The 55508-nt window shown below is 60.2% G+C and carries 56 protein-coding genes (2 of these 56 running past the window's edge); 27 read left to right on the top strand and 29 right to left on the bottom strand.

Annotated elements, in window-relative coordinates; genetic code table 11:
* From SOP97_RS18535 to leuS, 5 genes are all read right to left on the bottom strand, one after another.
* On the bottom strand, window positions 1-427 hold the start of the coding sequence (locus SOP97_RS18535; RefSeq protein ID WP_274086415.1) for a lytic murein transglycosylase. The gene continues 839 nt to the left of window position 1, outside the view; the window shows 427 of its 1266 coding nt (coding positions 1-427); the start codon lies at window positions 425-427; the stop codon falls past the left edge of the window.
* Window positions 428-499: 72 nt separating this feature from the next.
* Complete coding sequence (arfA, locus tag SOP97_RS18540) at window positions 500-658, bottom strand: alternative ribosome rescue factor ArfA (RefSeq protein WP_274086414.1); 159 nt, start codon at window positions 656-658, stop codon at window positions 500-502.
* Window positions 659-740: 82 nt separating this feature from the next.
* Entirely contained in the window at window positions 741-1772 is a 1032-nt protein-coding gene (gene holA, locus SOP97_RS18545) for a DNA polymerase III subunit delta (RefSeq protein WP_274086413.1), read from the bottom strand.
* 39 nt (window positions 1773-1811) lie between these two features.
* A complete protein-coding gene (locus tag SOP97_RS18550) occupies window positions 1812-2423 on the bottom strand; it encodes an LPS-assembly lipoprotein LptE (RefSeq protein ID WP_274086412.1) in 612 nt (203 codons plus the stop codon).
* Window positions 2424-2480: 57 nt separating this feature from the next.
* Window positions 2481-5093 (bottom strand): leucine--tRNA ligase, encoded by a 2613-nt coding sequence (gene leuS / locus SOP97_RS18555; protein ID WP_274086411.1) that lies wholly within the window; start codon window positions 5091-5093, stop codon window positions 2481-2483.
* A 198-nt stretch (window positions 5094-5291) separates the two neighbouring features.
* On the opposite strand from leuS, the gene SOP97_RS18560 reads away from it, so the two are divergent.
* Together SOP97_RS18560 and SOP97_RS18565 are read left to right on the top strand one after the other, a co-directional pair.
* The gene (locus tag SOP97_RS18560) at window positions 5292-5735 is read left to right on the top strand and encodes a hypothetical protein (protein ID WP_274086410.1); all 444 of its coding nucleotides are present in this window, start codon (window positions 5292-5294) and stop codon (window positions 5733-5735) included.
* 26 nt (window positions 5736-5761) lie between these two features.
* The gene (locus tag SOP97_RS18565) at window positions 5762-6541 is read left to right on the top strand and encodes a YdcF family protein (protein WP_274086409.1); all 780 of its coding nucleotides are present in this window, start codon (window positions 5762-5764) and stop codon (window positions 6539-6541) included.
* A gap of 15 nt (window positions 6542-6556) precedes the next feature.
* Here SOP97_RS18565 and SOP97_RS18570 read toward each other — a convergent pair whose 3' ends face one another.
* The 6 genes from SOP97_RS18570 to SOP97_RS18595 all read right to left on the bottom strand — a co-directional run bounded on the left by SOP97_RS18570 (window position 6557) and on the right by SOP97_RS18595 (window position 13395).
* Window positions 6557-7528 carry a peptide ABC transporter ATP-binding protein gene (locus SOP97_RS18570; RefSeq protein ID WP_274086408.1) on the bottom strand — a complete coding sequence of 324 codons (972 nt, stop codon included), beginning with the start codon at window positions 7526-7528 and terminating at the stop codon, window positions 6557-6559.
* Complete coding sequence (locus tag SOP97_RS18575; protein ID WP_274086407.1) at window positions 7528-8502, bottom strand: ABC transporter ATP-binding protein; 975 nt, start codon at window positions 8500-8502, stop codon at window positions 7528-7530. The genes SOP97_RS18570 and SOP97_RS18575 overlap by 1 nt, the downstream gene beginning before the upstream one ends.
* Before the next feature lie 147 nt (window positions 8503-8649).
* Window positions 8650-9561 (bottom strand): ABC transporter permease subunit, encoded by a 912-nt coding sequence (locus SOP97_RS18580; RefSeq protein WP_274086405.1) that lies wholly within the window; start codon window positions 9559-9561, stop codon window positions 8650-8652.
* Window positions 9562-9713: 152 nt separating this feature from the next.
* Entirely contained in the window at window positions 9714-10724 is a 1011-nt protein-coding gene (locus tag SOP97_RS18585) for an ABC transporter permease subunit (protein ID WP_274086404.1), read from the bottom strand.
* Window positions 10725-10844: 120 nt separating this feature from the next.
* Window positions 10845-12443 carry an ABC transporter substrate-binding protein gene (locus SOP97_RS18590; RefSeq protein WP_274086403.1) on the bottom strand — a complete coding sequence of 533 codons (1599 nt, stop codon included), beginning with the start codon at window positions 12441-12443 and terminating at the stop codon, window positions 10845-10847.
* A 223-nt stretch (window positions 12444-12666) separates the two neighbouring features.
* The gene (locus SOP97_RS18595) at window positions 12667-13395 is read right to left on the bottom strand and encodes an SIMPL domain-containing protein (protein ID WP_274086402.1); all 729 of its coding nucleotides are present in this window, start codon (window positions 13393-13395) and stop codon (window positions 12667-12669) included.
* 274 nt (window positions 13396-13669) lie between these two features.
* Here SOP97_RS18595 and SOP97_RS18600 point away from each other — a divergent pair, with 274 nt between their 5' ends.
* The 3 genes from SOP97_RS18600 to SOP97_RS18610 all read left to right on the top strand — a co-directional run bounded on the left by SOP97_RS18600 (window position 13670) and on the right by SOP97_RS18610 (window position 16542).
* Window positions 13670-14923, top strand: a complete 1254-nt coding sequence (locus tag SOP97_RS18600; protein WP_322950425.1) for an ATP-binding protein — start codon at window positions 13670-13672, stop codon at window positions 14921-14923.
* Window positions 14924-14935: 12 nt separating this feature from the next.
* Window positions 14936-15496, top strand: coding sequence for a response regulator transcription factor (locus tag SOP97_RS18605; protein WP_322950426.1), 561 nt, complete (start codon window positions 14936-14938; stop codon window positions 15494-15496).
* Window positions 15497-15600: 104 nt separating this feature from the next.
* Window positions 15601-16542: an AEC family transporter gene (locus SOP97_RS18610; protein WP_322950427.1), complete on the top strand. Its 942-nt coding sequence runs from the start codon at window positions 15601-15603 to the stop codon at window positions 16540-16542.
* A 70-nt stretch (window positions 16543-16612) separates the two neighbouring features.
* Here SOP97_RS18610 and pcaC read toward each other — a convergent pair whose 3' ends face one another.
* From pcaC to gatC, 6 genes are all read right to left on the bottom strand, one after another.
* A complete protein-coding gene (gene pcaC / locus SOP97_RS18615; protein WP_322950428.1) occupies window positions 16613-16990 on the bottom strand; it encodes a 4-carboxymuconolactone decarboxylase in 378 nt (125 codons plus the stop codon).
* A 23-nt stretch (window positions 16991-17013) separates the two neighbouring features.
* Window positions 17014-18105, bottom strand: coding sequence for a calcium/sodium antiporter (locus SOP97_RS18620; protein WP_274086398.1), 1092 nt, complete (start codon window positions 18103-18105; stop codon window positions 17014-17016).
* Window positions 18106-18205: 100 nt separating this feature from the next.
* Window positions 18206-18577 (bottom strand): septal ring lytic transglycosylase RlpA family protein, encoded by a 372-nt coding sequence (locus SOP97_RS18625; RefSeq protein WP_322950429.1) that lies wholly within the window; start codon window positions 18575-18577, stop codon window positions 18206-18208.
* 127 nt (window positions 18578-18704) lie between these two features.
* Window positions 18705-20150 carry an Asp-tRNA(Asn)/Glu-tRNA(Gln) amidotransferase subunit GatB gene (gene gatB, locus SOP97_RS18630; protein ID WP_322950430.1) on the bottom strand — a complete coding sequence of 482 codons (1446 nt, stop codon included), beginning with the start codon at window positions 20148-20150 and terminating at the stop codon, window positions 18705-18707.
* An 11-nt stretch (window positions 20151-20161) separates the two neighbouring features.
* On the bottom strand, window positions 20162-21613 hold the full coding sequence (gene gatA, locus SOP97_RS18635; protein ID WP_322950431.1) for an Asp-tRNA(Asn)/Glu-tRNA(Gln) amidotransferase subunit GatA: 1452 nt from the start codon (window positions 21611-21613) through the stop codon (window positions 20162-20164).
* 15 nt (window positions 21614-21628) lie between these two features.
* The gene (gene gatC, locus SOP97_RS18640) at window positions 21629-21916 is read right to left on the bottom strand and encodes an Asp-tRNA(Asn)/Glu-tRNA(Gln) amidotransferase subunit GatC (RefSeq protein ID WP_322950432.1); all 288 of its coding nucleotides are present in this window, start codon (window positions 21914-21916) and stop codon (window positions 21629-21631) included.
* A gap of 238 nt (window positions 21917-22154) precedes the next feature.
* Here gatC and mreB point away from each other — a divergent pair, with 238 nt between their 5' ends.
* The 8 genes from mreB (at window position 22155) to tldD (ending at window position 33205) form a co-directional block, all read left to right on the top strand.
* On the top strand, window positions 22155-23195 hold the full coding sequence (gene mreB, locus SOP97_RS18645; protein ID WP_090243382.1) for a rod shape-determining protein MreB: 1041 nt from the start codon (window positions 22155-22157) through the stop codon (window positions 23193-23195).
* 183 nt (window positions 23196-23378) lie between these two features.
* Window positions 23379-24275, top strand: a complete 897-nt coding sequence (gene mreC, locus SOP97_RS18650; protein ID WP_411912090.1) for a rod shape-determining protein MreC — start codon at window positions 23379-23381, stop codon at window positions 24273-24275.
* On the top strand, window positions 24275-24760 hold the full coding sequence (gene mreD, locus SOP97_RS18655; RefSeq protein WP_411912088.1) for a rod shape-determining protein MreD: 486 nt from the start codon (window positions 24275-24277) through the stop codon (window positions 24758-24760). Before mreC ends, mreD begins: the two co-directional genes overlap by 1 nt.
* Window positions 24761-24804: 44 nt before the next feature.
* Window positions 24805-25407, top strand: coding sequence for a Maf family protein (locus tag SOP97_RS18660; protein ID WP_322950433.1), 603 nt, complete (start codon window positions 24805-24807; stop codon window positions 25405-25407).
* 79 nt (window positions 25408-25486) lie between these two features.
* Window positions 25487-26944 (top strand): ribonuclease G, encoded by a 1458-nt coding sequence (gene rng / locus SOP97_RS18665; RefSeq protein ID WP_274086391.1) that lies wholly within the window; start codon window positions 25487-25489, stop codon window positions 26942-26944.
* 31 nt (window positions 26945-26975) lie between these two features.
* Window positions 26976-30809, top strand: coding sequence for a YhdP family protein (locus SOP97_RS18670; protein ID WP_322950434.1), 3834 nt, complete (start codon window positions 26976-26978; stop codon window positions 30807-30809).
* 87 nt (window positions 30810-30896) lie between these two features.
* Window positions 30897-31745 (top strand): carbon-nitrogen hydrolase family protein, encoded by an 849-nt coding sequence (locus tag SOP97_RS18675; protein ID WP_322950435.1) that lies wholly within the window; start codon window positions 30897-30899, stop codon window positions 31743-31745.
* Between the two features lie 2 nt (window positions 31746-31747).
* Window positions 31748-33205 carry a metalloprotease TldD gene (gene tldD, locus SOP97_RS18680; protein WP_322950436.1) on the top strand — a complete coding sequence of 486 codons (1458 nt, stop codon included), beginning with the start codon at window positions 31748-31750 and terminating at the stop codon, window positions 33203-33205.
* Window positions 33206-33262: 57 nt separating this feature from the next.
* On the opposite strand, the gene yjgA is transcribed toward tldD, so the two are convergent.
* Window positions 33263-33781, bottom strand: coding sequence for a ribosome biogenesis factor YjgA (yjgA, locus tag SOP97_RS18685; protein ID WP_274086387.1), 519 nt, complete (start codon window positions 33779-33781; stop codon window positions 33263-33265).
* Between the two features lie 103 nt (window positions 33782-33884).
* On the opposite strand from yjgA, the gene pmbA reads away from it, so the two are divergent.
* On the top strand, window positions 33885-35231 hold the full coding sequence (gene pmbA, locus SOP97_RS18690) for a metalloprotease PmbA (RefSeq protein ID WP_322950437.1): 1347 nt from the start codon (window positions 33885-33887) through the stop codon (window positions 35229-35231).
* A 136-nt stretch (window positions 35232-35367) separates the two neighbouring features.
* Here the strand turns inward: pmbA and SOP97_RS18695 are convergent, their stop codons facing one another.
* The 10 genes from SOP97_RS18695 to SOP97_RS18740 all read right to left on the bottom strand — a co-directional run bounded on the left by SOP97_RS18695 (window position 35368) and on the right by SOP97_RS18740 (window position 42482).
* Complete coding sequence (locus SOP97_RS18695; RefSeq protein ID WP_322950438.1) at window positions 35368-35640, bottom strand: HPr family phosphocarrier protein; 273 nt, start codon at window positions 35638-35640, stop codon at window positions 35368-35370.
* A gap of 12 nt (window positions 35641-35652) precedes the next feature.
* Window positions 35653-36510: an RNase adapter RapZ gene (rapZ, locus tag SOP97_RS18700; protein ID WP_322950439.1), complete on the bottom strand. Its 858-nt coding sequence runs from the start codon at window positions 36508-36510 to the stop codon at window positions 35653-35655.
* 2 nt (window positions 36511-36512) lie between these two features.
* The gene (gene ptsN, locus SOP97_RS18705; RefSeq protein ID WP_108488228.1) at window positions 36513-36986 is read right to left on the bottom strand and encodes a PTS IIA-like nitrogen regulatory protein PtsN; all 474 of its coding nucleotides are present in this window, start codon (window positions 36984-36986) and stop codon (window positions 36513-36515) included.
* 15 nt (window positions 36987-37001) lie between these two features.
* Window positions 37002-37310 (bottom strand): ribosome hibernation-promoting factor, HPF/YfiA family, encoded by a 309-nt coding sequence (gene hpf / locus SOP97_RS18710; RefSeq protein WP_274086383.1) that lies wholly within the window; start codon window positions 37308-37310, stop codon window positions 37002-37004.
* 171 nt (window positions 37311-37481) lie between these two features.
* Window positions 37482-38996, bottom strand: a complete 1515-nt coding sequence (locus tag SOP97_RS18715; RefSeq protein WP_322950440.1) for an RNA polymerase factor sigma-54 — start codon at window positions 38994-38996, stop codon at window positions 37482-37484.
* Window positions 38997-39133: 137 nt separating this feature from the next.
* Window positions 39134-39859, bottom strand: coding sequence for an LPS export ABC transporter ATP-binding protein (lptB, locus tag SOP97_RS18720; RefSeq protein WP_090243414.1), 726 nt, complete (start codon window positions 39857-39859; stop codon window positions 39134-39136).
* 2 nt (window positions 39860-39861) lie between these two features.
* Window positions 39862-40404, bottom strand: a complete 543-nt coding sequence (gene lptA, locus SOP97_RS18725) for a lipopolysaccharide transport periplasmic protein LptA (RefSeq protein ID WP_322950441.1) — start codon at window positions 40402-40404, stop codon at window positions 39862-39864.
* Window positions 40391-40960, bottom strand: a complete 570-nt coding sequence (gene lptC, locus SOP97_RS18730) for an LPS export ABC transporter periplasmic protein LptC (RefSeq protein WP_322950442.1) — start codon at window positions 40958-40960, stop codon at window positions 40391-40393. Before lptC ends, lptA begins: the two co-directional genes overlap by 14 nt.
* Before the next feature lie 8 nt (window positions 40961-40968).
* Entirely contained in the window at window positions 40969-41508 is a 540-nt protein-coding gene (locus SOP97_RS18735; protein WP_274086379.1) for a KdsC family phosphatase, read from the bottom strand.
* Window positions 41508-42482: a KpsF/GutQ family sugar-phosphate isomerase gene (locus SOP97_RS18740; RefSeq protein ID WP_274086378.1), complete on the bottom strand. Its 975-nt coding sequence runs from the start codon at window positions 42480-42482 to the stop codon at window positions 41508-41510. The genes SOP97_RS18735 and SOP97_RS18740 overlap by 1 nt, the downstream gene beginning before the upstream one ends.
* 236 nt (window positions 42483-42718) lie before the next feature.
* Between SOP97_RS18740 and SOP97_RS18745 the strand changes: the two genes are divergently transcribed.
* The 10 genes from SOP97_RS18745 to hisC all read left to right on the top strand — a co-directional run bounded on the left by SOP97_RS18745 (window position 42719) and on the right by hisC (window position 50606).
* Complete coding sequence (locus SOP97_RS18745) at window positions 42719-43528, top strand: ATP-binding cassette domain-containing protein (RefSeq protein WP_322950443.1); 810 nt, start codon at window positions 42719-42721, stop codon at window positions 43526-43528.
* A complete protein-coding gene (gene mlaE, locus SOP97_RS18750) occupies window positions 43528-44325 on the top strand; it encodes a lipid asymmetry maintenance ABC transporter permease subunit MlaE (protein WP_274086376.1) in 798 nt (265 codons plus the stop codon). The genes SOP97_RS18745 and mlaE overlap by 1 nt, the downstream gene beginning before the upstream one ends.
* Window positions 44325-44795 carry an outer membrane lipid asymmetry maintenance protein MlaD gene (gene mlaD, locus SOP97_RS18755; protein WP_322950445.1) on the top strand — a complete coding sequence of 157 codons (471 nt, stop codon included), beginning with the start codon at window positions 44325-44327 and terminating at the stop codon, window positions 44793-44795. The genes mlaE and mlaD overlap by 1 nt, the downstream gene beginning before the upstream one ends.
* A 14-nt stretch (window positions 44796-44809) precedes the next feature.
* On the top strand, window positions 44810-45442 hold the full coding sequence (locus SOP97_RS18760) for an MlaC/ttg2D family ABC transporter substrate-binding protein (RefSeq protein WP_322950446.1): 633 nt from the start codon (window positions 44810-44812) through the stop codon (window positions 45440-45442).
* Window positions 45439-45747, top strand: a complete 309-nt coding sequence (locus SOP97_RS18765; protein WP_322950447.1) for an STAS domain-containing protein — start codon at window positions 45439-45441, stop codon at window positions 45745-45747. Before SOP97_RS18760 ends, SOP97_RS18765 begins: the two co-directional genes overlap by 4 nt.
* Before the next feature lie 131 nt (window positions 45748-45878).
* Window positions 45879-46118: a BolA family protein gene (locus SOP97_RS18770; protein WP_274086372.1), complete on the top strand. Its 240-nt coding sequence runs from the start codon at window positions 45879-45881 to the stop codon at window positions 46116-46118.
* Window positions 46119-46130: 12 nt separating this feature from the next.
* Window positions 46131-47396, top strand: coding sequence for a UDP-N-acetylglucosamine 1-carboxyvinyltransferase (gene murA / locus SOP97_RS18775; protein ID WP_274086371.1), 1266 nt, complete (start codon window positions 46131-46133; stop codon window positions 47394-47396).
* A 4-nt stretch (window positions 47397-47400) separates the two neighbouring features.
* Window positions 47401-48036 (top strand): ATP phosphoribosyltransferase, encoded by a 636-nt coding sequence (gene hisG / locus SOP97_RS18780; protein WP_274086370.1) that lies wholly within the window; start codon window positions 47401-47403, stop codon window positions 48034-48036.
* Window positions 48037-48159: 123 nt separating this feature from the next.
* Window positions 48160-49470 (top strand): histidinol dehydrogenase, encoded by a 1311-nt coding sequence (gene hisD, locus SOP97_RS18785; RefSeq protein ID WP_322950448.1) that lies wholly within the window; start codon window positions 48160-48162, stop codon window positions 49468-49470.
* A gap of 83 nt (window positions 49471-49553) precedes the next feature.
* Window positions 49554-50606 (top strand): histidinol-phosphate transaminase, encoded by a 1053-nt coding sequence (gene hisC / locus SOP97_RS18790; protein WP_322950449.1) that lies wholly within the window; start codon window positions 49554-49556, stop codon window positions 50604-50606.
* Window positions 50607-50711: 105 nt separating this feature from the next.
* On the opposite strand, the gene algW is transcribed toward hisC, so the two are convergent.
* On the bottom strand, window positions 50712-51854 hold the full coding sequence (algW, locus tag SOP97_RS18795) for a Do family serine endopeptidase AlgW (protein ID WP_322950450.1): 1143 nt from the start codon (window positions 51852-51854) through the stop codon (window positions 50712-50714).
* Window positions 51855-51966: 112 nt separating this feature from the next.
* Here algW and SOP97_RS18800 point away from each other — a divergent pair, with 112 nt between their 5' ends.
* The 3 genes from SOP97_RS18800 to cysN form a co-directional block, all read left to right on the top strand.
* A complete protein-coding gene (locus SOP97_RS18800; protein WP_322950451.1) occupies window positions 51967-52725 on the top strand; it encodes a Nif3-like dinuclear metal center hexameric protein in 759 nt (252 codons plus the stop codon).
* A 256-nt stretch (window positions 52726-52981) separates the two neighbouring features.
* Entirely contained in the window at window positions 52982-53899 is a 918-nt protein-coding gene (gene cysD / locus SOP97_RS18805; protein WP_274086365.1) for a sulfate adenylyltransferase subunit CysD, read from the top strand.
* Between the two features lies 1 nt (window position 53900).
* Window positions 53901-55508, top strand: partial view of a sulfate adenylyltransferase subunit CysN gene (gene cysN / locus SOP97_RS18810; protein ID WP_322950452.1) — the 5' portion only. 288 nt of this gene lie beyond the right edge of the window; the window shows 1608 of its 1896 coding nt (coding positions 1-1608); its start codon is at window positions 53901-53903; the stop codon falls past the right edge of the window.

Raw genomic sequence — 55508 nt, forward strand, 5'->3', positions numbered from 1 at the left:
GCACTTCATGGTCTACGGCATAGGCGCTGCGAATGGCTTTCAGCGTTGGCCGATGCTGCGCTTTGAGCAGGCGGCCTTGGGCGACGCGCGAGACGGAAACCGCGCCATCGATGTATTCCCATACCGGCCGAGTAAACTCCGGCTGGCTGCTATCAGAGGTCACCACGCGTGGATCAAGGGTGATGCCGGCAAAGGTGCGGTCGAACAGTTCAGCGTCGATGCCAGCGGCGATGGCATCGCTACGCAGGAGCATGCGCCATTCTTCGAAGCTGATGAGCGGTTTAGGAGCACTGACAGCTGGGCTGGCGGGAGCCGCGCTCTGAACGATGGCAAGCGGCTGCGCAGGCGTTTCGGCGCAGGCAGTCAGGAGCAGCAGGAGGAAGGCGCTGACGCTATGGGACAAGCCCCGAAGAAGCAGGTAAGGCATGATGGTCTCGGCACATTTTGCAGGCCGTCACCTTAGCATGATTGAGAGGGGATGCGGGCTGAGGCGGGCGTTTCAGGCGACCAGAAGGTATGAAGCCTCCCAGTTTTGCTGGGAGGCTTCGCGGCGGTAGCTACCTTTACCTTTGCTGGGCTTTTCCTGACGGCTGCGAAACAGCGGCTGGGCAATCAGGGATTTGGCCTTGTTCGGGCTGTGCTTGGTTTTCTTGCTCATGACGCGTCCTCTGGCGATGGCTTGCCGTGTGCCGGCGCGCGAAGCATGGTCCGCACGCTGCAAAAAGTCCAGCGCCTGTCTGTTAGCCGAGTAGCCGCAAGCGCTGCCCGCACAGGCTCAGGGTCAGCAGGCTGAGGCCGCTCCAAGGGTCGCCCATGGCCTGGCCTTTGATTTGCGCGTCGATCTGCTGGGCATCCTCTAATAGGGCTGCCCAGCGTGAGGCGGATAGGCGTTGCAGGGCTTTGCTGACCAGTGGCCGGCGTTTATCCCAGACCGGTGGGCGGGCTGAGCTGAACGCTTTATCCAGCGGCATGCCCTGGGCATGTTGTTGCGCGAGGGTGGCCAGTAGGCGGATTTCCCGGGCCAGCGCCCAGAGAATCACCGGTGGTTCGACGCCTTCGCCGCGCAGCCCTTCGAGCATGCGCAGAGCGTGGGCGGCTTCGCCATTGAGGGCTGCATCGATCAGGCCGAATACATCAAAGCGTGCACTGTCCGCGACCGCAGCCTGCACGGTGTCGACGTCAATCTGCGTGCCTTCGGCCAGTAGTTTGAGTTTTTCGATTTCCTGGGCGGCCGCGAGCAGGTTGCCTTCGACGCGGATGGCAATCATGTCGACCGCTTCAGCGCTGGCACTTAGGCCGGATTGCGCCAGGCGTTGGCGAATCCATTGTGGCAATTGGTGGGCATCGACCGGCCAGATCTGCATAAACTGGACGTTTTGCCCGTCGATCAGCGCCTTGCCCCATTTGCTCTTCTGCGCGTTGCCGTCGAGTTTCGGCAGGCTGATTAGCAGGACGGTGTCTTCGGCGGGGCGTGCCAGGTATTCGAGTAACGCGGTGCCCTTGTCGCTGGGCTTGCCGGTGGCAATGCGCAGCTCCAGCAGGCGTTTTTCCGCGAACAAGGACAGGCTGGCGCCGGCTTGCAGCAGGTTGCCCCAGTCAAAGTTGTTGTCGGCGTTAAACACCTGGCGCTCACTAAAGCCCTGCTGGCGAGTGGCGGCGCGAATGGCGTCGGCGGCTTCCTGGCAGAGCAATGGCTCGTCACCACTGATCACGTATACCGGGCTCAGGGTGCCCTGCAGGTGTTTGCCGAGTTGTGCGGGGTTGAGTTTCATCGCGGTGCGAAGCGGGGCCGCTTGCGCGGCCCGGCAAGCTTACTGAGCAGACATTGGCAGTTGAATCGGCGACTGCTGGGGCTGCGCCGCTTGCTGTTGGCGGGCGGCTTCCAGGGCGTCAGCTTCAGCCTTGAGCTTGGCTTCTGCGGTTTGCTGCAGTTGGTCCAGCTGTTGCGGGCTGATCTGTTGCAGGCGCAGGACCAGTAGCTGGATCAGTTCGCGGTTCATTTCCTGGCGAACTTGCGCGGCTTCCTGATCCGCGCCGATCAGGTTGTTGCTGTCCTGGGTGTAGAAGCTCTGCGCTTCCACTTTGTCGCTCAGCAGCAGCAGGTTTTTGCTGCCACGGATCTCGTATTCCAGGGTTTTGTTCAGCTCATATTCGGCCGTACGGGCAGAGCTGGTAAAGCTGGCTGCGCGGCGGTTTTCCTGTTCGTTGCTCAAGACCAGGCGGTATGGCGCGCCCGGGTAAACACGCACGTCATTGTTCTGCAGCACTTCGCGCACCTGATTGACGGTTTCGCCGTAGGCGTTGCGCGCGCTGACGTCGAGTTCCTTCAGGGCGAACTGCACGTCACCGGTGCCGCGCAGCTGAAAGCCGCAAGCGCTCAGCAGGGTAGCCAGGCCAATTACCAACAGATTCCGTTTGATCATCTTTTATCCCCTTGGCGTGTCGTGCGGCGCGCCGCTGTGCGGTCGCGCCGAGCTTAATCAGTTGGCTACGATGTTGACCAGTTTGCCCGGCACCACGATGACCTTGCGAATAGTCAGGCCTTCGGTGAAGCGCAGTACGCTCTCATTGCTGCGGGCGCTGGCCTCGACATCTTCGCGGCTGGCGCTGGCGGACACTTCGATCTGCCCGCGCAGCTTACCGTTGACCTGGATAACCAGGGTCAGGGTGTCCTGCACCAAGGCGGACTCGTCCACCTGCGGCCATGGCGTATCAATCATCACGCCATCGCGGCCCAGTTCCTGCCACAGCTGGTGGCTGATGTGCGGGGTAATGGGGGCCAGCAGTAGCGCCACAGTTTCCAGGCCTTCCTGCAGCAGGGCGCGGTCTTGGCTAGTGGCTTGCGAGGCTTTTTCCAGCACGTTCATCAGCGTCATTACCTGGGCAATGGCTGTGTTGAATTTGTGGTGCTGGCCAATGTCGATGCTCGACTGCTTGATCGCCAGGTGAATGGCGCGGCGCACGGCCTTCTGCTCGTCCGTCAGGCTGCTGAGGTCGAGTGCCTCTGCAGCGCCTTGGTTCACGTGGTTCTGCGCCAGGCGCCAGACGCGGCGCAGGAAGCGGTTAGCGCCTTCAACGCCGGCGTCAGACCATTCGCAGCTCATATCGGGCGGCGAGGCGAACATCATAAACAGGCGGCAGGTGTCGGCGCCGAACTGGTCGATCATCGACTGTGGGTCGACGCCGTTGTTCTTCGACTTGGACATCTTCTCGGTGCCACCGATTTCCACCGGCAGGCCGTCGGACTTCAATTTGGCGCTAATGACCTTGGCTTTGCTGTCACGTTCCAGCTCGACATCGGCTGGGTTGAACCAGTCTTTGCCGCCGTTATCCAGGGTGCGGTAGTAGGTGTCTGCCACCACCATGCCCTGGGTCAGCAGGTTTTTGAACGGCTCATTGGAGCTTACAAGACCTTCGTCGCGCATCAGCTTGTGGAAGAAGCGCGCATACAGCAGGTGCAAAATCGCGTGTTCGATGCCGCCGATGTACTGATCAACCGGCAGCCAATGGTTGGCTGCGGCCGGGTCGACCATACCGCCGGTGTAATGCGGCGAGGCGTAACGGGCGTAGTACCAGGACGATTCAACAAAGGTGTCCATGGTGTCGGTTTCGCGTTTGGCCGCTGCGCCGCATTTCGGGCAGCTGCATTCGTAGAACTCGGGCATGCGCGCCAGCGGGCTGCCGGCGCCATCCGGCACGACGTCTTCTGGCAGTACAACCGGCAACTGGTCTTCCGGCACCGGTACGTCACCACAGGTTTCGCAGTGGATGATCGGGATCGGGCAGCCCCAGTAACGCTGGCGGCTGATGCCCCAGTCACGCAGGCGGAACTGGGTCTTGCGCGCGCCATGCTCATTGGCTTCCAGATCCGCAACGATGGCATCAAACGCCGCGCTGAAATCGAGGTTGTCGTACTTGCCCGAGTTGATGGTGGTCAGCCCGGTTTTCTCGCCGTACCAGTCTTGCCAAAGGCTGGCGTCGTAGTCCTTGCCTTCGCCGGTATACACCTGGGTAACCGGTAGGCTGTACTTGTTGGCGAACTCGAAGTCGCGCTCATCGTGTGCCGGCACGGCCATCACTGCGCCTTCGCCGTAGCCCCACAACACGTAGTTGGCGACAAACACCGGCAGCTTGTCGCCGCTCAGCGGATGGATGACGAACTGGCCGGTGGCCACGCCCTTCTTCTCCATGGTGGCCATGTCGGCCTCGGCCACGGAGCCGCCTTTGCATTCTGCGATAAACGCGGCGATCGCCGCATTGCTCTCGGCGGCGCGCTGGGCCAGCGGATGCTCGGCTGCCACGGCGACGTAAGTCGCGCCCATCAAGGTGTCGGGGCGGGTGGTGTAGACCTTCAGCTGGCCGTCGATGCCGACGCTGGCGAGGTCGTAATCAAACACTACATCGGCGCCGAAGCTTTTGCCGATCCAGTTGCGCTGCATGGTCTTGACCTGTTCCGGCCAGCCATCCAGTTCGTCCAGACTGCTCAAGAGTTCTTCCGCGTAAGCGGTGATCTTGAAGTAGTACATGGGGATTTCGCGCTTCTCGATCAGCGCGCCGGAACGCCAGCCACGGCCGTCGATAACCTGCTCGTTGGCCAGAACGGTCTGGTCGACCGGGTCCCAGTTAACGCTGCCGTTCTTGCGGTAGATCACGCCTTTTTCGAACAGGCGCGTGAACAGCCACTGCTCCCAGCGGTAGTAATCCGGCTTGCAGGTGGTGACTTCACGGGTCCAGTCCACGGCCAGACCCAGGCTCTTGAGCTGGGTCTTCATGTACTCGATGTTTTCGTAGGTCCACTTGGCCGGGGCGACTTTGTTCTTCATCGCGGCGTTTTCCGCCGGCATACCAAAGGCGTCCCAGCCCATCGGCTGCAGCACATTCTTGCCCTGCATACGCTGATAGCGGGCGATCACGTCACCAATGGTGTAGTTGCGCACATGGCCCATGTGCAGTTTGCCGCTCGGGTAGGGGAACATCGACAGGCAATAGAAAGTCTCCTTGCCTGGTTGTTCACTCACTACAAAGGAATTCTGCGCATCCCAATGGGACTGCGCGGCGGCTTCGATTTCACGGGGCGAATACTGTTCTTGCATGGCTACCGGCGCTTGGAATGAGGGCTTGCGGGAAACGCCGTAGCATACATGAGCCCCGCTTACTCAGGGAAACCCTGATTAATCAGTGGCCTGTTGGCCTTGGTTGGGGTTTCGCCGTTTGTCGCCAGGGGCCGCTGGTTAAGGGGTGGCCGCTAAGCTTGAAGTATCGGGCGCAACGCTGCCCGCGTGAGGTGATAAATGGCAGAGTTAAGGCGCAGCGCACCGACTGGTGGGCCCTACGAGCGGCTGTTACAGCGCCTCGCTGTTGCATTGGATGAAGCCGACAATTTGAGTGCGCTGTCCACGCACCCGCTGCTTGATTTAGAACTGCGTGGTTTGACCGCTGCAGAGATGGAGCTGATTCGCGCTTACCTTGAGCGTGATCTGGACTGGCTGCGTGGCTGGCACGCCGCGGCTCAAGAAATGACCCAGATCGAGCAGTTTCAGAACACCCGCAAGTTAGCCCGAGGTGGGCATAAAACCGCAGCCGTGTTGCCCAGTCAGGTCAAGCCGCTGCGCAATCATCGTATGCAACTCTGCTGCGCCTTGTGTGGTGACGTAACGGGCTGGCAGTCAGGCCATGCGGTGCTGGCGTGCAAGACCTGCGGTTCGCAGTTGTTTCGCGTGCGTAATCCTCGCTAGGCTGCGCGCACCCTTGGAGGTGCTCGATGCCGATTCGCTACATCCTCAAACAGTTTTTTCTGCCGCCAGGCCTTTTCCTACTGTTGCTGCTGGCCGCTTGGTGGCTACGTCGCCGCTTTCCGCGCTTGGCGGCCGGCTGTTTGGTGCTCGGCTTAGGCGGCATGTGGCTGTTCAGCCTGCCGGTGGTGGTCGAGTATTCGGCGCGAATGCTGGAAACCGAGCTGGCCTTGAATGAGCCGCAATGGGCTGATTTGGCTCGGCACGCAGAGGTGGTTGTGGTGTTGGGCGGCGGGCGTGAGCTGGCTGACCCTGGCTGGGGCGCGGATCAACCCAGCCTGCTGGCGCTGGAGCGCGTGCGTTTCGCTGCGCGTCTGGCCAAGGCGTCGGGGTTGCCGCTGTTGACCACAGGCGGCCTGCACTATGGCGCGCCGCCCAGTGAGGCGGCCTTGATGGCTGAGGTGCTGGCGCGTGATTACGCGCTGCCGGTGCGTTGGCAGGAAGGCCTGAGTCGCACGACTTGGGAGAATGCGACCCACAGCGCCGAGCTACTCAAAGCCGCTGGTATTCATCGTGTGGTGCTGGTGACTCAGGCCTGGCATATGCCCAGGTCACGCTGGAGCTTCGAACAGGCTGGTTTGCAGGTGGTCAGCGCGCCCATGGGCTTTCTCGGTACGCCCAATGGACGCCCAGCCGGTGGCTGGCTGCCGGAAGGTAAGGCGGTATGGCAGAACGGCCTGCTGCTTAACGAGGCCGTTGGCGTGTTGGCTTATCGGCTGTTTTATCGGGGCCCCGCTGAGCAGAAATAAGCCCCGGTTTGCAGCCTAACTGTTGATCAACTCCGCATGGTGGCAAGCCACCTGCCGTGCATCCAGCAGGCGCAGGGCGGGCTGTTCAACCTGGCAGCGCTCATTGGCGTGCGGGCAGCGCTGATGAAAAGCGCAACCGCTGGGCGGTGACAGCGGGTTGGGCAGCTCGCCGCTGATCTTGATCTTCGGTTTGCTCGGGTTCGGGTGAATGGTCGGCGTCGCCGACAGCAGCGCCTGGGTGTATGGGTGCAGCGGGCGATTGTAAATCTGCTCACTGGGGCCCATCTCCACCGTGCGGCCGAGGTACATCACCAATACATCGTCGGCAACGTGGCGCACCACCGAGAGGTTGTGCGAGATAAACACGTAGCCGGTGTTGAACTGCTCCTGCAGGTCCATAAACAGGTTAAGCACCTGGGCCTGGATCGACACGTCCAGCGCCGAGGTCGGTTCATCCGCCACCAGCACCTTGGGTTGCAGCATCATCGCGCGGGCCAGGGCGATCCGCTGGCGCTGGCCGCCGGAGAACATATGCGGGTAGCGCTGGTAATGCTCAGGGCGCAGGCCGACCTGCTGCATCATTGCCTGCACCCGCTCGCGCCGTTCCAGCCGCGACAGCTGAGTGTTGATCAACAGTGGTTCGCCGAGCTGGTCGCCGACCTTCTGCCGCGGGTTGAGCGAGGCGTAGGGGTTTTGAAAGACCATCTGTACATCGCGGCGCAGTTGCTTGCGCTGCGCTTTATTGGCACCGGTCACTTCCTGCCCGGCGATTTGCAGCGAGCCGGAGCTAGGCTTCTCGATCAGCGTCAGGGCGCGGGCCAGGGTGGATTTGCCGCAGCCAGACTCGCCGACCACCGCCAGAGTTTTGCCCGCTTGCAGTTCAAAGGACACGCCGTTGAGCGCCTGCACCTGGGCGTTGGGCTGGAACAACCCGCGGGAAATGTCGTAGTGGCGGGTGAGGTCGCGAGCAGTCAGAACGGCGCTCATCAGGCCACCTCCGCAGTCAGGTTGAGCGGGTAGAAGCAGCGCGCCGCGCCGCGTGCATGCGTATCCAGGCTTGGCCGCTGGTCGTGACAGCGAGGTTCGGCATAAGGGCAGCGCGGTGACAGCAGGCAGCCGGTTGGCCGGTCATAGCGGCCAGGGACAATGCCGGGCAGGGTGGTCAGGCGGCGCTGGCCCTGGCTGTGCTCAGGAATCGCCTTGAGCAGCGCTTCGGTATAGGGGTGCGTCGGGGTATCGAACAGCTGCGGCACGCTGCCGATTTCCACCGCTTGCCCGGCATACATCACGCAGACCCGTTGTGCGGTTTCGGCTACTACGGCGAGGTCATGGGTGATCAGGATCAGGCCCATGTCCTGTTCGCGTTGCAGCCCGACCAGCAGCTCCATGATCTGCGCTTGGATGGTCACATCCAGCGCCGTGGTCGGCTCGTCGGCAATCAGCAGTTTCGGTTCGGCGGCAATCGCCATGGCAATCGCCACGCGTTGGCTCATACCGCCGGAGAGTTGATGCGGGTAAGCATTCAGGCGGCTGGCGGCGGCGGGGATTTCCACCCGGTCGAGCAGTTGCAGCGCGCGCTGGCGAGCGGCCTGGCCTTTGAGGTGTAGGTGCTGACGCAGCACTTCCTCGATCTGATAACCCACGGTAAAACTGGGGTTGAGGGCGGTCATGGGGTCCTGGAAAACCATCGATAGGTCTTTGCCGACGATATGCCGTCGCTGCCGTCCTTTGAGGCGCAGCATGTCGGTGCCATCGAATTGCAGGCTGTCTGCCGTGACGATGCCGGGCGCGTCAACCAGGCCCATCAGCGCCAGCATGGTCACTGATTTACCCGAACCGGATTCACCGACAATCGCCAGCACTTCACCCTTGGCCACGCTCAGGTCGAGGCCGTCGACTACGGGTGCCGCGCCAGCGCCGCCGAAGCGCACGGACAGGTTCTTGATATCCAGTAAGCTCATGCGGCGGTCTCCGGGCGTGCATTCGGACGCCGGTAGGATGGGTTGAGTCGTGCGATACCCATGCTGTTGGTCGAGCGGCGATGATGGGTGTCGCTGTGCTCTACCCATCCTACGAAATGTTCTGCAGGGTGGCTCATGCTCGTCTCCTCACTGCGCATTTTTCAGCTTAGGGTCGAGTGCATCACGCAGCCCGTCGCCCATCAGATTGATTGCCAGCACGCTGAGCAGAATGGTCAAGCCGGGCAGGCTGACCACCCACCAGGCGCGTTCGATGTAGTCGCGCGCTGAGGCCAGCATGGTGCCCCACTCAGGCGTTGGCGGTTGTACGCCGAGGCCGAGAAAGCCCAGGGCTGCGGCATCGAGAATGGCCGAAGAGAAACTCAGGGTGGCCTGCACAATCAGCGGTGCCATGCAGTTGGGCAGCACGGTGATAAACATCAGCCGCGGCAGGCTGGCACCGGCCAGGCGCGAGGCGGTGACGTAATCGCGGTTCAGCTCGCCCATCACTGCGGCGCGGGTCAGGCGGACGTAGGAAGGCAGCGAGACGATGGCGATGGCGAAGATGGTATTGATCAGCCCCGGGCCGAGGATGGCGACGATGGCCACCGCCAGCAGCAAGGATGGCAGGGCCAGCATGATGTCCATCAGGCGCATGATCGACGGGCCAAGCAGTCGCGGAAAGAAGCCAGCAACCAGGCCCATGAGAATGCCGGGGATCAGCGACATCAGCACCGAGGCCAGACCAATCAGCAACGACAGCCGCGCACCATGGATTAGCCGCGAGAGCAGGTCGCGGCCGACTTCATCGGTGCCCAGTAGGAATTGCACTTGACCGCCCTCCAGCCAGGCCGGCGGGGTCAACATAAAGTCGCGGTATTGCTCGCTGGGGTCGTGCGGGGCGATCCACGGCGCAAACAGCGCGCAGATCACCAGCAAAATCATAAACAGCAGGCCGGCGACCGCGCCTTTGTTGTGGGCAAAGGCTTGCCAGAACTCTTTGAGTGGCGAGGGGTAGAGCAGGCTCTGGTCGAGAGTGGTGCTTAGGGTTTCAGTTGTCATAGTGGGCTCCGTAGAACCTGTACATGGCCTCGCGAGCTAGCGCGAGACAAGGAAAAAGCGGCTGAGGAAGCGGAGTGTGCTGTTGCACATGAGCATTCCGAAGCTGGTTTTGACGCGGTATCGCCGACGCGTAGCAGGCCATGGGTAGGTTCTTAGCGCTGATGGCGAATGCGTGGGTTGGCCAATCCATAAAGGATGTCCACCACGAAGTTGACCAAGATCACCAGGCAAGCGATCAGCAGAATGCCGTTCTGCACCACTGGATAATCGCGCGCGCCGATCGATTCGATCAGCCATTTGCCGATGCCCGGCCAGGAGAAAATGGTTTCGGTCAGCACCGCGCCGGCCAGCAATGCGCCGACTTGCAGGCCGAAGACCGTTAGCACTGGGATCAGTGCGTTACGCAGGCCATGGACAAACACCACGCGGGCTGGCGATAGGCCCTTGGCGCGGGCCGTGCGCACATAGTCCTCGCGCAGCACTTCGAGCATCGCCGAGCGGGTCATGCGGGCGATCACCGCGAGCGGGATGGTGCCGAGCACAATGGCCGGCAGAATCAGGTGGTGCAGGGCATCGGCAAAGGCACCGGGTTCATCGGCCAACAGGGTATCGATCAGCATAAAGCCGGTGACCGGCGGGATGTCGTACAGCAGGTCGATGCGCCCGGATACTGGCGTCCAGCCCAGCCAGACCGAGAAAAACATGATCAACAGCAGGCCCCACCAGAAAATCGGCATGGAGTAGCCGGCGAGCGAAATGCCCATCACTCCGTGGTCAAATAATGAGCCGCGCTTGAGGGCGGCGATCACCCCGGCGATCAGGCCCAGGGTGCCGGCAAATAACAGGGCGGCCAGGGCCAGCTCCACGGTGGCGGGGAACAGTGTGGTGAATTCATCCCAGACACTGGTGCGGGTGCGCAGCGATTCGCCCAGATCACCCTGGGCCAGTTGGCCGATGTAGTCGAAATACTGGGCATACAGCGGTTTGTTCAGGCCCAAGCGTTCCATGGCCTCGGCGTGCAGCACCGGGTCGACGCGGCGCTCACCCATCATCACTTCCACCGGGTCGCCGGGAATCATGCGGATCAGCGCGAAGGTCAGCAGGGTGACGCCGAAAAAGGTGGGGATCAGCAGCCCCAAACGTCGGGCAATAAAAGACAGCATGCGAATGGGTGCTCCAGTGCGCGCCTGGCTGCAATGGCTGGGCGCTGTTATGCGGTATTTACAGGTGGTGCTCGGTTGGCGAGGGGCTAAACCGCCCGCCAACCGACGTGTTGCGTGTACTTACTTAACGCCGACGCCGTAGAACGAGTTCAACGCAAACGGGCTGATCCTGAAGTCCACAACCTTGTTGCTCATTGGCTGGTAGACCGTGGAGTGGGCGATCGGTGTGATCGGCACTTCACGTTTGAGGATCACCTGGGCTTGCTTGTACAGCTCGGTGCGCTCGGCGGTGTCGGTCACGCGCTTGGCGGCTTTCACCAGCTTGTCGTAGTCGGCATCACACCACTTGGAGAAGTTGTTGCCGTCTACCGCATCACAGCCATACAGGGTGCCCAACCAGTTGTCCGGGTCACCGTTGTCGCCGCTCCAGCCGATCAGCATGGCGTCGTGTTCGCCGGCCTTGGCGCGTTTGAGGTATTCGCCCCATTCGTAGGTGACGATCTTGGCCTTGATGCCCACTTTGGCCCAGTCGCTTTGCAGCATCTCGGCCATTAGTTTGGCGTTGGGATTATACGGACGCTGCACCGGCATGGCCCACAGGGTGATCTCGGTGCCTTCCTTGACGCCGGCGGCCTTGAGCAGCGCCTTGGCTTTTTCCGGGTCGTAGGCCGGGTCTTTGATGCTGTCGTTGTACGACCACTGGGTCGGCGGCATGCCGCTGACGGCCAGCTGACCGGCGCTCTGGTAAACCGCGTCGATGATCCCTTGTTTGTTCACCGCCATGTCCAGCGCCTGGCGCACTTCGAGTTTGTCGAACGGTGGGTGGGTGACGTTATAAGCGATATAGCCGACGTTGAACCCGGCCTGCTCTGGCATGACCAGGTTCGGGTCTTTTTTCAGGGCGTCCAGATCTGCCGGGCGTGGGAATAGGGTGACCTGGCATTCGCCGGCCTTGAGCTTTTGCATGCGCACTGAGGCGTCGGTGTTGATGGCGAAGATCAGGTTGTCGATCTTCACCTCATCCGGCTGCCAGTATTCCTTGTTGCCCTTGAAGCGAATCACCGCGTCTTTCTGGTAACGGCTGAACACGAAAGGGCCGGTGCCGATGGGCTTCTGGTTGATGTCGGCGGCCTTGCCGGCCTTGAGCAGCTGGTCGGCGTACTCGGCGGATTGGATCGAAGCAAAACTCATCGCCAGGTTCTGGATAAAGGCGGCGTCCACTTCGTTGAGGCTGAACCGGACTGTCATGTCGTCGAGTTTTTCGATCTTGGCGATATTGGCGTCCATGCCCATGTCGGTGAAGTAGGGAAACTCCGACGGGTAGGCTTTGCGGAAGGGATGGTCGGTGTTGAGCATGCGCTGGAAGGTGAATAGCACGTCATCGGCGTTGAAGGTGCGGCTCGGCGTGAAGTATTCGGTGGTATGGAATTTCACGTTCGGGCGCAGGTGGAAGGTGTAGCTCAGGCCGTCTTCACTGATGTCCCACTTCTCGGCCAGGCCGGGGATCACTGCGGTGCCGCCACGCTCGAACTGGCTCAGGCGGTTGAACACGGTTTCCGCTGCAGCATCGAAGTCGGTGCCGGTGGTGTACAGGCCAGGATCGAACCCGGCGGGGCTGCCTTCGGAGCAGAACACCAGGTTGCCGGCAGCGCTGGCAAGCGGGGTGCTGGCGATCAGCCCAGCGGCGAGTAGAGCCTGGATGACGGCATTCTTACGCATAGTGACCTCATGGTTATTGTGGTTGTGATCCTGAGGGGGCTCTTGTGGAGACCTTGGGTGAAGCTATGCAGGCCACATGCCGACGGCAAGCGGCATGTGGTTGTTAGAGCAGGAATGGCGGTGCAGCACTATGTGGGTGTCGCATTTTTATAAGTGTGGGCTGAAAACATTGCAAAGCGCCGCTATCGTCGGGTAACGGCGCTGCTTCTGTTTGTAGCAGATGTCAGGGCATCTGCACCTCGATCACCCCATCGGCATTAATGTTCACCTGGCTGGTGCCGGCTTCGATCTCTGGCGTAACCGCGGCATCCATCATGGCGGCGCCTTTCATCATTTCCATGCGCATCGGCATCGGGCGTTGGAAACCGCCCGTGTTCAGGTTCAGGCTGACCAGTTTGTAGCCGCTGCCGCCCAGGGCTTTGGTGGCCAGTTGAGCGCGTGCTTTAAACGCTGCGACGGCATCTTTGAGCAGCGCATCTTCGCGGGTTTTGCGGGTGTCGTCGGCAATGCTGAAATTCATCCCCCCCATCTTCAGGGTTTGCAGCATTTCTCCGGTGAGTGTGGACAGAGTGCTGAAGTCCGCACTTTCCAGGCGCAGTTCGGCGCGTTCGCGCCAGGCAGTGATTTTCTGGCCCTTATCATCGCCCTTGTTTTCAGAATAAATCGGATAACTGTTGCGGCTGCCCGAGGCGACGCTGACGCCTTTGACCTTGCGCGCCTGAGCGATGCTGGCATTCAGGGTCTTGCTGATCTGTGCGGCAAGGGCGGCTGGGTCGCTGTCTTGGGCTTCCGTGTAGAGGGTGACGTGCATCAGGTCGTGGGCGATTTCCTGATTAACCTCGGCGCGCAGCGCGACCTGGTTATAACGTGCGTCTTCGGCCATGGCGGTGGTACTCAGTAAGGTGGCGGCGCTTAGCAGAAAGGCGGTGGCGATGCGGGATAACGGCAGCATGACGATTCCTTTAAATGATGGGCGCATGGGCTATGCGCAGCTTTCCAGAGGGTAGACGTAGCTATCTGACTAGGCGGGTTAAGCCAGGTTCCACTTTTTAGAGTCTGCCTAAGATCTGCTGCGCGTAGGCGGTACTGCGTTAGAAGTGGCCCTAGCTCGCGCTCGCTGAAACAGCTGCTCGCGCGTGCATGTGCTGCGGCGCGTTGCCGCAGTTGGGCGGGTAGCGGCTTGGTTATACTTTCGCGGCTCGCTGAATGAGCATCTTGGAGATTCTATGCTCGCACCTGTGCAGCTACTGTCGGCGAGCCGGCAAAACCTCTGGCGCCTGACCCTGATCCGCATTCTAGTGCTGGCGGCGCAGGCGGGTTCCGTGGGACTGGCTTACAAATCTGGCGCATTACCGCTGCCCTGGCTGGAGCTGAGCGTCACTCTGGGCGTCTCTCTGGTGCTGTGTCTGCTCACGGCGTTGCGTCTGCGCGGGCCGTGGCCGGTGACTGAGCAGGAATACGCCGCGCAACTGGCTTGCGACCTGATTATCCACAGCGTGTTGCTGTACTACTCCGGTGGCTCGACCAACCCTTTTGTCTCCTATTACCTTGTGCCGCTGACTATCGCCGCGGCCACCTTGCCCTGGCTCTACACCATTACCTTGTCTGGCCTGGCGCTGGGCGGTTACACCTTTCTGCTGGTGTGGTCGCACCCGCTGGCGTTGCCGACAGGCCCACGGGAAAGCTTGCTGATCTACGGCATGTGGCTGAGCTTTGCCTTGGCCGCCGGGTTGATCACCTTTTTTGTGGCGAAGATGGCCGAAGAGCTGCGTCAGCAGGAAGAACTGCGCGCTGATCGTCGTGAGGAAGGCCTGCGTGATCAGCAGTTACTGGCGGTGGCCACCCAGGCCGCCGGTGCGGCGCACGAGCTGGGCACACCATTGGCGACCATGAGCGTGCTGATTAAAGAGCTGCGCCGCGAACATCAAGAACCGATGCTGCAAGAAGACCTCGCCGTGCTGCAGGAGCAGGTCAAGCTGTGCAAGGAAACCCTGCAGCAGCTGGTGCGCGCCGCTGAGGCGGATCGGCGTCAGGCGGTGGTCGAGTTGTCCTCGGTGGAGTGGTTGGAAACCACCCTCAACCGTTGGCACCTGATGCGCCCAGAAGCCAGCTATCGCTATCAATGTCTGGGTCGTGGCACGCCACCGAAGATGATGCCGCCGGCCGACTTGACCCAGGCGTTGCTCAATTTGCTGAACAACGCCGCCGATGCCTGCCCGGACAAATTGGATATCCGCCTGGACTGGGATCACCAGTGGCTGCGCCTGAGTATCCGCGACTTCGGTGCCGGCGTGCCGCTGGCGATTGCCGAGCAGCTGGGGCGGCCGTTCTTTACCACGAAAGGCAAGGGCTTCGGTTTGGGTTTGTTCCTTAGTCAGGCCAGCGTCACCCGTGCCGGCGGTACGGTTAAACTGTATAACCACGAAGAAGGCGGCACGCTCACCGAGCTGAAGTTGCCGCGCGCCTATGGCCGAAGCTAAGGAAATACCCGAATGAGCGATGAAGTGCTGTTCGAAGGTGAAGAACAACCGCACCTGCTGTTGGTTGATGATGACCCCACCTTCACCCGCGTGATGGCGCGCGCCATGAGCCGTCGTGGCCTGCGGGTTTCCACCGCCGGCTCGGCCGAAGAAGGCCTGGCAATGGCCGAGCAGGATTTGCCGGATTACGCGGTGGTCGACCTGAAAATGGAAGGCGACTCCGGCCTGGTGCTGCTGCCCAAGCTGCTGGAGCTGGATGCCGAGATGCGCGTGGTGATTCTCACCGGCTATTCGAGCATCGCTACTGCGGTGGAGGCAATCAAGCGCGGCGCCTGCAACTACCTGTGCAAGCCTGCCGATGCCGATGACGTACTGGCTGCGCTGCTCACCCAGCATGCCGATCTGGACACCCTGGTGCCGGAAAATCCCATGTCGGTGGACCGCCTGCAGTGGGAGCATATCCAGCGCGTGCTCAGCGAACATGAAGGCAATATCTCCGCCACGGCCCGCGCTCTGGGCATGCACCGGCGCACCTTGCAACGCAAACTGCAGAAGCGCCCGGTTCGGCGCTAGGCGCTGCGGGCGTATTTTTACGGCATGAAAGGCTGTTGAAAGCTTTCTGCTAAGCGACCTTGCTATCATTAGCCCCCTAACTAAGTGGCTCGTCAGGGGCTGTCATGCTTGCCATCGTTCAGCAAACCATCGGCGTTACCGCGCCAGTCTTCTCCATGCTGTTTCTCGGCGTGGCACTCAAGCGCTTCGGGTTGATTGATGCGGCGTTTATCAACACCGCCTCGACGCTGGTGTTTCGCGGCACTCTGCCGACTCTGCTGTTTCTCGGCATCATCAAGGCGGACCTAAGCACCGCGTTGCAGCCGGCACTGCTGTTGTACTTTGTGCTGGCCACCCTGGGGTGCTTCCTGCTGGCGTGGGGCTGGTCAATCGTGCGCTGCCCCGAGGCGGATCGCGGTATCTACACCCAGGGCGCCTTTCGCGGCAATAACGGCATTGTCGGGCTGGCGCTGGCCACCAGTATGTATGGCGATTATGGGCTGTCGGTCGGTGCCGTGCTCGGCGGCGTGGTGATCCTCAGTTACAACGTCTTGTCGGCCATCATCCTGGCGATTTATAGCCCACAGGCGAAGACCGATGTCTGGAGCCTGAGCAAGAGCATTGCCAGCAATCCGCTGATCATTGGTGTGCTGCTGGCGATTCCTATTGCCGCGTGGCACATCCCACTGCCCGAGTGGCTGCTGACCTCCGGTGGTTACTTTGCGCAAATGAGCCTGCCGCTGGCGTTGATCTGTATTGGCGGCACGCTGACCCTGGATTCCCTGCGACAAGGCAGTGGCATGGCCGTCAGCTCAAGCTTAATGAAAGTGCTCTGGTTGCCGTTCCTGGCTACACTGGGCGCGGTGCTGTGCGGTTTTCGCGGCGCCGACCTGGGCATTCTGTTTTTATATTTTGTCAGCCCGACGGCGGCGGCCAGCTTTGTCATGGCCAAAGCGGTGGGCGCTAACTATCAGTTGGCCGCCGCGATTATTGTGATCACCACGCTGGCGTCGGTCATCAGTACCAACCTGGGGTTGTTGGCCTTGCAGTGGGTGGGCTGGATCTAGCGCTGTTGGCGGGCCTAGCGCAGGTACAAAAAAAGCCGACGTTTGCGTCGGCTTTTTGCTGTTCAGGCGTTCAGACGTTCTGGAAGTCGTCGATCACTTCCTGCGCTGCGCGGAAGGCGTCGATGGCGGCGGGGACGCCGGCATACACCGCGCAGTGCAGCAGGGTTTCGCGGATTTCTTCTACGGTGCAGCCGTTGTTCAGTGCGCCACGCACATGGCCCTTGAGTTCCTGCGGGCACTTCAGCGCCGTCAGTGCCGACAGAGTGATCAGGCTACGGGTCTTACGGTCCAGGCCTTCGCGGGTCCAGACGCCACCCCAGGCGTGCTGGTTAACGAAGTCCTGCAGCGGCTGGGTAAAGTCGCTGGCGTTGTTCAGGGCGCGGTCGACAAAGGCGTCGCCCATTACTTCGCGGCGGACCTTCAGGCCCTGTTCGTGGCTGTCACTCATGCGGCTCTTCTCCTAATGGCCCCTCAGGCTTTCTGCTTGTGCCAGGCGCGTCCGGCAATGATCACCAGAGTCACGGCGGTCAGTGGCAAGGCATAACCCAGCATGGCCTCACCGAAGACCTCGGCGAACGGCTTGCCAGTCGACGACAGCACCAGGTAAACCGTGTAGGCCACGTAGTAGGCCAGGAACAGCAAGCCTTCCCAGCGGTTGATGCGGTAACCGGCGAAGAAAATTGGCAGGCAGGCCACGGCCACGGCGATCATCACCGGGAAGTCGAAGGCCAGGGCGTTGGCCGCCACATTGATCGCCTGCGGCGAGACCATCGAGGCCAGGCCGAGCACGCACAGCAGGTTGAAGATGTTGCTGCCCACGATATTGCCCACGGCGATGTCGCGCTCGCCCTTGATGGCCGCCATGATCGAGGTCGCCAACTCCGGCAGTGAGGTGCCAATAGCCACCACGGTCAGGCCGATCACCAGCTCCGAGATGCCCAGGGCGCGGGCCATGGTGACGGCGCTCTCGACCAGGAAGTTCGAGCCTGTGACCAGCAGCACCAGGCCGGCAATGATCAGGCCCAGGTTGATCGCCCAGGCATAGGGCTTGGCCGGCTCATCAAGGCCGAATTCCTTGGCAAACTCGTCATCCTCGGCGACAGCGCTCTTGTCGCGGCGCGAACTGATGATCAGGAAGCCGGTGTAAGCCAGCACGCCAGCAAACAGCAGGGCGCCATCGAGGCGGCTGAGGCTGCCATCCCAGGCCAGAGCATACACCACCAGGCTGGCGCCGATCATGATCGGGACGTCCAGGCGGATCAGCTGGCGCGAGACGATCAGCGGTGCAACCACCGCGGTCAGGCCGAGAATCAGCAGGACGTTGGCGATATTGCTGCCGATTACGTTACCAATCGCCAGGTCGCCGCTGCTATTGAAGGCGGCTTGCACGCTGACGGCGGTTTCCGGCGCGCTGGTACCAAATGCCACCACAGTGAGGCCGATGATCAGCGGCGGAATGCCGAATTGTGCGGCCAGTTTGGCAGCGCCGCGTACCAGCACTTCAGCGCCGGCCACCAGCAGCACCAGGCCGGCGATCAGGTAAACAAAGGTCATCAAGGTCATTGCAGGGGGCTCCATAAAAGTGGCGCTAGTTTAATCATCGGCTTGCGTTGCGCCAGAGGCTAAACAGGGCTGTCCATGGCTTCTTTGTAAACAGCTGTGTTCAGTCGGACAATTGTTCTACGCGCACCGGCACCACGCCGTCACGCAGCATATCCAGCTGTTCGGCAGCTTTTTGCGAGAGGTCGATAATGCGCTTTTTGGCGTAAGGGCCGCGGTCGTTGATGCGCACCACCACGGTTTTGTCATTGCGCAAGTTAGTGACCTGTACGCGGCTGCCGAATGGCAGGCTACGGTGCGCGGCGGTCAGCGCGTGCTGGTCGAAACGCTCACCGCTGGCGGTTTTGTTGCCGTGATGGCGTGCGCCGTAATAGGACGCCTGGCCTTCGGCGCGATAACCGTTCGGATCAATTGTGCCCTGGGTGGCGCAGGCACTGAGCAGCAAGCTGGCGATGGCAATCAAGATCAGGCGCATAGAGTCTCCGCTGGATGGGGGTTAGGGGGCGCTGCGCTCTACCCGCCTTACGAACAAAACAACGCCGGGCGAACCCGGCGTTGTCGGTGCGGGCCGTCCATGGCCTGCGGTTTGGATGAGCGTCGGCTCAGCCTTCGAGCTTTTGCTTCAGCAGTTGGTTCACCTGGCCGGGGTTGGCCTTGCCTTTCGAGGCTTTCATCGCCTGGCCGACAAAGAAGCCGAACATCTTGCCGCGCTTGGCTTCATCGCTGGCGCGGTACTGTTCAACTTGCTCGGCGTTGGCCGCCAGTACGTCATCGAGCATGGCTTCGATGGCGCCGGAGTCGGTGACCTGTTTCAGGCCTTTGGCTTCGATAACCTGGTCAGCACTGCCTTCGCCGTTGGCCATGGCCTCGAAGACCATCTTGGCGATCTTGCCGCTGATGGTGTTGTCCTTGATGCGCAGGATCATCCCGCCCAGCTGCTCGGCGCTCACCGGCGACTGCTCGATGTCCAGGTTGTCCTTGTTGAGCAGGCTGGACAGCTCGCCCATCACCCAGTTGGCGGCCAGCTTGGCATCGCCACACACGGCGTTGACGGCCTCGAAGTAGTCGGCCAGTTCGCGGCTGGCGGCCAGTACGTCGGCGTCGTAGGCGGATAGGCCGAACTCGCTTTCAAAGCGTGCGCGTTTTTCGACTGGCAGTTCCGGCAGCGTGGCGCGTACTTCGTCGAGGAAGCTTTGCTCGATCACCACCGGCAGCAGGTCAGGGCAGGGGAAGTAACGGTAGTCGTTGGCTTCTTCCTTGCTGCGCATGGAGCGCGTCTGGTCCTTGTTCGGGTCGTACAGGCGGGTTTCCTGCACCACTTTGCCGCCGTCTTCGATCAGCTCTATCTGCCGCTGCACTTCGTGGTTGATGGCTTTTTCGATAAAGCGGAACGAGTTGACGTTCTTGATCTCGGCGCGGGTGCCGAACTCGGCCTGGCCTTTGGGGCGTACCGAGACGTTGCAGTCGCAGCGCAGCGAGCCTTCGGCCATGTTGCCGTCGCAGATGCTCAGATAGCGCACCAGCGCGTGGATGGCTTTGACATAGGCCACGGCTTCTTTGGCCGAGCGGATGTCCGGCTCGGAGACGATCTCCAGCAGCGGCGTGCCGGCACGGTTGAGGTCGATACCGCTCATGCCATGGAAGTCTTCGTGCAGGCTTTTGCCGGCGTCTTCTTCCAGGTGCGCACGGGTGATGCCGATGCGCTTCTGGCTGCCGTCTTCCAGGGTGATATCAAGGAAGCCCTTGCCGACGATGGGGTGATCCATCTGGCTGGTCTGATAGCCCTTGGGCAGGTCTGGGTAGAAGTAGTTTTTACGGGCGAAGATGTTGGTGCCGGCGATTTCAGCATCAATCGCCAGGCCGAATTTACAGGCCATGCGCACCGCTTCGGCGTTCAGTACCGGTAACGTGCCGGGCATGCCCAGGTCAATCAGGCTGGCCTGGGTGTTGGGCTCGGCACCAAAAGTGATGGCGCTGGCGGAGAAAATCTTCGATTGGGTGCTGAGCTGGGCGTGAATTTCCAGCCCGATTACGGTTTCCCATTGCATCTGTTTATTCCTCAGAAGCCAGTCGGCGCTTGTGTGTGCCAGTCAGTAACCTGTTGGTACTGGTGGGCGACGTTGAGCAAGCGGCCTTCCTGGAAGTAAGGGGCGAGCAGTTGCACACCGACCGGCAAGCCGTCGACGAAGCCCGCAGGCATCGACAAACCGGGGATGCCGGCCAGGTTGGCGGTGATGGTGTAGATATCTTCCAAGTAAGCCGCGACCGGATCGTTGTTCTTCTCGCCGAGCTTCCAGGCCAGGTTTGGCGTGGTTGGGCCGAGGATCACGTCGACGTCATTGAAGGCGGCGACAAAATCATTCTTGATCAGGCGGCGGATCTTCTGCGCTTTCAGGTAATACGCATCGTAGTAACCGGCGGACAGCGCGTAGGTGCCGACCATGATTCGGCGTTTTACTTCCGCGCCAAAGCCTTCGCCGCGCGAACGCTTGTACAGGTCTTCCAGGTTCACCGGGTTTTCGCAGCGATAGCCGAAGCGCACGCCGTCGAAGCGCGACAGGTTGCTGCTGGCTTCGGCTGGGGCTATCACGTAGTAGGCCGGAATGGCGTGCTGCATATTCGGCAGGCTGATTTCTTTAACGGTTGCGCCGAGCTTTTTCAGCTCGTCGACCACCGCCATGACTTTCTCGCCGATGCGAGCATCCAGGCCCGCGCCGAAGTACTCCTTCGGCAGGCCGATGCGCAGGCCGGCGAGTGGCTGAGTCAGTGCTGCCAGGTAGTCGTCGACCGGTTGATCAACGCTGGTGCTGTCCTTGGCATCGAAACCGGCCATGGCTTGCAGCATCAATGCGCAATCTTCAGCGGTGCGGGCCAGCGGGCCGCCTTGGTCGAGGCTGGAGGCGTAAGCGATCATGCCCCAGCGCGATACGCGGCCGTAAGTCGGCTTGATCCCGGTAAGGTTGGTCAGCGCCGCCGGCTGGCGGATCGAACCGCCGGTGTCGGTGCCGGTCGCGGCGGGGAGTAGGCGCGCTGCCACGGCAGCAGCCGAGCCGCCGCTGGAACCGCCCGGTACGCGAGTCAGATCCCAAGGGTTTTTCACCGCGCCATAGTGGCTGGACTCGTTGGCCGAACCCATGGCGAACTCGTCCATGTTCAGCTTGCCCAGGGTCACGCTACCGGCTGTCGCTAATTTCTCAACCACAGTGGCGTTATACGGGGCTTTGAAACCCGTGAGGATCTTCGAGGCGCAGCTGGTCAGCACGTCTTGGGTGCAGAACAGGTCTTTGTGGCCGATTGGGGCGCCGAGCAGTGCGCCGTTTTCGCCCGCGGCGCGGCGAGCGTCTGCGGCCTTGGCCTGGTTCAGCGCCAGTTCTTCGGTCACGGTAATAAAGCTGTTGAGCTGTGGGTCAAGCTGCTGAATACGCGCCAGCAGGCTGCGGGTCAGCTCTTCGGATGAAAATTGCTTGTCGGCGAGTGCGCGGGCGATCTCGGCCAGGGTCAGTTGATGCATGGCTAGGCGTTTCCCTTACTCGATGACTTGCGGGACCAGGTACAGACCGTTTTCTACGGCCGGAGCGATGGCCTGATAGGCGTCGCGCTGGTTGCGTTCGGTGACCTGGTCGGCGCGTAGGCGCTGAGTGGCTTCCAGTGGGTGAGCCAGTGGCTCGATGCCATCGGTATTGACGGCCTGCATCTGATCAATCAGGCCGAGAATGTTATTCAGCGTCTCGGTGGTACCCGGAATATCGGCTTCATTCAGGCCCAGTCGGGCCAGATGAGCGATTTTCTCCACGTCGGAGCGTTCAAGCGCCATCAGGTTTCTCCCTATATAAGGCTGCGCAGTGTTGGCTGCCTTTGGAAATGTGAGCGGGTCGCCATGCGCAAAAAACGCAGGGAACAGACAGTGACAGGTGGTGGTCAAAGGCCGCGATGATGGGCCGTAATGCCCGGAAAAGCGGCAATCTAACATATTGGTGCCTTGCTCAAAATCCCTGCCGTTGTTAGAGTTTGCCGCACTTTTTTACCCACGCGTTGCCTAGGGTCCCTATCCCATGTTCAAAAAACTGCGTGGCATGTTTTCCAGCGATCTTTCTATTGACCTGGGCACTGCCAATACCCTGATTTATGTCCGCGAGCGCGGCATCGTTTTGAACGAGCCGTCGGTCGTGGCTATTCGTACCAGCGCCAACAACCAGAAAAGCGTTGTGGCGGTCGGTACTGAAGCCAAGCGCATGCTCGGCCGTACGCCCGGTAACATCGCGGCCATCCGTCCGATGAAAGACGGTGTGATTGCCGATTTCAGCGTCTGCGAGAAGATGCTGCAGTACTTCATCAACAAGGTTCACGAAAACAGCTTCCTGCAGCCTTCGCCGCGCGTGCTGATCTGCGTACCGTGCAAATCCACCCAGGTTGAGCGTCGCGCGATCCGTGAGTCGGCCCTCGGCGCCGGTGCCCGCGAAGTGTTCCTGATCGAAGAACCAATGGCAGCAGCCATTGGTGCCGGCCTGCCGGTGGAAGAAGCCCGCGGTTCGATGGTTGTCGACATCGGTGGCGGCACCACGGAAATCGCCCTGATTTCCTTGAACGGTGTGGTTTACGCCGAGTCCGTGCGTGTCGGCGGTGACCGTTTCGACGAAGCCATCATTACCTATGTGCGCCGTAACTACGGTTCGCTGATCGGTGAATCCACCGCTGAGCGCATTAAGCAAGAAATCGGCACGGCCTACCCGGGCGGCGAGCTGCGTGAAGTCGATGTGCGCGGCCGTAACCTGGCTGAAGGAGTACCGCGCAGCTTCACCCTGAACTCCAATGAAGTGCTTGAGGCGCTGCAGGAATCTCTGGCGACCATCGTGCAGGCGGTCAAAAGCGCCCTGGAGCAATCGCCGCCGGAGCTGGCCTCCGACATCGCCGAGCGCGGCCTGGTCTTGACCGGTGGTGGCGCCCTGCTGCGTGACTTGGACAAGCTGCTTGCACAGGAAACTGGCTTGCCGGTGATCGTCGCCGAAGACCCGCTGACCTGCGTGGCACGCGGTGGCGGCAAGGCGCTGGAAATGATGGACCGCCACACCATGGACCTGCTGTCCTCGGAGTAAGGTGGCTGGTTAAACGCCCCGTGCAGCCCATACAGGTGCTGCACGCGTCGACCTTTCCTATTGAACCTAAGCTGCAACCGGGTATCTTCCCGCTTGCAGCTTTTGTTTGCTGCCTGATGCCGTGAGGAGCTGCCGATTAAACCGCTATTTGCCAAAGGACCTTCGCTGGGTGTGCGCCTGTTGGTGTTCACCGTGTTGTCGGCTGCGCTGATGGTGGTCGATGCGCGGTTCACCTGGCTGCAGCCGCTGCGTGCGCAATTGGGGCTGATCGTTGAGCCGATCTATTGGGCAGGTAGCTTGCCGGTAAGGGCGTGGGAGGGGGCAACGCAGGAGTTGAGCACGCGCAGTGAGTTGACTGCCGAGAATGAGCAACTCAAAGCCGAGCAGCTGATCATGCAGCGCCGCCTGCAGAAGCTGGCAGCCTTGACTGAGCAAAACGTGCGCCTGCGCGAGTTGCTCAACTCGGCCGCCTTGGTCGATGACGAAGTGCTAGCCACCGAGCTGATCGGCATCGACCCGAATCCCTTTACCCACCGCATCCTGATTGATAAAGGTGAGAAGGATGGCGTGGTCCTGGGCCAGCCGGTGCTCGATGCGCGCGGCCTGATGGGCCAGGTGGTCGAGGTCATGCCCTACACCTCGCGCGTGTTGTTGCTCACAGACACCACCCACAGCATTCCCGTGCAGGTTAATCGCAACGGCCTGCGCGCTATCGCCAGCGGCACCGGTAACCCCGAGCGCTTAGAGCTGCGACATGTGGCTGATACGGCGGATATCAAGGAAGGCGATTTGTTGGTCAGCTCCGGTATGGGCCAGCGCTTCCCGGCTGGTTATCCGGTGGCCACGGTCAGTGAAGTGATTCATGACTCTGGCCAGCCCTTTGCGATTGTACGGGCGGTGCCTACGGCGTCGCTCAACCGCAGCCGCTACATGCTGCTGGTGTTTACCGATCCGCGTAGCGCGGAGCAGCGCGCCACAGAGTCGGCGCAGGCGCAGGAAGCCCTGGACCGTGAAATTCTGCAGCAGGCACTCCCTGCGCAGCCTGCCGTACCCGCTAACCCGCCGGAGGCTGCGCAATAATGGTCGTGCGTGCAAATAATACTTGGGTTATCTGGCTGACCTTCGCCCTGGCGCTGCTGCTCAGTGTGTCGAGCATGCCGAAGTTTATGGAGTTGGGGCGGCCGCTCTGGCTGGCGCTGTTTCTGACCTACTGGGTGTTGGCATTGCCGCACCGTGTGGGCATGACCACGGCCTGGTGCATTGGCTTATTGGCGGATGTGCTGAACGGCAGTCTGCTTGGCCAAAATGCGTTAATCCTGACCCTGATTACCTTTTTGGTGCTGACCCTGCATCAGCGCTTGCGCATGTTCCCCATGTGGCAGCAAAGCACCGTGCTGCTGGTGGTGTTCGGCCTGGCGCAACTGGTGCAGCTGTGGTTGAACGCCCTGACGGGCAGCCGCCCACCGACCCTGGCGTTTGTCTTGCCGGCGCTGGTCAGTGCGTTGCTCTGGCCGTGGGTGTGCACGCTCCTGCGCGGCCTGCATAGACGTTTGGGTGTCAACTAAGCAGGCCATTCGGCCTTGCCTTTATCCGACAAGGAGATGTCTGCATGGCCACCCTCTATCTCGCCTCAGGATCACCGCGTCGACGTGAACTGTTGACGCAAATCGGCGTGTCCTATCTCACGTTAAGCGCTCCGGTGGATGAAAATACATTGCCAGACGAGTCGCCAATCGCCTATGTAGAGCGTCTGGCGCGAGCCAAAGCGCAAGCCGGGTTGGCTGCCCTGGCCGATACGCACGAGGCGGTTGTGCTCGGCGCTGATACGGCGGTGGTGCTCGATGGGCGGATTCTCGGTAAACCCGCGGATCGTGACGAGGCCCTGGCAACCCTCAGCGCGTTGTCCGGTCGCAGCCATGACGTGCTGACCGCAGTGGCGCTGGTCAGCCCTGAGCGGGTGGTGGCGCGGGTGGTCACCAGTCAGGTTACGTTCCGTGTGTTGAGTCAGGCTGAAATCGACGCCTATTGGGCCAGCGGTGAGCCGCAGGACAAGGCGGGGTGTTACGGTATTCAAGGGCTGGCGGCGGTGTTCGTCAGCCAGTTGCACGGCAGTTATTCAGCGGTAGTGGGTTTACCCTTGTGTGAGACGGCTGGATTGCTCGCAGAATTTGCTATTCCGTGCTGGCAGTCGCTGCCAGATCACAGTCAATAGGTTGCGGGTCGCGGGTGAGTGAGCGTGTTTATCGGCACTTATTCCGGGCTTTCAGCTTTATCTCAGAAGAGATGAGCGCATGAGTGAAGAGATCCTGATCAACATCACGCCAATGGAATCGCGCGTGGCGGTGGTAGAAAACGGCGTGCTGCAGGAAGTGCACGTTGAGCGCACGCAAAAGCGCGGTATCGTCGGCAATATCTACAAAGGTAAGGTAGTGCGCGTACTGCCGGGCATGCAGGCGGCCTTTGTCGATATCGGCCTGGAGCGTGCCGCGTTTATCCATGCCGCGGAAATCTCCAGCCGTGAAGGCCCAGCGGTGGAAAGCATCAGCGCCCTGGTGCATGAAGGGCAGAGTTTGGTGGTGCAGGTCACCAAAGACCCGATTGGCAGCAAGGGCGCGCGCCTGACCACCCAGTTGTCGATTCCATCACGTTACCTGGTGTACATGCCGCGCACCGCGCATGTGGGCATCTCGCTGAAAATCGAGGATGAGGCCGAGCGCGAGCGCCTCAAGCAGGTGGTGACCGATTGTGTGGCGGCCGAAGGTATTGAGGAGGCCGGTGGTTTTATTCTGCGTACCGCCGCCGATGGCGCCGGCGCCGATGAGATCCTCGCGGACATCCGTTACCTGCGCCGTCTGTGGGGGCAAATCGCCACGCAGATGAAGGTCGCTCCGACACCGCTGGTGATCTATGAGGACTTGAGCCTGGCGCTGCGTACCCTGCGCGACCTGGTTAATCCAAAAATCGAGAAAATCCGCGTCGACTCGCGTGAGACCTTCCAGAAAATTACCCAGTTCGTTGCTGAGCTAATGCCGGAAATTGCTGACCGTCTGGAGCATTACCCGGGCGAGCGGCCAATTTTTGATCTGTATGGCGTCGAAGGCGAAGTCCAGAAAGCCCTGGAACGTAAGGTGCCACTCAAGTCCGGTGGTTACCTGATCATTGATCCGGCCGAGGCGATGAGCACCATTGATGTGAACACCGGCGCGTTCGTCGGCCATCGCACGCTGGAAGAAACCATCTTCAAGACCAACCTGGAAGCCGCCACGGCGATTGCCCGACAGCTGCGCCTGCGCAATCTGGGCGGGATCATCATCATCGACTTCATCGACATGGAAGATGAAGAACACCAGCGTCAGGTGTTGCGCACCCTGGAGAAACAACTGGAGCGTGACCACGCCAAGACCAACATCATTGGCATCACCGAGCTGGGCCTGGTGCAGATGACCCGCAAACGCACCCGCGAAAGCCTCGAACAGGTGCTTTGTGAGCCGTGCAGCTGCTGCCAGGGGCGCGGCAAGCTGAAAACCGCAGAGACCACCTGCTACGAAATCTTCCGCGAGATTTTGCGCGAGGCGCGGGCCTATCAACCCGAAGGCTACCGCGTGCTGGCCAACCAGAAAGTGGTCGACCGCCTGCTCGATGAAGAGTCGGGCAATGTGGCTGATCTCGAGGCCTTTATCGGTCGCACCATCAAGTTTCAGGTCGAGACCATGTATTCCCAGGAGCAGTACGATGTGGTGTTGCTCTGATATGCGTGCCGACTGCTCAGGCGTGAACTGAATGCAGGCATTGGCGCGCGGACTCGCCCTGCTGCTGCGCACGGCATTGGGGCTGTGCGCCTTGGCGCTGGTGCTCGCCGCCTTTTACGTCAGCCTCGGTCGCGAGTTGGTGCCACTGGTCGCCGAATACCGTCTGGAGGCTGAAGACAAAGCCCGCGAAGCATTGGCCATGCCGGTGCGGATCGGCGCGCTGGAAGGTCTTTGGCAAGGCTTCTCACCGCTGCTAACCGCCCACGATGTGGCGATTGGCGAGGGGCCGGGCGCCTTGCAGTTGGATCAAGTGCGCGTGGTGCCCGATGTGCTGGCCAGTCTGTTGGCGCGCCAGATACGGATTGCCCGCCTTGAGCTCGATGGCGTGCAGCTGGTGGTGGCGCAGAGCGAAGACGGTACCTGGTCGCTCAAGGGCTTGGCGCCACGCAGCGAGCCCGCGCCGCTGGACCTGGGCCAGCTGCTGGCGCAGTCGCAGGCGATTAAGCGCCTGACGCTGGTTAATAGCCAGGTAACTGTGCAAGCGTTCGATCAGCCGGTGCGTACGCTGACCTATGTCAATCTCACCCTGTACAACGGCAGCACGCGGCAGCGTTTGGACGGGCGTTTGCGCTTGCCGGACGGGCAGCCGCTGGCCCTGCAGTTGCGCACGCGTCTAAGTGCCCAACACTGGCAGGAGGCTGAAGCCGATCTTTATCTCAGCTTGCCGCAGAGCGACTGGGCGGCCTGGGTGCCGGCGAGTCTGCTGGCGCAGTGGCGGCTTGAGCAGTTACAGCTCGGCGGCGAGCTCTGGTTGCGCTGGGCCAAGGGCGGTGTGCAGCGTGCCGTCAGCCGCCTGCATGTGCCGCAGTTTGCGGCTGGCTATGCCGAGCGTGAATCGGTTGCGCTGAGTAACCTGGCGCTGAATGCTTATTTCACCCGCACCGATTCGGGTTTTCAGCTGTTGCTCGATGACCTGGCCTTCAGTTGGGGTGAGCAGCGTTGGGGCGACGTGCGTCTGGCGCTGACCCAGCTGGCGGAAAGCAGCGAAGTGCAGGAGCAGTGGTTGCTCAGTGCCGACCAGCTTGATGTGGCCCCGTTACAGCCGTTGGTGGCGGCCCTTGCGCCATTGCCGGATAACGCCCTGGCGTTGCTGGAGCAGCTTAAACCGCGGGGTGTATTGCGTAATATCCAACTCGACTACCGACCGCGGTTGAGCGACAGCAAGCGCTTGCAGTTCTCGGCCAACCTGGAACACGTCGGCTTTGCTGCATGGCACGGGTCGCCGGCGGCGGAGAATGTCAGCGGTAGCATCAGCGGTGATTTAGGCCAGGGAGAGCTGCGGCTCGATAGCGAAGATTTCTCCCTGCATTTTGACACCTTGTTTGCCAACCCCTGGCACTACAAAACTGCCAATGCGCTGCTGACCTGGCAGATTGATGAGCAGGCCTTCACCCTGCGCAGCCCGTATTTACAGGTGGTCGGGGACGAAGGCCCGGCCGCCGGGGATTTTCTCATCCGCCTGCGCTCCGACCCCGCCGAAGAAGACTACATGGACCTGCGTGTTGGCCTGCGTAACGGCGACGCGCGCTATACCGAGAAGTATCTGCCGAGCCGCTCGCCGGGCTTCAGTCACGAGCTGGATGCCTGGCTGAAAAGCGCGATTCGCGGCGGGGCAGTCGATGAAGGTTATTTCCAGTACCAGGGTTCGCTAAACAAGGGTGCGGAAAGTGCCGCGCGCAGCATTAGCCTGTTCTTTGCCGTGCATGATGCGGAGCTGGCCTTTCAGCCTGGCTGGCCAGCACTGCGTGAGGCACGTGGCACGGTGTCAATTGAACACACCGGCGTGCGTGTGGCGCTCGCCGAGGGTCGCTTGCTTGATAGCCAGGTGCATAATGCCGAGGCTCTAATCGCCACCTCATTACCGGGCCAACCCGCGCGCTTGCTGTTAACCAGTGAGCTAAGCAGCTCGGTTGATGACGCCCTGCACATCCTGCAGGAAACGCCTATCGGCACCGCAGATACCTTTGCTGGCTGGAGTGGTGAGGGGGCGTTGACCGGCAAGCTCAAGCTCGACATACCCTTGCGCAAGGGGCTGACCCCGGCCGTGGTGGTGGATTTCGCCAGCGCAGGCGCGCAGCTCAGCCTGCCTAATCCGCCGCTGCAATTCAGCCAGTTGCAGGGTGCATTTCGCTACAACACCGCCAGTGGCCTCAGTGCCCCGGATATTCGTGCTCAGGTGCTGGGCCATGCCGTGCGGGGCAAGGCCGTGGCCGAGGGTTCACCGGGTAAAGCGCGTAGCCGTATCGATGCCAGCGGGCAAATTGCAGTCAGCGCGTTGAGTGCCTGGTTGGGCGTGACTCAGCCTCTGCCCGTTGGCGGCAATCTACCCTACCGCTTGCGCCTGACTCTGGACGGCGCCGACAGCCAGCTCCGCGTGAACTCCTCCCTCAAGGGGGCGACGATTTCGCTGCCGGCACCTTTCGGCAAAGCGGCCAGTGAGGCGCGCGACACCCAGTGGCGTATGAGCCTGGGCGGGTACGAGCAGCGTTACTGGTTGGATTACGCCGACTTACTGAGCCTGTCTTTTGCGGCGAGTCCCGGCCAGTTTAATCAAGGGCGGGGTGAGATCCGCTTAGCCGACGGCCCGGCACGCCTACCCACCAGCCAAGGCCTGCGTGTGCGTGGGCGCGTGGCGGAGCTGGATTGGTCGGCCTGGCAACAGGTGTTGGCTCCTTATTCCAGCTTGCCAGTCAATGAGGCGCAGCGATTGTTCAAGGATGCACAGTTGCGTATTGCTCGCTTCACCGGCTTTGGCGTCAGCCTGGAGGCACTGGAAGTGGGTGTTAAGCGCGACGCTGCGACCTGGGCGGTCAGCCTCGACAGCCCGCAGGTGAAAGGCCGGGTGGGCTTGCCGGATGCTGCCGGCGTACCGATCGCGCTGGCGCTCGACTACTTACGTTTACCCGCAGCGCAGCTCAAGGATAAAGACGCACCTGTGGTGAATACACCCGATCCGCTGGCAGCGGTTGATCCGAGCGGCTTCCCGGCGCTGGACGTGCGCATCGACGAAGTCTTTCAAGGTATCGAGCCGTTGGGCAGTTGGTCGCTCAAGGCGCGTCCGGTAGAAACGGGTGTGCACTTCAGCGAGCTGGATCTCAACCTCAAAGGCTTAAAAGTGGCGGGGCGGGCGACCTGGCTGCAAACGGCCAGTGGCATGCGTACGACCTATGCCGGTCGCCTCGGTGGTGCGGATCTGGCCGACGTGCTGATTGCCTGGGGCTATGCCCCCACCGCCAGCAGCCGAGACTTTCATGTGGATGTGGATGCTGATTGGCCCGGCTCACCGGCCTGGTTCAGCATGAAGCGCCTCAGCGGTACGCTGGATGCGTCCCTGCGCAAAGGGCAGTTCTCCGAGGTTGAAGGGCCGGCTTCGGCGCTGCGAGTATTTGGGCTGCTGAACTTTAATTCGATTGGCCGCCGCTTGCGGTTGGACTTCTCCGATCTGCTGGGTAAAGGCCTTAGCTATGACCGGGTCAAAGGCGTGTTGGAGGCTAAAAACGGGGTATTTGTCACCCGTGAGCCGATCACCCTTGAAGGGCCATCGAGCAACCTGGAGTTGAAGGGTACGCTGGACATGGCCAATGACCGCATTGATGCCAAGTTGTTGGTGACCTTGCCGGTGACCAACAACCTGCCGTTGGCGGCGCTGATTGTTGGTGCGCCGGCCATTGGGGGGGCGCTGTTTGTCGCCGATAAGCTGCTGGGGGATCGTGTTGCGCGCTTTGCCAGTGTGCAATACGACGTCACCGGGCCTTGGCAGAGCCCGGATATCAGCTTCGATAAGCCCTTTGAAAAGCCTCAGTAAAGCCTGCGCGGCGGATAGACAGCCGTGCAGTCTGCCGGCATGGCTTGTAAGCTGAAGGCTGATTTCCGCGATTGAGATAAAACCGCTATGACCCTCGCCGTCATCCAAATGGTTAGCCAGGCCGACGTTACAGCCAACTTGCTTCAGGCGCGCCAGCTGCTCGAGCAGGCTGCCGCGCAGGGCGCGCGGCTGGTGGTGCTGCCGGAAAATTTCGCCGCCATGGGGCGGCAGGATCTCGCCGCGCTGGGGCGTGCCGAAGCGCAGGGTGACGGGCCGATTTTGCCCTGGCTACGGCAAACCGCCCGTGACCTGGGGCTGTGGATCGTTGCGGGCACCTTGCCTTTGCCGCCAGAGGGTCAGCCAGAAGCCAAAGCCCATGCCTGCTCCCTGCTGATCGATGACTGCGGTCAGCAGGTGGCGCGTTACGACAAACTGCACCTGTTCGATGTGGATGTCAGCGACAATCACGGCCGCTACCGCGAATCCGATGACTACGCCTTCGGCAATCAAGTGGTGGTGGCGGACACGCCATTCGGCCGTCTAGGCCTTACGGTTTGTTATGACCTGCGGTTCCCTGAGCTGTACAGCGCGTTGCGCGCCGCCGGGGCGGAGTTGATCAGTGTGCCAGCGGCATTCACCGCCGTGACCGGCGCAGCGCATTGGCAGGTATTGACCCGTGCACGGGCGATTGAAACCCAGTGTTATGTGCTAGCGGCCGGGCAAGGCGGCACGCATCCGGGCGGCCGCGAGACCTTTGGCCATTCGGCGATTATCGACCCGTGGGGGCAGGTACTTGGCGAGCTGGCTCAAGGCCCTGGTGTGGTGCTGGCTGAGCGCAATACCACTGAGCAAGCGGCGATTCGCCAGCGTATGCCGGTGGTGCGACATAAACGATTTTTTGCAGCGGCCGAACCGCGGCTGCCAGGTTTGGAGTAGTTATGAGCGATATGTTGGTATCCGTCAGCGAGCATTTGCTCGGGCCAGGCGGTTTGACCCTTGACCACCTGCCGGGTGTTTTGGCCGAGTTGGCCGGACCGGGAGTGGATGCGGCTGACCTGTACTTCCAGAGCCAGGCTTCGGAAACCTGGGCGCTGGAAGATGGCATCGTCAAGGAAGGCAGCTTCAACCTCGACCAGGGCGTTGGCGTACGCGCGCAGTCCGGGGAAAAAACCGGTTTCGCCTACAGCAATGCGATCACCGCCGATGCCCTGAGTCAGGCGGCACGTGCGGCTCGCTCGATTGCCCGGGCTGGGCAAAGTGCCCGCGTGCAGGCGTTCAGCAGCCCGCTGGTGAAGCCCTTGTATGCCCAGAACAACCCGCTGGATGTGTTGGGCCGTGCGGAAAAGGTCGAGCTGCTCAAACGCATTGATGTTGCCACCCGCGCCCTCGATCCACGTATTCAGCAGGTCTCAGTTAGCCTGGCAGGTGTCTGGGATCGCATCTTGGTCGCCGCGGCTGACGGCAGCTTAGGGGCTGATATCCGCCCATTGGTACGCTTCAACGTCAGCGTAATCGTCGAGCAGAACGGTCGTCGTGAACGTGGCGGTCATGGCGGCGGCGGGCGCACCGATTACCGCTATTTCCTTGAGCAGACCAGCAATAACGAAGAGCGCGCCATGGGCTATGCCCGTGAGGCGTTGCGCCAGGCGCTGGTTAACCTGGAAGCGATTCCCGCACCCGCTGGCAGCATGCCGGTGGTGATGGGCGCGGGCTGGTCCGGTGTGCTGCTGCACGAGGCGGTCGGTCATGGTTTGGAAGGTGACTTCAACCGCAAGGGCAGTTCGGCCTACAGTGGCAAAATGGGCGAGAAAGTCGCCTCCAGCCTGTGCACCATCGTCGATGACGGCACTTTATTTGAGCGCCGTGGCTCGCTGAGCATGGACGATGAAGGCACGCCGACCCAGTGCACCACGCTGATCGAAAACGGTGTGCTCAAGGGTTATATGCAGGACAAGCTGAATGCCCGCCTAATGGGCGTGGCGGCGACCGGTAACGGCCGGCGCGAATCCTACGCGCACTTGCCGATGCCGCGCATGACCAACACCTACATGCTCGCCGGTGAAAGCGACCCGGAAGAAATCATCCGTTCGGTGAAGAAAGGCATTTATTGCGCCAACCTCGGCGGCGGCCAGGTCGACATCACCAGCGGCAAGTTCGTCTTCTCCACCAGCGAGGCCTACTTGATCGAGGACGGCAAGATCACTGCGCCGGTCAAAGGCGCCACCCTGATCGGTAATGGCCCTGAAGCTATGAGCCGGGTGTCGATGGTCGGTAACGACCTGGCGTTGGACAGCGGCGTAGGCACCTGCGGCAAGGATGGCCAATCTGTACCAGTAGGAGTTGGCCAGCCGACGCTGAAGATTGATGCGATTACCGTCGGGGGAACAGGGTCGTAGGGTGTGTTGAGAAGGGCGTAGGGTGGGTTAGCCGAAGGCGTAACCCACCATCGCGGCTTAGCGCAAACCGCGTTGCGCTTCATCCAACTCGCGGATGTATTTGAAGATTTTGCGTGAAGCTGCTGGCGCTTTGTTTTGTGCCAGTTCGTGTTGAGCCTGGCGGATCAACTGACGCAGGTGTTGGCGGTCAGCCTCGGCATACTCACCGACAAAGGCCTCCAGGGTGTCATCGTTACCGTTGATTAGGCGGTCGCGCCAACGCTCGAGGTTATGGAAGCGTTCGTTGTACTGGCGTGTGGAGGCATCTAGCTGGTCAAGCAGGGTCAGGATGGATTCGACATCCTGGTCGCGCATCAACCGGCCGATAAACTGCACATGACGTTTTTTCGCCGCGTTGGCGGTGTGCTTGGGCGCTTCGGCGAGCGCGCGGCGCAGCTCGTCGGTCAGCGGTAGCTTGTTCAGCAGATCGAGCTTCAGGGTAGTAAGGCGTTGCCCCAGATCTTGTAGCGCATGCAGCTCGCGTTTGATCTGGGTTTTGCTCTTCTCGCCGGAGAAGTCGTCAAGGTATTCAGACATGGTGGCGGTCCAGTGGAAAACGCCGCCATGATAGCAGTAAGTTTCCAGCTGTAAGCGTCTGGCCTGTGTGGTCGCGCTTGCCGCTTATCGTTCAGGAGTTTTTATGAGTGCAGTAGACATCGTCGGGCCCCAGGCCGTGCCGCAATTGCAGGCGCAGGTGGAGCAGATTATTGCCGAAGCGAAAAAGCAGGGGGCCAGCGCCTGTGAAGTGGCTGTGTCAGTGGAGCAGGGCTTGTCCACCACGGTGCGTCAGTGCGAAGTGGAGACGGTCGAGTTCAACCGTGATCAAGGTTTTGGCATCACGTTATATGTTGGCCAGCGCAAGGGCTCGGCCAGCACGTCCGCCAGCGGTGAGGCGGCCATTCGTGAAACCGTCGCGGCGGCGTTGGCGATTGCTAAACATGCCTCCGAGGACGAGTGCGCAGGGTTGGCCGATGCTGCACTGATGGCGCGCGAACTGCCGCAGCTGGATCTGTATCACGCCTGGTCAATCACCCCAGAGCAGGCCATCGAGCAGGCGTTGAGCTGTGAGGCGGCGGCTTTTGCTGCCGATCAGCGGATTAAGAACGCCGATGGCACCACGCTCAATACCCATCAGGGGTGCCGGGTTTACGGTAATAGCCATGGCTTTGTCAGTGGCTATGCCAGTACACGGCACAGCCTCAGCTGCGTAATGATTGCCGAAGCGGCCGGGCAGATGCAGCGGGACTACTGGTATGACGTTAACCGCCAGGGCGAGTTGCTGGCCGATGCGGGCAGTATTGGTCGCCTGGCTGCCGAGCGTGCCGTGAGCCGTTTGGGTGCGCGTCCGGTGCCGACCTGTGAAGTACCGGTGCTGTTTGCCGCTGAGCTGGCTGGCGGGCTGTTTGGCAGCTTTCTGGCGGCTATTTCTGGGGGCAATCTGTATCGCAAGTCGTCATTTCTTGAGGGGGCGTTGGGCCAGCAGCTGTTCCCAGAATGGCTGACCATTGATGAGCGGCCACATATTCCACGCGCACTCGGCAGTGCCGCTTTCGATGGTGACGGTCTGGCGACCTATGCCAAGTCATTTGTCGAGCGCGGCGAGCTATTGTCCTATGTGCTCAGCACCTATTCCGGGCGCAAGCTGGGCATGCCCAGTACTGCCAACGCCGGCGGCGTGCACAACCTGTTCGTCAGTCATGGCGATGAAGACCAGAAAGCCCTGCTTAAGCGCATGGGACGCGGTCTGCTGGTCACCGAGCTGATGGGGCAGGGGCTGAATATGGTCACTGGTGACTATTCGCGTGGTGCGGGTGGTTACTGGGTGGAAAACGGTGAAATCCAGTTTTCGGTGCAAGAAGTCACCATCGCCGGCAACCTGCGTGACATGTTTAAGCAGATTGTCGCAGTTGGTAATGATCTGGAGCTGCGCAGTAACATTCGCACCGGTTCGGTGCTAATCGAGCGGATGACGGTGGCCGGTAGCTAAGCAATACGGCACAAAAAAGGGCTGCCCATTTGCGTGAGCAGCCCTTTTTATTACCTGCCATTCAGAGCAGCCACTCTGCGAGCCGTCGCTACGCGACTTTTAAATAGCTTCAGGACATTTTTTATGGCCTGCGTGTTTACTCGCCTTCATCGAAGTAGTTGTTGATCAGCTCGCTCAGTGCCTGCAGCGCTTCGGCATCTTGCTCACCTTCAGTATGCAGATGAACGTCAGTGCCTTTGCCGGCGGCGAGCATCATAACCGCCATGATGCTTTTGCCATCCACCAGGCTATCGGCACTGCGACCGACCTTAACCTGACAAGGAAAGCGCCCGGCAACGCCAACAAATTTGGCAGCCGCACGGGCATGCAGGCCAAGCTTGTTGATAATGGTGATTTCGCAGGCGGGCATCGCGGCAATTCCTTAGCTGAGGTCGCGGTGGCGAATCTGGACATTTTTTAGAATGGGCTTCAGCGTTTCGCCTAGGCGGTTGGCCAGGTATACCGAGCGATGATGCCCGCCAGTGCAGCCGATCGCCACCGTGACATAGGCGCGGTTACTGGCGGCAAAGCGCGGCAGCCATTTGGTCAGGTAGGCAAGGATATCCTGGTACATCTCCTCAACATCGGCCTGGGCGCTGAGGTAATCGACAACCGGCTGGTCGAGCCCGGAGAAGTCGCGCAGGTCTGGCTTCCAGTAGGGATTAGGCAAGCAGCGCACGTCGAATACTAGGTCGGCATCCACCGGCATGCCGCGCTTGAAGCCAAAAGACTCAATTAGGAATGCCGTGCCCGGCTCGGGCTGGCTAAGCAGACGTAGCTTGATGCTGTCACGCAGTTGGTAAAGGTTGAGGTGTGTGGTATCGATTTTCAGGTCGGCCAGGTCGATGATCGGGCCTAGCAGCAGGCTTTCATCGGCGATGGCTTCAGCCAGCGAGCGATTCTCGTTGGTTAGCGGGTGGCGCCGGCGGGTTTCCGAGAAACGCTTGAGTAGGGTTTCTTCGTCGGCGTCCAAGTAGAGCACATCGCATTTGATGTGCCGGGCGCGAACCTCTTCGAGCAGCTCGGGGAAACGCTTGAGATGGCTCGGCAGGTTACGCGCGTCAATGGATACCGCGACCTGCGGATGCAGCAGTTCGGTATGCAACAGAGCGCGCTCGGCCAGTTCTGGCAGCAGCCCCGCGGGCAGGTTGTCGATGCAGTAGAAACCGTTGTCCTCGAGCACATCGAGGGCCGTGCTCTTCCCGGAGCCGGAACGACCGCTAACGATGATCAGGCGCATGTTCAGGCTCGATTGAGTTGGCTTTGTACGTCAACGACCACTTGATACAAGGCTTCGCTACTTTCGGCTTGGCGCAGGCTGGCACGCACGTCGCTGCGGTCGAGCATGCTAGCGATCTGCCGAAGCAATTCCAGGTGAGCGTCAGTGGCGGCCTCTGGCACCAGCAGAACAAACAGCAGATCGACGGGGGCGCCATCAATGGCGTCGAAGTCGACCGCAGCGTCCAGGCGCAGCAGGGCGCTGATCGGTGCAGTGCAACCCGGCAGGCGGCAATGCGGTATGGCAATGCCATTACCGAAGCCGGTTGAACCCAGTTTTTCACGGGCAATCAGGCTTTCGAAGATGTCTTGGCCATCCAGGTCAGGCAGCTCTCGCGCTACCAGGTTGGCAATCTGTTCGAGAACACGTTTTTTGCTGCCGCCCGGCACGTTCACTAGGGAACGGCCGGGGGTCAGGATAGTTTCAAGTCGGATCATAGGAGATAGACGACGTCAGCGGGCCATAGCGCCTTGTTGACGATCGAGCTGTTTTTCCTTGTGTTTGATGAGTTGTCGATCGAGTTTGTCGGTCAGTAAATCGATGGCGGCGTACATATCGTCATGCTCGGCATTCGCGACGACTTCACCGCCTGCAATATGCAGGGTCGCTTCGATTTTCTGCTTGAGTTTCTCGACCTCCATGATGACTTGTACATTGGTGATCTTGTCGAAGTGGCGTTCTAATCGGCCGAGTTTTTCGCCGATATAGTCGCGCAGGGCGTCGGTCACATCCAGCTGGTGTCCACTGATGTTGACTTGCATACCGCTTTCTCCTTGTTACCGTGTGTAAGAGGCAGGCAAGAGGCCTGCCGCCGGAACACTGTGGCGTGGAAGACTCTGGCAGAACGGATTCTGGCTGTATGGCCGCGTAGCGAAAAAGCCTTACCTGAAAGGTTCTGTGCAGTGTGACGGGTCTTCCTTCTTAGTGCCGCCTTAGATCAATCGTTTGCGCTCGCTGGAGGGCGCTATTCCGAGGGACTCACGGTATTTTGCGACCGTACGGCGAGCGACTTGAATGCCTTGTGCCTCCAGTAGACCAGCGATCTTGCTGTCACTCAACGGCTTTTTCGCATTTTCCGCCGCGACCAGTTTTTTGATGATGGCGCGGATCGCTGTCGACGAACATTCGCCCCCTTCAGAGGTGCTGACATGGCTGGAAAAGAAGTACTTCAGCTCGTAAATGCCGCGCGGGGTGTGCATGAACTTCTGCGTTGTTACCCGTGAAATAGTCGACTCGTGCATCCCTACGGCTTCGGCGATGTCGTGCAGCACGAGGGGCTTCATGGCCTCGTCGCCGTAGTCGAGGAAGCCGCGCTGGTGTTCGACGATCTGCGTGGCGACTTTCATCAGGGTTTCGTTGCGGCTTTGCAGGCTTTTGATAAACCAGCGCGCTTCTTGCAGTTGGTTGCGCATAAAGGTGTTGTCGGCGCTGGAGTCGGCGCGCTTCACAAAGCCGGCGTATTGCGCGTTAACCCTTAGGCGCGGCATCGCTTCTTGGTTCAGCTCCACCAGCCAGCGCTCGTTGTGTTTACGCACGATCACGTCGGGCACCACATATTCCGGTTCGCTGGATTCTATCTGCGAGCCGGGACGCGGGTTGAGGGTCTGGATCAAATCGATGACCTGGCGCAGCTCATCTTCCTTGAGCTTCATACGGCGCATCAGCTGGCTGTAGTCGCGGCTACCAAGCAGGTCGAGGTAATCGCTGGTCAGGCGCTGGGCTTCGCTCAGCCACGGTGTTTTTGCAGGCAGCTGGCGCAGTTGTAGGAGCAGGCATTCGCCCAGGTTACGCGCGGCAATGCCGGTGGGCTCGAATTGCTGAATGCGGTGCAGCACGGCTTCGACTTCATCGAGTTCGATGTCCAGCTCGGGATCGAATGCGTCGACCACTTCTTCCAGGGTTTCTTCCAAGTAGCCTTGGTCGTTGATGCAGTCGATCAGGGTTACAGCAATCAGGCGGTCCTTGTCCGACATTGGCGCCAGGTTGAGCTGCCACAGCAAATGGCTTTGTAGGCTCTCACCGCTGGAGGTGCGGGTGGTGAAATCCCACTCGTCATCATCGTTGCTGTTGCTGGGAAGGCTGCTGGCACTGGTCTGGTAAATGTCTTCCCAGGCGGTGTCGACGGGCAGCTCGTTGGGGATGCGCTCACCCCAGTCACCTTCTTCCAGGTTGTCCACAGTCTGCGTGGTTTCCTGGTAGCTGGTTTCTTGAAGGGGGGCTTCAGCCTGCTCACTGGTATTGGCGCTTTCTGCGCCATCGGCCATGGGGTCCGAGTTGTCGAAGTCATCGCCCTCTTCTTGGCGTTCGAGCATCGGGTTGGACTCCAAGGCTTCCTGGATCTCTTGTTGCAGATCCAGGGTCGACAGTTGGAGCAGACGGATGGCCTGTTGCAGCTGCGGTGTCATCGTCAGCTGCTGGCCCATTCTCAGGACGAGCGATGGTTTCATTGCAGACCTTATTTACCGGCGTCTGTGCGCAATCCACTACAGGGCATTTTTAAAAACGCCACCAGGAAGCAAATTATATGCCTGACTCTAAAGCTTTTGCCTAGCCTTGGCTGCAACAGGCTTGAGAAAAGCCGTGGTTACAGCCGGAACTCATGCCCCAGGTAAACTTCTTTTACTGTCTGGTTGGCCAAAATGGTCTCGGCATCACCTTCGGCGATCAGTTGGCCATCGCTGACAATGTAAGCCGTCTCGCAAATGTCCAAGGTCTCGCGGACGTTGTGATCGGTGATCAGTACGCCGATGCCCTTGGCCTTGAGGTGATGGATGATCTGCTTGATGTCGCCCACGGAGATGGGGTCGACACCGGCGAAGGGCTCGTCGAGCAGGATGAACTTGGGGTTGGTTGCCAGGGCGCGAGCAATTTCTACGCGGCGACGCTCACCACCGGACAGGCTCATGCCGAGGTTGTCGCGGATATGGCTGATATGGAACTCCTGCAGCAGGCCCTCAAGCTCCTTGCGGCGTGATGCGCCGTCGAGGTCTTTGCGGGTCTCCAGGATGGCCATGATGTTGTCGGCCACGCTGAGCTTGCGGAAGATCGAGGCTTCCTGCGGCAGGTAGCCGATACCGGCGCGCGCGCGGCCGTGCATAGGTTGATGGCTGACGTCGAGGTCGTCGATCATCACGCGGCCCTGATCGGCCTGCACCAGGCCGACGATCATATAGAAGCAGGTGGTCTTGCCGGCGCCGTTGGGACCCAGCAGGCCGACGATTTGTCCGCTGTCGATGCTCAGGCTGACGTCGCGTACGACCTGGCGGCCTTTATAGCTTTTGGCCAGGTGTTGGGCTTTCAATGTGGCCATTATTACTGCGCCTGCTGTTCGGCTGGTTTGTTCTTCGGCTGGATCACCATGTCAATGCGCGGACGTGGCGCAGTGATGTTGGTGCCTGTGGCGCGGCCGGCGTTGACGATTTGGCGCTGGGTGTCATAGACGATTTTCTCGCCTTCGAAGGTGTTGCCTTCTTGGATCACCTTGGCCTGGTCAATCAATACCACGCGATCATTGGCCATGAAGTACTGGATGGTCAGGCCGTAGGCTTTGACGACCTGCTTGTCGGCCGATGGCAGTTGTTCGTAGTAGGCCGGCTTGCCGACTGAGGTAAACACTTCGACATCGCCTTGGGCGTTCTGGGTGATGGTCACGGTGTTGCCCGTGATTTTCAGTGTGCCTTGAGTAATCACAACGTCGCCGCGGTAAACCGCCACGCCTTGTTTATCATCAAGCTCTGCACTGTCGGCCTGGATGCGGATCGGTTGATCGCGGTCTGACGGCAGAGCCCAGGCGCTAGCACTTCCAAGTGCGGCACTGAGGCTGAGTAGTAGGGGGAGGGTGTTAACGAGCCTCATGCTGACCTCTTACGTTGGACAGCAGGAGCATCCTGCCGTCATTCATGTACGCTTTCATTCCTTGTGCCGTGGTCACCCCATTGGCCGCGACGATTCTAACGGCTTGCTGGGTCTGCGCATATTCCTTCTCGGGGAAGACGGTCAGGCGGCTGGTGGTGAGAACGGTTGGGCGGCCTTTGGCGTCAGTACGATCGACGCGTACGTTCTCGATCAATTCGACTTCCGTGCCGCCTGGAGAGACTTCGCCGCGCTCGCTGCGGATTTTCCAGGGCAGCGCTGTGCCGCGGAATAGATCCATGTTCGGGCTGGTCATCAGGGTGATATCGCTGGCCTTGATGTGCTCGACCTTGTCTGCAGTCAGCTCATAGTGCAGTTTGCCGTCGACTTGGTATTGCACGGTATAGGTGTTAGTGGCGTAAAAGTCGATGGCATTGTCGGTCACGGCGCTGTCAGGCTGCTGATTAAAGCCGTCGGGGCTGAGGTTCCAGTAGCCAAGTGCTGCCACCAGCGCGATGACGCCGGCAAGCAGAGCAATATTAAATAATTTGCGGGGCATGGTAGGCCTTATAGGTAAGCGGCTTGAGCTGCTTCAAGTGTGCCTTGGGCGTGCATGATCAGCTCGCAGAACTCACGTGCAGCACCTTCGCCGCCGCGCGCATGAGTAATGCCGTGAGCATGTTGGCGAACAAAACCGTCAGCGCTGGCGACCGCCATGCCTAAGCCTACGCGGCGCATCACTGGCAGGTCGGGCAGGTCGTCGCCCAGGTAAGCGACCTGTGAGTAGTCTAGGCCCAGTTCGCCGAGTAGCTCATCAAGTACCACTAGCTTGTCTTCGCGGCCCTGGTACAGGTGTTGAATTCCCAGGTTCTGCGCGCGTCGTTCAACCACCGGGGTCTTGCGGCCGCTGATGATTGCAGTGCGTACGCCGGAGTTGATCAGCATTTTGATGCCGTGGCCGTCGAGGGTGTTGAAGGTCTTGAATTCGCTGCCGTCGACGAGGAAATACAGTTTGCCGTCGGTGAGTACGCCGTCCACATCGAAAATCGCCAGTTTGACGGCCTTGGCGCGTTGCAGCAGGTCTTGGGTGTTCACGTCAGTACTCATCACATGACTCCAGCGCGCAGCAGGTCGTGCATATTCAATGCGCCAACCGGTTGCTGGTTGTCGTCGATCACGACTAGTGAGCTGATCTTATGGTCTTCCATGATTTTCAGTGCCTCTGCTGCAAGCATCTCCGCGCGGGCAGTCTTGCCGTGCGCAGTCATGACCTCGTCGATAATGGTCTGGCGAACGTCGATATTGCGATCCAGGGTGCGGCGCAGGTCGCCATCGGTGAATACCCCGGCGAGGCGGCCATCGTCTTCGGTCACGACCGTCATGCCCAGGCCTTTCTGGGTCATTTCCAGCAGCGCGTCGCGCAGTGAGGTGCCACGTTTGACGCGCGGAAGGCTGGCGCCGGCGTGCATGACGTTTTCAACCTTGAGCAGCAAGCGTCGGCCCAATGCGCCGCCCGGATGGGAGAAGGCGAAGTCTTCGGCGGTAAAGCCGCGGGCCTCCAGCAAAGCGATGGCCAGTGCGTCACCCAGTACCAGGGATACGGTTGTGGAGGAGGTTGGGGCCAGGTTCAGTGGGCAGGCTTCTTGCGCTACGCGGGCGTCGAGGTTGACTTCGGCAGCCTTGGCCAGCGGCGATTCGGGGTTGCCGGTCATGCTGATAAGGGTGATGCCGAGGCGCTTGATCAGCGGCAGCAGGGTAACAATTTCCACAGTGGAGCCAGAGTTAGACAGTGCCAACACCACGTCATCGCGGGTGATCATGCCCATATCGCCGTGGCTGGCTTCGGCCGGGTGCACAAAGAACGCAGTGGTGCCGGTGCTGGCCAGGGTGGCGGCAATCTTGTTGCCGACATGGCCGGATTTACCCATGCCGACCACAACCACGCGGCCTTTGCTGGCAAGAATCAGCCCGCAAGCACGCACGAAATCGCCGTTGATGCGTTGCAGCAGGTCTTGAATGGCTTCTAGTTCCAAGCGAATGGTGCGCTGCGCTGACTCAATCAGATCGGTGGATTGGCTCATGACTTCTCTGCGGCGTGCGGGCTAAAAGCTGCTGATTATAACGGTAAAGGTGCGCCTGCCCAGTGTTTCCAGTTTCAAGCTGGGCACTGGCGCGTTTCTATGGCGACAAGATCAATCTTGGGCGAAGGGGCTCGCGATGCTATAGTTCGCGCCCATTTTCGGCACGTTAGGCGATCAGAAGTGCCCTTTTTATGGGGCTGTACGTCAGTCAGGCAAGCGTTTAGCAAGGAGTCCAGATGAACGCCGAGAACCCGTATGCAGTTGAGCTCAAACGCCTGAGCTTTAAACGCGGCGAGCGGGATATTTTCAAAAACATCGATATCCGTATTCCGCGTGGCAAGGTCACCGGGATTATGGGGCCGTCCGGCTGTGGCAAAACCACGCTGTTGCGTTTGATTGCTGCCGAACTCAAACCGAGCCAGGGCGAGGTGTGGGTTAATGGCGTAAATCTACCGACGCTGTCGCGCAGCGATCTGTTCGATATGCGTAAGCAGATGGGCGTGCTGTTCCAGAGTGGCGCTTTGTTTACCGACCTGGATGTGTTCGAGAACGTCGCCTTTCCGTTGCGGGTGCATACCCAGCTGCCCGAAGAGATGATTCGCGACATCGTGCTGATGAAGCTGCAGGCGGTGGGCCTGCGCGGTGCCTTGGATTTGATGCCTGATGAATTGTCAGGCGGGATGAAGCGTCGCGTGGCATTGGCGCGGGCGATTGCTCTGGATCCGCAAATACTTATGTATGACGAGCCCTTCGTGGGGCAAGACCCCATTGCCATGGGCGTGTTGGTGCGACTGATCCGTCTGCTCAGTGATGCGCTGGGGATCACCAGTATTGTGGTCTCCCATGACCTGGCTGAAACCGCCAGCATTGCCGACTACATCTATATCGTCGGTGATACCCAGGTATTGGGGCAGGGCACACCAGAGGAGTTGAAAGCCTCGGAAGACCCCCGCGTACGTCAGTTTATGCAGGGCATCCCTGATGGCCCCGTGCCGTTCCACTTTCCTGCGGCCAACTACCGCAATGATCTGCTGGGGGAGCGCTGATGCGCAAGACATCTGTGCTTGAACGGGTGCGCCTGTTCGGTCGCGCCGGTATTGATGTAGTGGCCACGCTGGGGCGTTCGGGACTGTTTCTGTTGCGCGCGTTGTTTGGTCGTGGTTCGACGGGCAATGGTTTTCAATTGCTGGTCAAGCAGCTGTACTCGGTTGGGGTGATGTCGCTGGCCATCATTGTCGTGTCCGGCATTTTTATCGGTATGGTGCTGTCGCTGCAGGGCTTCAGTATTTTGGCTCAATATGGCTCTGAGCAGGCGGTGGGGCAGATGGTTGCTCTGACCTTGCTGCGTGAGCTGGGGCCGGTAGTTACGGCCTTGTTGTTTGCCGGGCGCGCCGGGTCGGCGTTGACCGCGGAAATTGGCAATATGAAATCCACCGAGCAGCTGTCGAGCTTGGCGATGATTGGCGTTGACCCGCTTAAATATATTGTCGCTCCGCGCTTGTGGGCCGGGTTTATCTCAATGCCGCTGCTGGCGATGATCTTCAGTGTGGTCGGTATCTGGGGCGGCGCTATGGTCGCCATCGACTGGCTGGGGGTTTATGAGGGCTCGTTCTGGGCCAACATGCAAAGCAGTGTTTCGTTTCGCGAAGACGTGCTCAATGGCGTGATCAAGAGTGTGGTCTTTGCGTTTGTGGTGACCTGGATTGCTGTGTTTCAGGGTTATGACTGTGAGCCGACGTCGGAAGGGATTAGTCGTGCCACCACGAAAACCGTGGTGTACGCCTCGCTCGCCGTATTGGGGCTGGACTTTATTCTGACCGCTTTGATGTTTGGAGATTTCTGATGCAGAACCGCACGCTGGAAGTGGGTGTCGGCTTGTTCTTGTTGGCTGGGTTGTTGGCTTTGCTGCTCTTGGCTTTGCGCGTCAGTGGACTGACTGTTGGCAGTGCTGACAACACCTATAAGGTCTATGCGCACTTTGAGAATATCGCCGGTTTGACGGTCAGATCTAAAGTCACTATGGCCGGTGTGGCAATCGGCAAGGTCACTGCAATCGATCTGGACCGGAGCAGTTACATGGGGCGCGTCACCATGCTGTTGGATGATGCCGTGGATAACTTGCCTGTCGACTCCACCGCTTCGATTCTTACCGCCGGCTTGCTGGGCGAGAAATACATTGGCATCAGTGTGGGTGGCGAAGAAGACGTGTTGCGCGATGGCGGCACCATTTACGACACGCAGTCATCCCTGGTGCTGGAAGACTTGATTGGTAAGTTTTTGCTCAACTCGGTCAACAAAGACCAGGCTAATTGATAAGGGGCCTAACGATGATCAAAGCACTGCGTAACAGTCTTTTTGTTTGCTTAGCGTTCATGTCATGTTCGCTGCTGGCCGCTCCGGCGGCCCATGATGTCGTACAGCAGACGACCACTACGCTGCTGGCGGATCTGAAGGCCAACAAAGAGCTATACCGTACCGATCCGGGTGCATTCTACGACGCGCTGAACACTATTCTTGGTCCGGTTGTGGATGTTGATGGGATTTCCCGTGGCGTGATGACTGTGCGCTATTCGCGTCAGGCCACGCCTGAGCAAATGCAGCGATTTCAGGAAAACTTCAAGCGCAGCCTGATGCAGTTTTATGGCAACGCACTACTGGAATACAACAATCAGGACATCCGTGTGCTGCCGGTAAGTGGTCAGCAGGATCCGCAGCGCACTGCGGTCAACATGGAAATCAAGGACGGTAATGGCACGGTCTATCCGTTGTCTTACACCATGGTCAGCCAGGATGGCACCTGGAAGATGCGCAACGTGATCATCAATGGGATCAACGTCGGCAAGCTGTTCCGCGACCAGTTCGCCCAGGCCATGCAAGACAATCGCCATGACCTGGATAAGGTCATCGATAACTGGACTGAAACAGTCGCCAAGGCTCGTCAAGGGGCGGATGCGTCGTGATTTCGGCCCGCATCAGCGAAACCTCGCCCGGTGTTTTCAGTCTGGCTGGCGAGCTGGATTACCAGAGCGCTCCGGCGCTGCGTGAGCAGGGTGCGCGTTTGCTAAAGGCCAGTCAGGCGTCTGCTTTCGTGCTCGATTGCAGCGCAGTGGAGAAATCCAGCAGCGTAGGGGTGTCTTTATTGCTGGCCTTTATGCGTGACGCCAGTGCTGCAGGCAAAACCCTAACCGTGCGCAGTCTGCCCAAAGATATGCATGAAATTGCTGGTGTTTGCGGGTTGTTGGACATTCTGCCGCTGCAATCTTGAGCAACTGTCGCCCTGGCTTCGGTCGGTTGGCAGGAATGCGGGGTTCGCAGGCGGAGGGCTTTTTTGTATGATGCCCGACCCGCGAGCATCTGCTCGGCTGTCGTTAATTTATGCGTTGATCGAGGTTGAGCATGCAGGCCTTAGAAGTAAAAAGTCTCCTTGAGGCTAAATTGCCGGATACCCAAGTGGAAGTTGAAGGCGAAGGCTGCAACTTTCAGCTGAACCTGATCAGTGACGAGTTGGCTTCACTTAGCCCAGTTAAGCGTCAGCAGCAGATCTATGCTCACCTCAACGCTTGGATTGCCGATGGCAGTATCCACGCCGTGAGTATGAAATTCTTTAGCCGTGCCGATTGGGCCGCGCGCTCCTAAACCGAGAGCATCATGGACAAACTGATTATTACCGGCGGTGTGCGCCTTGATGGCGAAATCCGCATTTCCGGGGCGAAGAACTCTGCCCTGCCGATTCTTGCCGCTACCCTGCTCGGTGACGCCCCCGTTACCATCTGCAACCTGCCGCATTTGCACGACATCACCACCATGATCGAGCTGTTCGGTCGCATGGGTATTGAGCCAATCATTGATGAAAAGCTCAGCGTTGAAGTCGACGCGCGGGCAATCAAGACTTTGGTTGCACCCTATGAGCTGGTGAAAACCATGCGCGCCTCGATCCTCGTGCTCGGTCCGATGGTCGCGCGTTTTGGCTATGCCGAAGTGGCCCTGCCGGGTGGTTGTGCCATTGGTTCGCGTCCGGTTGACCTGCACATCCGTGGCCTCGAAGCCATGGGCGCGATCATCGATGTCGAGGCCGGTTACATCAAGGCCAAGGCGCCTGAAGGCGGCCTGCGTGGCGCGCACTTCTTCTTCGATACCGTCAGCGTGACCGGTACCGAGAACATCATGATGGCGGCGACGTTGGCCAAGGGCCGTAGCGTGTTGGAAAACGCCGCACGTGAGCCGGAAGTGGTCGACCTGGCTAATTGCCTGATCGCCATGGGTGCGAAAATCACCGGTGCTGGCACTGACACGATCATCATCGATGGTGTTGAGCGTCTGCATGGTGCGCGTTTCAGCGTGATGCCTGACCGTATCGAAACCGGCACCTACCTGGTGGCGGCGGCAATCACCGGCGGCCGCGTCAAGGTCAAGGACACCGATCCGACCACCCTCGAGGCGGTATTGTCCAAGCTTCAGGAAGCGGGTGCCGAAGTCACCTGTGGTAACGACTGGATCGAGCTGAACATGCATGGCAAACGGCCAAAAGCGGTAAACCTGCGTACGGCTCCGTACCCTGCTTTCCCGACCGACATGCAGGCGCAGTTCGTCGCGCTTAACGCGGTTGCCGAGGGCACCGGTACGGTAATCGAAACCGTATTTGAGAATCGTTTTATGCACGTGCATGAAATGATCCGCATGGGCGCGCAGATTCAGGTTGAGGGCAACACCGCCATCGTCACCGGCACCGAGAAGCTCAAGGGCGCGCCAGTTATGGCGACTGACCTGCGTGCATCGGCCAGCCTGGTGATCTCTGCGCTGGTGGCCGAGGGTGACACCCTGATCGACCGTATCTATCACATCGACCGCGGTTACGAGTGTATCGAAGAGAAGCTGCAGCTCTTGGGTGCCAAGATTCGCCGCGTACCGGGTTGAGATCATGCTGACTATTGCTCTGTCCAAAGGTCGGATTCTCGACGACACCCTGCCGCTGCTCGCGGCAGCCGGCATCGAACCGACGGAAAATCCGGATAAAAGCCGCAAGCTGATTATCCCGACCACGCTGGATGACGTTCGCCTGTTGATCGTGCGTGCCACCGACGTGCCGACTTATGTTGAGCACGGCGCGGCCGACCTCGGTGTGGCGGGTAAGGACGTGCTTATGGAGTACGGCGGCCAGGGTTTGTATGAGCCACTGGACCTGCGTATTGCCCAGTGCAAACTGATGACCGCCGGTGCCGTCGGCGCGCCTGAGCCGAAAGGCCGGCTGCGGGTGGCGACCAAATTCGTCAACGTGGCCAAGCGTTATTACGCCGAGCAGGGCCGTCAGGTCGACATCATCAAGCTGTACGGCTCGATGGAGCTGGCGCCGCTGGTGGGCTTGGCCGACAAGATCATCGATGTGGTCGACACCGGCAACACCTTGCGTGCCAATGGCCTGGAAGCTCAGGAGTTGATCGCCACGATCAGCTCGCGCCTGGTGGTCAATAAGGCGTCGATGAAGATGCAGCATGCGCGTATTCAGCTGTTGATCGACACCCTGCGTGAAGCGGTCGAAGCGCGACACCCCCGCTAATACCCTCTGCGCGGCATTACGCCGCGCTTGCCTATCCGTGTCATAGCCAATTTTCTCGGGCGTCCATGCGGTGGGCTTGGTAGCCTAGCGACGCCCGAGCATTTGCCAATTAAGAGGCCCGCTATGACCGCTCCTATCGCTATCCGCCGACTCAATGCCGCTGACCAGGACTTTGCCCAGCATCTGGATCATCTGCTGAGCTGGGAAAGTGTCTCGGATGATGCGGTCAACTATCGCGTGCTGGATATCATCAAAGCCGTGCGTGAGCGTGGCGACGTTGCATTGGTCGAGTTCACCAAGCAGTTCGATGGCCTGGATGTCGCCTCGATGGCCGATCTGATACTGCCACGCGAGCGCCTGGAGCTGGCCCTGACCCGCATCACCGACGAGCAGCGCCGTGCGCTGGAAAAGGCCGCCGAACGTGTGCGGATTTACCACGAGCGGCAGAAGCAGGAGTCTTGGACCTACACCGAAGCTGACGGCACGGTGCTGGGGCAGAAGGTCACACCACTGGATCGCGCTGGCTTATATGTGCCAGGCGGTAAGGCTTCCTACCCATCCTCAGTGCTGATGAACGCCATTCCGGCCAAGGTCGCCGGCGTGCCGGAAGTGGTGATGGTGGTGCCGACGCCGCGCGGCGAGATCAATGAAATTGTGCTGGCTGCCGCCTGTATCGCAGGTGTAGACCGGGTGTTCACCATCGGTGGTGCCCAGGCTGTCGCCGCGCTGGCGTATGGCACTGAAAGCGTGCCGCCGGTAGACAAAATCGTTGGCCCCGGCAATATCTATGTCGCCACCGCCAAGCGCCACGTATTCGGCAAGGTCGGCATCGATATGATCGCTGGTCCCTCGGAAATTCTCGTGGTGTGCGATGGCCAGACCGATCCTGATTGGATCGCCATGGACCTGTTCTCCCAGGCCGAGCACGACGAAGACGCCCAGTCGATTCTGGTCAGCCCGGATGCGGCGTTCCTCGACCGCGTCGCCGAGAGCATCGCCAAGCTGCTGCCGACCCTGGAGCGCGAGACGATTGCCCGCACTTCCCTTGAAGGCCGTGGAGCACTGATCCAGGTCGCTGATATGGCGCAGGCCATTGAAGTTGCGAACCGCATTGCGCCAGAGCACTTGGAGCTGTCGGTGGAAAACCCCGAGCAGTACCTGCCGCTGATCCGTCATGCGGGCGCGATCTTTATGGGTCGTTACACCGCCGAAGCCTTGGGTGATTACTGCGCCGGGCCCAACCACGTGCTGCCAACCTCCGGCACGGCGCGCTATTCCTCGCCGCTGGGGGTGTATGACTTCCAGAAGCGCTCGTCGATCATCCATTGCTCGGCAGAAGGTGCTTCTGAGTTGGGCAAGGTCGCCAGTGTGCTGGCCCGTGGCGAGTCGCTAACTGCCCACGCCCGCAGCGCCGAGTACCGCATCAAGAACTAACGAGCGAATGTAGGATGGGTTGAGCGAAGCGATACCCATCAGCGCCGCCAATGACCGCAACGAATTCGAGGAGAGAAGGGCAGATGAGCAAATTCTGGAGCCCCTTCGTCAAAGACCTGGTGCCTTATGTGCCGGGTGAGCAGCCGAAACTGGCCAAGCTGGTCAAACTCAACACCAATGAAAATCCCTATGGCCCGTCGCCCAAGGCCATCGCCGCCATGCAGGCCGAGGTCAATGACAACCTTCGCCTGTATCCGGACCCGAACAGCGACCGGCTCAAGCAAGCGGTGGCCGATTATTACGGGGTGCAAGCGGCTCAGGTTTTCGTCGGCAATGGTTCCGATGAAGTGTTGGCGCACGCCTTCCACGGTCTGTTTCAGCACGGCCAGCCGCTTCTGTTTCCGGACATCAGCTATAGCTTCTATCCAGTGTACTGCGGCCTGTATGGCATCGATTCCGTGCAGGTGCCGCTGGATGAGCAGTTCCAGATTCGCGTGGAAGATTACATGCGGCCCAACGGGGGCATCATCTTCCCTAATCCGAATGCGCCGACTGGTTGCGCCCTGGGCCTAGACGCCATCGAACGACTGCTCAAGGCCAACAGCGATACCGTGGTGCTGGTCGACGAGGCCTATATCGATTTTGGCGGCGAGACGGCGATCAGCCTGGTGGATAAATACCCAAACCTGCTGGTTAGCCAGACGTTGTCCAAGTCGCGTTCCCTGGCTGGGCTGCGGGTCGGTATTGCGGTCGGTCACCCGGACCTGATCGAGGCGCTTGAGCGGATCAAAAACAGCTTCAATTCTTATCCGCTGGATCGCATGGCAATTGCAGGTGCGGCGGCAGCGTTTGCGGACAAGGCGTATTTCCAGCAAACCTGTCAGCAGGTGATCGACAACCGTGAGGTTATGGTGGCGGGGCTGGAGAAGCTCGGCTTTGCGGTGTTGCCTTCGGCGGCGAACTTTGTCTTTGCTCGTCACCCGGAGAAAGATGCCGCGACCCTGGCAACGGGCTTGCGTGAACAGGGCGTGATCGTGCGCCACTTCAAGCAGCAGCGCATTGCCCAGTTCCTGCGTATCACCATTGGTACGCCAGAGCAGAATCAAGCACTGCTGGAGGCCCTGCAAAGCCTCTAATCTGAAGTGTTTAAAAAAGCCGGAGCGCTATAGCGTTCCGGCTTTTTTTATGCCGCCTTAGATGTGCAGCCGCTTTACGACGGGGGCGACAGGGCGCAGAGCGGATTATTTTTCGTTGACGGGGGGGCGGACGCCAATTTCGGCGCTCAATTGCATGGGCTCGCCGTTGCGCAGAATGTCGATGCGGATCCGTTCGCCTGGCTTGGCGCGCGCGACCTGGTTCATTGAGCTGCGGCCGTCACTGGCCGCTTCACCGGCGATCCTGAGGATTAGATCACCCGGTTGCAGGCCGGCCTTTTGTGCTGGGCCGTCACGGTAGATGCCAGCCACTATGATGCCGGGACGACCCTCCAGTCCGAAGGACTCGGCCAGCTCTGGGGTTAGCGGTTGCACCTCGATACCCAGCCAGCCACGAATCACCTGGCCGTGCTCGATAATCGCCTGCATCACTTCCATCGCCAGTTTCACCGGGATGGCAAAGCCAATGCCTTGGGAGCCACCGGATTTGGAAAAAATCGCGGTGTTAATACCAATCAGGTTGCCGTAGGCATCCACCAGCGCGCCGCCCGAGTTGCCCGGGTTGATCGCCGCATCGGTCTGGATGAAATCTTCGTAGGTGTTGAGGCCCAGTTGGTTGCGCCCGGTGGCGCTGATGATGCCCATGGTCACGGTCTGGCCGACGCCGAAGGGGTTGCCGATGGCCAGGCTGACATCGCCAATACGGATGTTGTCCGAGCGGCCGAGAATGATAAACGGCAGGTCCGGCAGGTCAATTTTCAACACCGCGAGATCGGTTTCCGGGTCACTGCCAATCAGTCGTGCCAGGGTTTCGCGGCCATCTTTTAGCGCCACCACGATCTGATCGGCATCGGCGACCACGTGGTTGTTGGTCAGCAGGTAGCCTTCCGGGCTCATGATCACAGCCGAGCCCAGGCTCGACTCCATGCGCCGCTGTTTGGGCAGGTTGTCACCGAAGAACTTGCGGAACTGCGGGTCCTCGAACAGCGGGTGGGTCGGCTTGTTGACGAACTTGGTGGTGTACAGGTTGGCGACCGCCGGGGACGCGGTGGTGACTGCCTCGGCATAGGACACCGGCCCTTCCTGCATGCGGCTGTAGAACGGGGCCTGGCGCACATGCACGTCCTGTCCCGGCAAACCGACCCATTGCGGGAAATATTGCATGATCAGCAGTGCCAGGAGCACACCGACCAGTAGGGGCCAGCCGAAGGGACGCAGGGCCTTGAGCATTGAAACAATCCTGAGGGTTGCAGGGCAGCAAGTGCGGCCCTTAAGGTGCGCCATTATAGAGAGGCGACTGATAATAAAGCAGCGTCTCGTAACGCTTGATTAAGGACATTCTATGGCTATTGCCCTGACGACCCTGGTGGACGAAGCCGATCGCTTTCTTAACGCCGCGCGTATCAGCGACTACTGCCCCAATGGCTTACAGGTAGAAGGACGGCCGCAGGTCCGGCGTATCGTCAGTGGCGTCACCGCCAGTCAGGCGTTACTGGACGCTGCCGTTGAGGCCGATGCCGACGTGGTGCTGGTGCACCATGGCTACTTTTGGAAGGGCGAGAACCCCTGCGTCACCGGGATCAAACGCCGCCGCCTGCAAACCTTGCTGGGCAACGACATCAGCTTGCTGGCTTATCACCTGCCGCTGGATGTCCACCCTGAGGTGGGCAATAACGTGCAATTGGCGGCGCAACTGGGCATCACTGTTGAGGGACCGCTGGAACCCGATAATCTGCGCACCGTAGGGCTGATCGGCTCATTGGCTGAAGCGATGACGGCGCAGGATTTTGCCGCGCATGTGCAGCGGGTGCTAGGGCGTGAGCCACTGTTGGTCGAAGGCGAGGGCATGATCCGTCGAGTGGGTTGGTGCACTGGCGGTGGTCAGGGCTATATCGACCAGGCCATCGCCGCCGGGGTTGATCTGTATTTGACCGGCGAGGCCTCAGAACAGACCTTCCACAGCGCGCGCGAAAATGGCGTCAGCTTTATTGCCGCCGGCCACCACGCCACTGAGCGTTACGGTGTGCAGGCGCTGGGCGATTACCTGGCCCGGCGCTTTGCGATTGAACATCTGTTTATCGATTGCCCCAACCCCATCTGAGTATTCCTGCAGCCGCCCGCACCCTTCGGCCATTTGATTCCCTAGCGGGGGCTGCTCGGTTATTACTGTCGCCGGTCATTGTGCCGAGCCTGGCTCTGCTTCGTGAGGTCGTTAATGGGCGCGGGGCGTCTATTTTGCTGGCATAAAGCTAGATCGTTTCGATCTAACCAGTCTCCTGATTAGACAAAGGTGCTGTGCTAGAGTGCCGTCTCGTCCACGGCCATCGGCCTAAACACATCGCCATTCGTGAGTAGCCATGCTCGATAAACTGACCCACCTGAAACAGCTGGAGGCGGAAAGTATCCACATCATTCGTGAAGTGGCCGCCGAATTCGACAACCCGGTAATGCTCTATTCCATCGGTAAAGACTCTGCCGTGATGCTGCACCTGGCACGCAAGGCGTTCTTTCCGGGCAAGCTGCCGTTTCCGGTGATGCACGTTGATACGCGCTGGAAGTTTCAGGAGATGTACAGCTTCCGCGAGAAAATGGTTAACGAGTACGGCCTGGACCTGATCACCCACACCAACCCCGATGGCGTGGCGCAGGACATGAACCCCTTCACCTACGGCAGCGCCAAGCACACCGACGTGATGAAGACCGAGGGGCTCAAGCAAGCGCTGGATAAATATGGCTTCGATGCTGCCTTCGGTGGCGCGCGCCGCGATGAAGAGAAGTCGCGGGCCAAAGAGCGTGTGTACTCCTTCCGCGACAGCAAGCACCGCTGGGACCCGAAGAATCAGCGCCCTGAGCTGTGGAATGTGTACAACGGCAACGTCAAGAAGGGCGAGTCGATCCGCGTATTCCCGCTGTCCAACTGGACCGAGCTGGATATCTGGCAGTACATCTACCTGGAAAGCATCCCGATTGTGCCGCTGTATTTCGCTGCCGAGCGCGAAGTGATCGAGATGAACGGCGCGCTGATCATGATCGACGACGAGCGCATCCTCGAGCACCTTACCCCTGAGCAAAAAGCCAGCATCCATAAAAAGATGGTGCGCTTCCGTACCCTCGGCTGCTACCCACTGACGGGGGCGGTGGAGTCCACGGCAACCAGCTTGCCGGAGATTATTCAGGAAATGCTGTTGGCCAAAACCTCTGAGCGCCAAGGCCGCGTCATCGACCATGACTCCGCCGGCTCGATGGAAGAGAAGAAACGTCAGGGGTACTTTTAATATGTCGCATCAATCCGATTTGATCAGCGAGGACATCCTCGCCTATCTGGGCCAGCACGAGCGTAAAGAGCTGCTGCGTTTTCTTACCTGCGGCAACGTCGATGACGGCAAAAGCACGCTGATCGGCCGTTTGTTGCATGACTCCAAGATGATCTACGAAGACCATCTGGATGCCATCACCAAAGACTCGAAGAAATCCGGCACCACGGGTGAAGAGGTCGACTTGGCGCTGCTGGTCGACGGCCTGCAGGCCGAGCGCGAGCAAGGCATCACCATCGATGTGGCCTACCGCTATTTCAGCACCACCAAACGCAAGTTCATCATCGCCGACACCCCCGGCCATGAGCAGTACACCCGTAACATGGCCACCGGTGCATCCAACTGCGACCTGGCGATTATTCTGATCGACGCGCGTTATGGCGTGCAGACGCAGACCAAGCGTCACAGCTTTATTGCCTCCTTGCTGGGCATCAAGCACATCGTCATTGCGGTCAACAAAATGGACCTCAAAGGCTTCGATCAGGGCGTGTTTGAGCAGATCAAGGCCGATTACCTGGCGTTCGTCGAAGGCATTGCCTTCAAGCCAAGCTCGATGCACTTCGTGCCGATGTCGGCGCTGAAGGGCGACAACGTGGTGAACAAGAGCGAGCAATCGCCTTGGTACACCGGCCAGTCGTTGATGGAAATTCTTGAAACGGTAGAAGTGGCGGGCGACCGTAATTTCGACGACCTGCGCTTCCCGGTGCAGTACGTTAACCGCCCCAACCTGAACTTCCGTGGTTTCGCCGGCACCCTGGCCAGCGGCATCGTGCGCAAGGGCGACGAGGTTGTGGCGTTGCCATCGGGCAAGGGCAGTAAGGTCAAATCCATCGTCACCTTCGACGGTGAGCTGGAGCAGGCCGGCCCTGGCCAGGCCATCACCATCACCCTAGAAGACGAAATCGACGTCTCGCGCGGCGACATGCTGGTGCACAGCGACAACCGTCCACAGGTGGTCGACAGCTTCGACGCCATGCTGGTGTGGATGGCCGAAGAGCCGATGCTGCCGGGCAAGAAGTACGACATCAAGCGCGCGACCAGTTATGTGCCAGGCTCGATTGCCAGCATCGCTCATCGGGTGGATGTAAATACCCTGGAAGAGGGCGCAGCGAGCAGCCTGCAACTCAACGAAATCGGCCAGGTGCGTATCGCTCTGGACGCACCGATTGCGCTGGACGGCTACGCGCACAACCGCACCACTGGCGCGTTTATCGTTATTGATCGCCTGACTAACGGCACTGTCGGTGCCGGCATGATCATCGCCGAACCTGTGGGCGGTAACGGTGGCCATCACGGCCAGCTGGCTCATGTATCTACCGAGGAGCGTGCCACGCGTTTCGGTCAGCAGCCCGCGACCGTGCTGTTCAGCGGCCTGTCCGGCGCCGGCAAAAGCACTCTGGCCTATGCCGTAGAGCGCAAGCTGTTCGACTCTGGTCGTGCGGTGTATGTGCTGGATGGGCAGAACCTGCGTCACGACCTAAACAAGGGCCTGCCGCAGGACCGTGCTGGGCGTACCGAGAACTGGCGGCGTGCCGCCCACGTAGCGCGGCAGTTCAACGAGGCTGGCCTG

This window comes from Pseudomonas spirodelae (assembly GCF_034653255.1).
GTDB lineage: Bacteria > Pseudomonadota > Gammaproteobacteria > Pseudomonadales > Pseudomonadaceae > Aquipseudomonas > Aquipseudomonas spirodelae.

Bases quoted from the DNA above. Each gene is read 5' to 3' on its own strand.
- SOP97_RS18550 (WP_274086412.1), bottom strand. From the start codon at position 2,423: ATGATCAAACGGAATCTGTTGGTAATTGGCCTGGCTACCCTGCTGAGC.
- SOP97_RS18605 (WP_322950426.1), top strand. From the start codon at position 14,936: ATGAGCGATGAAGTGCTGTTCGAAGGTGAAGAACAACCGCACCTGCTG.
- SOP97_RS18575 (WP_274086407.1), bottom strand. From the start codon at position 8,502: ATGAGCTTACTGGATATCAAGAACCTGTCCGTGCGCTTCGGCGGCGCT.
- SOP97_RS18660 (WP_322950433.1), top strand. From the start codon at position 24,805: ATGGCCACCCTCTATCTCGCCTCAGGATCACCGCGTCGACGTGAACTG.
- pmbA (WP_322950437.1), top strand. From the start codon at position 33,885: ATGAGTGCAGTAGACATCGTCGGGCCCCAGGCCGTGCCGCAATTGCAG.
- yjgA (WP_274086387.1), bottom strand. From the start codon at position 33,781: ATGTCTGAATACCTTGACGACTTCTCCGGCGAGAAGAGCAAAACCCAG.
- cysD (WP_274086365.1), top strand. From the start codon at position 52,982: ATGCTCGATAAACTGACCCACCTGAAACAGCTGGAGGCGGAAAGTATC.
- leuS (WP_274086411.1), bottom strand. From the start codon at position 5,093: ATGCAAGAACAGTATTCGCCCCGTGAAATCGAAGCCGCCGCGCAGTCC.
- SOP97_RS18670 (WP_322950434.1), top strand. From the start codon at position 26,976: ATGCAGGCATTGGCGCGCGGACTCGCCCTGCTGCTGCGCACGGCATTG.
- ptsN (WP_108488228.1), bottom strand. From the start codon at position 36,986: ATGATCCGACTTGAAACTATCCTGACCCCCGGCCGTTCCCTAGTGAAC.
- lptA (WP_322950441.1), bottom strand. From the start codon at position 40,404: ATGAGGCTCGTTAACACCCTCCCCCTACTACTCAGCCTCAGTGCCGCA.
- SOP97_RS18570 (WP_274086408.1), bottom strand. From the start codon at position 7,528: ATGAGCGCCGTTCTGACTGCTCGCGACCTCACCCGCCACTACGACATT.
- hisG (WP_274086370.1), top strand. From the start codon at position 47,401: ATGCTGACTATTGCTCTGTCCAAAGGTCGGATTCTCGACGACACCCTG.
- SOP97_RS18595 (WP_274086402.1), bottom strand. From the start codon at position 13,395: ATGCTGCCGTTATCCCGCATCGCCACCGCCTTTCTGCTAAGCGCCGCC.
- SOP97_RS18695 (WP_322950438.1), bottom strand. From the start codon at position 35,640: ATGCCCGCCTGCGAAATCACCATTATCAACAAGCTTGGCCTGCATGCC.
- SOP97_RS18800 (WP_322950451.1), top strand. From the start codon at position 51,967: ATGGCTATTGCCCTGACGACCCTGGTGGACGAAGCCGATCGCTTTCTT.
- SOP97_RS18715 (WP_322950440.1), bottom strand. From the start codon at position 38,996: ATGAAACCATCGCTCGTCCTGAGAATGGGCCAGCAGCTGACGATGACA.
- mlaD (WP_322950445.1), top strand. From the start codon at position 44,325: ATGCAGAACCGCACGCTGGAAGTGGGTGTCGGCTTGTTCTTGTTGGCT.
- SOP97_RS18735 (WP_274086379.1), bottom strand. From the start codon at position 41,508: ATGAGTACTGACGTGAACACCCAAGACCTGCTGCAACGCGCCAAGGCC.
- SOP97_RS18770 (WP_274086372.1), top strand. From the start codon at position 45,879: ATGCAGGCCTTAGAAGTAAAAAGTCTCCTTGAGGCTAAATTGCCGGAT.
- algW (WP_322950450.1), bottom strand. From the start codon at position 51,854: ATGCTCAAGGCCCTGCGTCCCTTCGGCTGGCCCCTACTGGTCGGTGTG.
- mlaE (WP_274086376.1), top strand. From the start codon at position 43,528: ATGCGCAAGACATCTGTGCTTGAACGGGTGCGCCTGTTCGGTCGCGCC.
- gatB (WP_322950430.1), bottom strand. From the start codon at position 20,150: ATGCAATGGGAAACCGTAATCGGGCTGGAAATTCACGCCCAGCTCAGC.
- SOP97_RS18610 (WP_322950427.1), top strand. From the start codon at position 15,601: ATGCTTGCCATCGTTCAGCAAACCATCGGCGTTACCGCGCCAGTCTTC.
- hisC (WP_322950449.1), top strand. From the start codon at position 49,554: ATGAGCAAATTCTGGAGCCCCTTCGTCAAAGACCTGGTGCCTTATGTG.
- mreD (WP_411912088.1), top strand. From the start codon at position 24,275: ATGGTCGTGCGTGCAAATAATACTTGGGTTATCTGGCTGACCTTCGCC.
- SOP97_RS18585 (WP_274086404.1), bottom strand. From the start codon at position 10,724: ATGCTGTCTTTTATTGCCCGACGTTTGGGGCTGCTGATCCCCACCTTT.
- lptC (WP_322950442.1), bottom strand. From the start codon at position 40,960: ATGCCCCGCAAATTATTTAATATTGCTCTGCTTGCCGGCGTCATCGCG.
- rapZ (WP_322950439.1), bottom strand. From the start codon at position 36,510: ATGCGCCTGATCATCGTTAGCGGTCGTTCCGGCTCCGGGAAGAGCACG.
- SOP97_RS18590 (WP_274086403.1), bottom strand. From the start codon at position 12,443: ATGCGTAAGAATGCCGTCATCCAGGCTCTACTCGCCGCTGGGCTGATC.
- SOP97_RS18560 (WP_274086410.1), top strand. From the start codon at position 5,292: ATGGCAGAGTTAAGGCGCAGCGCACCGACTGGTGGGCCCTACGAGCGG.
- rng (WP_274086391.1), top strand. From the start codon at position 25,487: ATGAGTGAAGAGATCCTGATCAACATCACGCCAATGGAATCGCGCGTG.
- SOP97_RS18620 (WP_274086398.1), bottom strand. From the start codon at position 18,105: ATGACCTTGATGACCTTTGTTTACCTGATCGCCGGCCTGGTGCTGCTG.
- SOP97_RS18760 (WP_322950446.1), top strand. From the start codon at position 44,810: ATGATCAAAGCACTGCGTAACAGTCTTTTTGTTTGCTTAGCGTTCATG.
- gatC (WP_322950432.1), bottom strand. From the start codon at position 21,916: ATGGCGCTTGAACGCTCCGACGTGGAGAAAATCGCTCATCTGGCCCGA.
- SOP97_RS18740 (WP_274086378.1), bottom strand. From the start codon at position 42,482: ATGAGCCAATCCACCGATCTGATTGAGTCAGCGCAGCGCACCATTCGC.
- SOP97_RS18580 (WP_274086405.1), bottom strand. From the start codon at position 9,561: ATGACAACTGAAACCCTAAGCACCACTCTCGACCAGAGCCTGCTCTAC.
- SOP97_RS18625 (WP_322950429.1), bottom strand. From the start codon at position 18,577: ATGCGCCTGATCTTGATTGCCATCGCCAGCTTGCTGCTCAGTGCCTGC.
- murA (WP_274086371.1), top strand. From the start codon at position 46,131: ATGGACAAACTGATTATTACCGGCGGTGTGCGCCTTGATGGCGAAATC.
- arfA (WP_274086414.1), bottom strand. From the start codon at position 658: ATGAGCAAGAAAACCAAGCACAGCCCGAACAAGGCCAAATCCCTGATT.
- gatA (WP_322950431.1), bottom strand. From the start codon at position 21,613: ATGCATCAACTGACCCTGGCCGAGATCGCCCGCGCACTCGCCGACAAG.
- hisD (WP_322950448.1), top strand. From the start codon at position 48,160: ATGACCGCTCCTATCGCTATCCGCCGACTCAATGCCGCTGACCAGGAC.
- SOP97_RS18675 (WP_322950435.1), top strand. From the start codon at position 30,897: ATGACCCTCGCCGTCATCCAAATGGTTAGCCAGGCCGACGTTACAGCC.
- lptB (WP_090243414.1), bottom strand. From the start codon at position 39,859: ATGGCCACATTGAAAGCCCAACACCTGGCCAAAAGCTATAAAGGCCGC.
- holA (WP_274086413.1), bottom strand. From the start codon at position 1,772: ATGAAACTCAACCCCGCACAACTCGGCAAACACCTGCAGGGCACCCTG.
- hpf (WP_274086383.1), bottom strand. From the start codon at position 37,310: ATGCAAGTCAACATCAGTGGACACCAGCTGGATGTGACCGACGCCCTG.
- mreB (WP_090243382.1), top strand. From the start codon at position 22,155: ATGTTCAAAAAACTGCGTGGCATGTTTTCCAGCGATCTTTCTATTGAC.
- SOP97_RS18600 (WP_322950425.1), top strand. From the start codon at position 13,670: ATGCTCGCACCTGTGCAGCTACTGTCGGCGAGCCGGCAAAACCTCTGG.
- SOP97_RS18745 (WP_322950443.1), top strand. From the start codon at position 42,719: ATGAACGCCGAGAACCCGTATGCAGTTGAGCTCAAACGCCTGAGCTTT.
- SOP97_RS18565 (WP_274086409.1), top strand. From the start codon at position 5,762: ATGCCGATTCGCTACATCCTCAAACAGTTTTTTCTGCCGCCAGGCCTT.
- pcaC (WP_322950428.1), bottom strand. From the start codon at position 16,990: ATGAGTGACAGCCACGAACAGGGCCTGAAGGTCCGCCGCGAAGTAATG.
- tldD (WP_322950436.1), top strand. From the start codon at position 31,748: ATGAGCGATATGTTGGTATCCGTCAGCGAGCATTTGCTCGGGCCAGGC.